The 55,208-nt window shown below is 71.1% G+C and carries 53 protein-coding genes, 1 other RNA gene, 2 pseudogenes and 1 riboswitch (2 of these 57 only partly in view); of the genes and pseudogenes, 26 read left to right on the forward strand and 30 right to left on the reverse strand.

From position 1 onward, the window contains the following. A protein-coding gene (locus KVT44_RS02050; protein WP_217565841.1) for a hypothetical protein crosses the window boundary here: on the forward strand, positions 1-2,055 show its 3' portion. The gene continues 39 nt to the left of window position 1, outside the view; the window shows 2,055 of its 2,094 coding nt (coding positions 40-2,094); its start codon lies beyond the left edge, outside the window; it ends in the stop codon at positions 2,053-2,055. Here the strand turns inward: KVT44_RS02050 and KVT44_RS02055 are convergent. Further along, positions 2,034-2,504 (reverse strand): nuclear transport factor 2 family protein, encoded by a 471-nt coding sequence (locus KVT44_RS02055; protein ID WP_217565842.1) that lies wholly within the window; start codon positions 2,502-2,504, stop codon positions 2,034-2,036. The two genes, KVT44_RS02050 and KVT44_RS02055, sit on opposite strands and share 22 nt — an antisense overlap. Before the next feature lie 83 nt (positions 2,505-2,587). Then, positions 2,588-3,625: an MBL fold metallo-hydrolase gene (locus KVT44_RS02060; RefSeq protein WP_217565843.1), complete on the reverse strand. Its 1,038-nt coding sequence runs from the start codon at positions 3,623-3,625 to the stop codon at positions 2,588-2,590. Positions 3,626-3,806: 181 nt separating this feature from the next. Between KVT44_RS02060 and KVT44_RS02065 the strand changes: the two genes are divergently transcribed. Both KVT44_RS02065 and KVT44_RS02070 read left to right on the forward strand, forming a co-directional pair. Further along, entirely contained in the window at positions 3,807-5,264 is a 1,458-nt protein-coding gene (locus KVT44_RS02065) for an aldehyde dehydrogenase (protein WP_054230942.1), read from the forward strand. A 2-nt stretch (positions 5,265-5,266) separates the two neighbouring features. Beyond that, positions 5,267-5,500 carry a ferredoxin gene (locus tag KVT44_RS02070; protein ID WP_054230941.1) on the forward strand — a complete coding sequence of 78 codons (234 nt, stop codon included), beginning with the start codon at positions 5,267-5,269 and terminating at the stop codon, positions 5,498-5,500. Between the two features lie 90 nt (positions 5,501-5,590). After that, positions 5,591-5,766, forward strand: a riboswitch (TPP riboswitch). A 29-nt stretch (positions 5,767-5,795) separates the two neighbouring features. Here the strand turns inward: KVT44_RS02070 and KVT44_RS02075 are convergent. Beyond that, positions 5,796-6,449, reverse strand: coding sequence for a TetR family transcriptional regulator (locus KVT44_RS02075; RefSeq protein ID WP_099941091.1), 654 nt, complete (start codon positions 6,447-6,449; stop codon positions 5,796-5,798). 250 nt (positions 6,450-6,699) lie between these two features. On the opposite strand from KVT44_RS02075, the gene KVT44_RS02080 reads away from it, so the two are divergent. The 3 genes from KVT44_RS02080 to KVT44_RS02090 are packed head-to-tail and all read left to right on the forward strand — an operon-like array spanning position 6,700 to position 10,063. Further along, the gene (locus KVT44_RS02080; RefSeq protein WP_308313891.1) at positions 6,700-8,250 is read left to right on the forward strand and encodes a glycosyltransferase family 4 protein; all 1,551 of its coding nucleotides are present in this window, start codon (positions 6,700-6,702) and stop codon (positions 8,248-8,250) included. After that, positions 8,244-8,990, forward strand: a complete 747-nt coding sequence (locus KVT44_RS02085; protein ID WP_075026596.1) for a class I SAM-dependent methyltransferase — start codon at positions 8,244-8,246, stop codon at positions 8,988-8,990. Before KVT44_RS02080 ends, KVT44_RS02085 begins: the two co-directional genes overlap by 7 nt. Further along, complete coding sequence (locus tag KVT44_RS02090; protein ID WP_099922943.1) at positions 8,987-10,063, forward strand: prenyltransferase; 1,077 nt, start codon at positions 8,987-8,989, stop codon at positions 10,061-10,063. The genes KVT44_RS02085 and KVT44_RS02090 overlap by 4 nt, the downstream gene beginning before the upstream one ends. A 28-nt stretch (positions 10,064-10,091) precedes the next feature. Here KVT44_RS02090 and KVT44_RS02095 read toward each other — a convergent pair whose 3' ends face one another. Then, positions 10,092-10,385 (reverse strand): hypothetical protein, encoded by a 294-nt coding sequence (locus tag KVT44_RS02095; protein WP_075026594.1) that lies wholly within the window; start codon positions 10,383-10,385, stop codon positions 10,092-10,094. A 157-nt stretch (positions 10,386-10,542) separates the two neighbouring features. Here KVT44_RS02095 and KVT44_RS02100 point away from each other — a divergent pair, with 157 nt between their 5' ends. Next, positions 10,543-11,106, forward strand: coding sequence for a hypothetical protein (locus KVT44_RS02100; RefSeq protein WP_217565844.1), 564 nt, complete (start codon positions 10,543-10,545; stop codon positions 11,104-11,106). A gap of 62 nt (positions 11,107-11,168) precedes the next feature. Here the strand turns inward: KVT44_RS02100 and KVT44_RS02105 are convergent, their stop codons facing one another. The 5 genes from KVT44_RS02105 to KVT44_RS02125 all read right to left on the reverse strand — a co-directional run bounded on the left by KVT44_RS02105 (position 11,169) and on the right by KVT44_RS02125 (position 16,890). Then, on the reverse strand, positions 11,169-12,179 hold the full coding sequence (locus KVT44_RS02105; protein WP_217565845.1) for an LLM class F420-dependent oxidoreductase: 1,011 nt from the start codon (positions 12,177-12,179) through the stop codon (positions 11,169-11,171). 127 nt (positions 12,180-12,306) lie between these two features. After that, positions 12,307-13,140, reverse strand: a complete 834-nt coding sequence (locus tag KVT44_RS02110) for a hypothetical protein (protein WP_217565846.1) — start codon at positions 13,138-13,140, stop codon at positions 12,307-12,309. 158 nt (positions 13,141-13,298) lie between these two features. Continuing rightward, positions 13,299-14,300: an N-acetylmuramoyl-L-alanine amidase gene (locus tag KVT44_RS02115; RefSeq protein ID WP_217565847.1), complete on the reverse strand. Its 1,002-nt coding sequence runs from the start codon at positions 14,298-14,300 to the stop codon at positions 13,299-13,301. 22 nt (positions 14,301-14,322) lie between these two features. Continuing rightward, positions 14,323-14,973, reverse strand: a complete 651-nt coding sequence (locus KVT44_RS02120) for a class I SAM-dependent methyltransferase (protein ID WP_217565961.1) — start codon at positions 14,971-14,973, stop codon at positions 14,323-14,325. A gap of 171 nt (positions 14,974-15,144) precedes the next feature. Then, positions 15,145-16,890, reverse strand: coding sequence for an MFS transporter (locus KVT44_RS02125; protein WP_217565848.1), 1,746 nt, complete (start codon positions 16,888-16,890; stop codon positions 15,145-15,147). Positions 16,891-17,099: 209 nt separating this feature from the next. On the opposite strand from KVT44_RS02125, the gene KVT44_RS02130 reads away from it, so the two are divergent. The 4 genes from KVT44_RS02130 to KVT44_RS02145 all read left to right on the forward strand — a co-directional run bounded on the left by KVT44_RS02130 (position 17,100) and on the right by KVT44_RS02145 (position 21,324). Beyond that, positions 17,100-18,293, forward strand: coding sequence for a lipid-transfer protein (locus KVT44_RS02130; protein WP_217565849.1), 1,194 nt, complete (start codon positions 17,100-17,102; stop codon positions 18,291-18,293). Positions 18,294-18,443: 150 nt separating this feature from the next. Continuing rightward, positions 18,444-19,871: an MFS transporter gene (locus tag KVT44_RS02135; protein WP_217565850.1), complete on the forward strand. Its 1,428-nt coding sequence runs from the start codon at positions 18,444-18,446 to the stop codon at positions 19,869-19,871. A 77-nt stretch (positions 19,872-19,948) separates the two neighbouring features. Next, a complete protein-coding gene (locus KVT44_RS02140; RefSeq protein ID WP_217565851.1) occupies positions 19,949-20,488 on the forward strand; it encodes a SigE family RNA polymerase sigma factor in 540 nt (179 codons plus the stop codon). After that, entirely contained in the window at positions 20,488-21,324 is an 837-nt protein-coding gene (locus tag KVT44_RS02145; protein WP_217565852.1) for a hypothetical protein, read from the forward strand. The genes KVT44_RS02140 and KVT44_RS02145 overlap by 1 nt, the downstream gene beginning before the upstream one ends. Positions 21,325-21,358: 34 nt before the next feature. Here KVT44_RS02145 and KVT44_RS02150 read toward each other — a convergent pair whose 3' ends face one another. Further along, on the reverse strand, positions 21,359-21,991 hold the full coding sequence (locus KVT44_RS02150; protein ID WP_217565962.1) for a response regulator transcription factor: 633 nt from the start codon (positions 21,989-21,991) through the stop codon (positions 21,359-21,361). A 326-nt stretch (positions 21,992-22,317) separates the two neighbouring features. Between KVT44_RS02150 and KVT44_RS02155 the strand changes: the two genes are divergently transcribed. Beyond that, positions 22,318-23,832, forward strand: coding sequence for an alpha-L-arabinofuranosidase B (locus tag KVT44_RS02155; protein ID WP_308313892.1), 1,515 nt, complete (start codon positions 22,318-22,320; stop codon positions 23,830-23,832). Here KVT44_RS02155 and KVT44_RS02160 read toward each other — a convergent pair. Genes KVT44_RS02160 through KVT44_RS02170 form a run of 3 tightly spaced genes read right to left on the reverse strand, consistent with a single transcriptional unit; the run spans position 23,810 to position 26,750 of the window. Continuing rightward, positions 23,810-25,090, reverse strand: coding sequence for a sensor histidine kinase (locus KVT44_RS02160; RefSeq protein WP_217565853.1), 1,281 nt, complete (start codon positions 25,088-25,090; stop codon positions 23,810-23,812). The genes KVT44_RS02155 and KVT44_RS02160 overlap by 23 nt on opposite strands. Before the next feature lie 29 nt (positions 25,091-25,119). Next, the gene (locus tag KVT44_RS02165) at positions 25,120-25,839 is read right to left on the reverse strand and encodes an ABC transporter permease (protein WP_217565854.1); all 720 of its coding nucleotides are present in this window, start codon (positions 25,837-25,839) and stop codon (positions 25,120-25,122) included. Further along, positions 25,839-26,750 carry an ABC transporter ATP-binding protein gene (locus KVT44_RS02170; protein ID WP_217565855.1) on the reverse strand — a complete coding sequence of 304 codons (912 nt, stop codon included), beginning with the start codon at positions 26,748-26,750 and terminating at the stop codon, positions 25,839-25,841. The genes KVT44_RS02165 and KVT44_RS02170 overlap by 1 nt, the downstream gene beginning before the upstream one ends. 254 nt (positions 26,751-27,004) lie before the next feature. Between KVT44_RS02170 and KVT44_RS02175 the strand changes: the two genes are divergently transcribed. From KVT44_RS02175 to KVT44_RS02185, 3 genes are all read left to right on the forward strand, one after another. Then, positions 27,005-27,862: a MaoC/PaaZ C-terminal domain-containing protein gene (locus KVT44_RS02175; RefSeq protein ID WP_217565856.1), complete on the forward strand. Its 858-nt coding sequence runs from the start codon at positions 27,005-27,007 to the stop codon at positions 27,860-27,862. A gap of 45 nt (positions 27,863-27,907) precedes the next feature. Further along, a complete protein-coding gene (locus tag KVT44_RS02180; protein ID WP_190168613.1) occupies positions 27,908-28,984 on the forward strand; it encodes a Zn-dependent alcohol dehydrogenase in 1,077 nt (358 codons plus the stop codon). Between the two features lie 71 nt (positions 28,985-29,055). Further along, positions 29,056-29,994, forward strand: a complete 939-nt coding sequence (locus KVT44_RS02185; protein WP_217565857.1) for a 3-oxoacyl-ACP reductase — start codon at positions 29,056-29,058, stop codon at positions 29,992-29,994. Between the two features lie 12 nt (positions 29,995-30,006). Here the strand turns inward: KVT44_RS02185 and KVT44_RS02190 are convergent, their stop codons facing one another. From KVT44_RS02190 to KVT44_RS02200, 3 genes are all read right to left on the reverse strand, one after another. Continuing rightward, positions 30,007-30,936 carry a helix-turn-helix transcriptional regulator gene (locus KVT44_RS02190; protein ID WP_217565858.1) on the reverse strand — a complete coding sequence of 310 codons (930 nt, stop codon included), beginning with the start codon at positions 30,934-30,936 and terminating at the stop codon, positions 30,007-30,009. A gap of 298 nt (positions 30,937-31,234) precedes the next feature. Then, positions 31,235-31,402, reverse strand: coding sequence for a hypothetical protein (locus KVT44_RS02195; RefSeq protein ID WP_177323982.1), 168 nt, complete (start codon positions 31,400-31,402; stop codon positions 31,235-31,237). Positions 31,403-31,464: 62 nt separating this feature from the next. Beyond that, positions 31,465-32,649 (reverse strand): hypothetical protein, encoded by a 1,185-nt coding sequence (locus tag KVT44_RS02200; protein WP_254648891.1) that lies wholly within the window; start codon positions 32,647-32,649, stop codon positions 31,465-31,467. A 357-nt stretch (positions 32,650-33,006) separates the two neighbouring features. Between KVT44_RS02200 and KVT44_RS02205 the strand changes: the two genes are divergently transcribed. Genes KVT44_RS02205 through KVT44_RS02215 form a run of 3 tightly spaced genes read left to right on the forward strand, consistent with a single transcriptional unit; the run spans position 33,007 to position 35,840 of the window. Further along, a complete protein-coding gene (locus KVT44_RS02205; protein ID WP_060899938.1) occupies positions 33,007-33,864 on the forward strand; it encodes a Nif3-like dinuclear metal center hexameric protein in 858 nt (285 codons plus the stop codon). Next, positions 33,861-34,604 (forward strand): zinc ribbon domain-containing protein, encoded by a 744-nt coding sequence (locus tag KVT44_RS60515; RefSeq protein WP_099922958.1) that lies wholly within the window; start codon positions 33,861-33,863, stop codon positions 34,602-34,604. The genes KVT44_RS02205 and KVT44_RS60515 overlap by 4 nt, the downstream gene beginning before the upstream one ends. Positions 34,605-34,616: 12 nt before the next feature. Beyond that, on the forward strand, positions 34,617-35,840 hold the full coding sequence (locus tag KVT44_RS02215; RefSeq protein ID WP_217565859.1) for a bifunctional RNase H/acid phosphatase: 1,224 nt from the start codon (positions 34,617-34,619) through the stop codon (positions 35,838-35,840). 18 nt (positions 35,841-35,858) lie between these two features. Here KVT44_RS02215 and KVT44_RS02220 read toward each other — a convergent pair whose 3' ends face one another. Beyond that, complete coding sequence (locus tag KVT44_RS02220; protein WP_217565860.1) at positions 35,859-36,668, reverse strand: helix-turn-helix domain-containing protein; 810 nt, start codon at positions 36,666-36,668, stop codon at positions 35,859-35,861. Between the two features lie 115 nt (positions 36,669-36,783). Between KVT44_RS02220 and KVT44_RS02225 the strand changes: the two genes are divergently transcribed. After that, a complete protein-coding gene (locus KVT44_RS02225) occupies positions 36,784-37,830 on the forward strand; it encodes an NAD(P)-dependent alcohol dehydrogenase (protein ID WP_217565861.1) in 1,047 nt (348 codons plus the stop codon). Here the strand turns inward: KVT44_RS02225 and eda are convergent. Together eda and yaaA are read right to left on the reverse strand one after the other, a co-directional pair. Further along, positions 37,814-38,464 carry a bifunctional 4-hydroxy-2-oxoglutarate aldolase/2-dehydro-3-deoxy-phosphogluconate aldolase gene (eda, locus tag KVT44_RS02230; protein WP_217565862.1) on the reverse strand — a complete coding sequence of 217 codons (651 nt, stop codon included), beginning with the start codon at positions 38,462-38,464 and terminating at the stop codon, positions 37,814-37,816. The two genes, KVT44_RS02225 and eda, sit on opposite strands and share 17 nt — an antisense overlap. Before the next feature lie 86 nt (positions 38,465-38,550). Then, positions 38,551-39,333 (reverse strand): peroxide stress protein YaaA, encoded by a 783-nt coding sequence (gene yaaA / locus KVT44_RS02235; protein WP_217565863.1) that lies wholly within the window; start codon positions 39,331-39,333, stop codon positions 38,551-38,553. 110 nt (positions 39,334-39,443) lie between these two features. On the opposite strand from yaaA, the gene KVT44_RS02240 reads away from it, so the two are divergent. Continuing rightward, positions 39,444-40,880: an RNB domain-containing ribonuclease gene (locus KVT44_RS02240; RefSeq protein ID WP_217565864.1), complete on the forward strand. Its 1,437-nt coding sequence runs from the start codon at positions 39,444-39,446 to the stop codon at positions 40,878-40,880. Here the strand turns inward: KVT44_RS02240 and KVT44_RS02245 are convergent. Both KVT44_RS02245 and KVT44_RS02250 read right to left on the reverse strand, forming a co-directional pair. Then, positions 40,831-41,433: a hypothetical protein gene (locus tag KVT44_RS02245; RefSeq protein ID WP_217565865.1), complete on the reverse strand. Its 603-nt coding sequence runs from the start codon at positions 41,431-41,433 to the stop codon at positions 40,831-40,833. The genes KVT44_RS02240 and KVT44_RS02245 overlap by 50 nt on opposite strands. Further along, the gene (locus tag KVT44_RS02250) at positions 41,430-42,197 is read right to left on the reverse strand and encodes a MerR family transcriptional regulator (protein ID WP_217565866.1); all 768 of its coding nucleotides are present in this window, start codon (positions 42,195-42,197) and stop codon (positions 41,430-41,432) included. Before KVT44_RS02250 ends, KVT44_RS02245 begins: the two co-directional genes overlap by 4 nt. A gap of 113 nt (positions 42,198-42,310) precedes the next feature. Here KVT44_RS02250 and KVT44_RS02255 point away from each other — a divergent pair, with 113 nt between their 5' ends. The 3 genes and pseudogenes from KVT44_RS02255 to rnpB all read left to right on the forward strand — a co-directional run bounded on the left by KVT44_RS02255 (position 42,311) and on the right by rnpB (position 44,499). After that, positions 42,311-43,138, forward strand: a complete 828-nt coding sequence (locus tag KVT44_RS02255; protein WP_217565867.1) for an AraC family transcriptional regulator — start codon at positions 42,311-42,313, stop codon at positions 43,136-43,138. A 49-nt stretch (positions 43,139-43,187) separates the two neighbouring features. Then, positions 43,188-44,015 (forward strand): annotated as a pseudogene (locus KVT44_RS60995) (DMT family transporter); the annotation flags it as partial. Positions 44,016-44,097: 82 nt separating this feature from the next. Beyond that, positions 44,098-44,499, forward strand: an RNA gene (gene rnpB / locus KVT44_RS02265) — RNase P RNA component class A. 185 nt (positions 44,500-44,684) lie between these two features. Here rnpB and KVT44_RS57760 read toward each other — a convergent pair. Then, positions 44,685-44,950: pseudogene (locus KVT44_RS57760) on the reverse strand (hypothetical protein); the annotation flags it as partial. 60 nt (positions 44,951-45,010) lie between these two features. Beyond that, a complete protein-coding gene (locus tag KVT44_RS02275) occupies positions 45,011-45,379 on the reverse strand; it encodes a VOC family protein (protein ID WP_097284449.1) in 369 nt (122 codons plus the stop codon). A 62-nt stretch (positions 45,380-45,441) separates the two neighbouring features. On the opposite strand from KVT44_RS02275, the gene KVT44_RS02280 reads away from it, so the two are divergent. The 3 genes from KVT44_RS02280 to KVT44_RS02290 all read left to right on the forward strand — a co-directional run bounded on the left by KVT44_RS02280 (position 45,442) and on the right by KVT44_RS02290 (position 47,834). Next, positions 45,442-45,894: a MarR family winged helix-turn-helix transcriptional regulator gene (locus KVT44_RS02280; protein WP_099922969.1), complete on the forward strand. Its 453-nt coding sequence runs from the start codon at positions 45,442-45,444 to the stop codon at positions 45,892-45,894. 390 nt (positions 45,895-46,284) lie between these two features. Next, positions 46,285-47,100, forward strand: a complete 816-nt coding sequence (locus tag KVT44_RS02285; protein ID WP_190168603.1) for an SAM-dependent methyltransferase — start codon at positions 46,285-46,287, stop codon at positions 47,098-47,100. A gap of 194 nt (positions 47,101-47,294) precedes the next feature. Further along, on the forward strand, positions 47,295-47,834 hold the full coding sequence (locus KVT44_RS02290) for a hypothetical protein (protein WP_229888762.1): 540 nt from the start codon (positions 47,295-47,297) through the stop codon (positions 47,832-47,834). A 155-nt stretch (positions 47,835-47,989) separates the two neighbouring features. Here KVT44_RS02290 and KVT44_RS02295 read toward each other — a convergent pair whose 3' ends face one another. The 7 genes from KVT44_RS02295 to KVT44_RS02325 form a co-directional block, all read right to left on the reverse strand. Then, positions 47,990-48,811: a hypothetical protein gene (locus KVT44_RS02295; protein WP_190168602.1), complete on the reverse strand. Its 822-nt coding sequence runs from the start codon at positions 48,809-48,811 to the stop codon at positions 47,990-47,992. 33 nt (positions 48,812-48,844) lie between these two features. Next, positions 48,845-49,378, reverse strand: coding sequence for a hypothetical protein (locus KVT44_RS02300; RefSeq protein WP_254648807.1), 534 nt, complete (start codon positions 49,376-49,378; stop codon positions 48,845-48,847). Positions 49,379-49,386: 8 nt separating this feature from the next. Continuing rightward, positions 49,387-50,676: an MCE family protein gene (locus tag KVT44_RS02305; protein ID WP_217565868.1), complete on the reverse strand. Its 1,290-nt coding sequence runs from the start codon at positions 50,674-50,676 to the stop codon at positions 49,387-49,389. Then, positions 50,673-51,962, reverse strand: a complete 1,290-nt coding sequence (locus KVT44_RS02310; RefSeq protein WP_217565869.1) for an MCE family protein — start codon at positions 51,960-51,962, stop codon at positions 50,673-50,675. The genes KVT44_RS02305 and KVT44_RS02310 overlap by 4 nt, the downstream gene beginning before the upstream one ends. Next, entirely contained in the window at positions 51,959-53,083 is a 1,125-nt protein-coding gene (locus KVT44_RS02315) for an MCE family protein (protein ID WP_308313893.1), read from the reverse strand. The genes KVT44_RS02310 and KVT44_RS02315 overlap by 4 nt, the downstream gene beginning before the upstream one ends. Beyond that, positions 53,080-54,060 (reverse strand): MCE family protein, encoded by a 981-nt coding sequence (locus KVT44_RS02320; RefSeq protein WP_217565965.1) that lies wholly within the window; start codon positions 54,058-54,060, stop codon positions 53,080-53,082. Before KVT44_RS02320 ends, KVT44_RS02315 begins: the two co-directional genes overlap by 4 nt. A 281-nt stretch (positions 54,061-54,341) precedes the next feature. After that, positions 54,342-55,208, reverse strand: the 3' portion of a protein-coding gene (locus KVT44_RS02325; RefSeq protein ID WP_217565870.1) for an MCE family protein. The gene runs 198 nt beyond the window's last position; only the last 867 of its 1,065 coding nucleotides appear in the window; its start codon lies off the right edge, out of view; the stop codon is at positions 54,342-54,344.

Below are 55,208 nucleotides of genomic sequence, written 5' to 3' on the forward strand. Positions count from 1 at the left end.
GGCGGCCCCGGCAATCTGCCGCCCGAGACGCACGGCTTCGTCGGACGGCGGGAGGAACTCCGGTGGCTGGAGACGGAGTTGGACCCCTCGGTGGGCATACACCGGCTCCTGAGCGTCGTCGGCGTCGGCGGAGTCGGCAAGACCCGGCTCGCCCTGCGCGCCCTGGGCCGGGCCCAGGAGGCCTACCCCGACGGCGTCTGGCTGGTGGAACTCTCCCCCCTGCACACCGCGGGCCTGGTCGGCCTCGCCGTCGTGGAGGCGCTGCGGCTCACCGACCAGTCCACCGGCCCCGTCACCGAGGTGGTCGCCGCATGGGCCGACGGCAAACGGCTGTTGCTGGTGCTCGACTCCTGCGAACACGTCCTCGCGGACTGCGCCGCACTCGTCGAGACCCTGCTGCCCGCCCTCCCCGGCCTGCGTGTCCTCGTCACCAGCCGCGAACCGCTCGGACTGCCCGGCGAACTCGTACTGCCCCTGGACCTGCTGCCGGTCGCCGACGACGCGGTCACCCTGTTCGCCGACCGCGCCGCCCTCACCGGGTTCACCCTCGACGACACCAACCGCCCCACCGTGGAGGCCGTCTGCCGCCGCCTCGACGGCATCCCGCTCGCCCTCGAACTCGCCGCCGCCCGCCTCTGCGAACTCTCCCTGGCCCAGCTCCACGGCCGGCTCGGCGAACGCCTGCCGTCCCGGCTCGACCTGCTCAGCGCCCCGCGCGACGGTGCCCGACCGTCACGCCACCAGACACTGCGGACGGCGATCGGCTGGAGCCACGAGCTGTGCGCACCGCTGGAGCGGCTGCTGTGGGCCCGGCTCTCGGTGTTCGCGGGCGGCTTCTGCGTGGGCGCCGCCGAGGAGATCTGCGCGGGCGGCCCGCTGCCCGCCGGACGGATCGCCGCACTGCTCGCCCGGCTCGTCGAGCAGTCCGTCGTGCAGCGCCACCGCACCGACCCGGCCCGCTTCCGACTCCTCGACACCGTCCGGGAGTTCGGCGCCGACTGGCTGCGCGCCCTCGGCGAGGAACACGCCGTACGGCTGCGTCACCGCGACCACTTCCGGCGGCTGGTCCGCCAGGGATGGACCGAGTGGAACACCGGACGGCAGGTCGCCTGGTGCGAACGCACCCTCACGGAACACGCCAACCTGCGCGCCGCGATGGACTGCGCGCTCACCGACCCCGACCGCCGGATCGCCCTGGGGATGGCGGCCGACCTCGGCTTCCTGTGGCGGCACTGCGGCTCCCTGCGCGACGCCCAGCACTGTCTGGACCTCGCGCTCGCCGCCGACCCGCCGCCCGGACCCGACCGCACCCGCGCCCTGTGGGCACGTGGCGCGGTGGCGCTGCTCCAGGGCGACCTGGAGGTCGCGGCGGACTGGGCGGAGCGCTGTACGGACGCGGCGGACACCCAGGCCGACCCGGTGGCCGTGGTGGCCGCCGCGTACCTCACCGGGGGCCGGCTGGCCCTGAGCGGCCGGCTGGGTGAGGCGATCGAAGTGCTGTCCGCCACGCCCCGACTGCCCATCAGGCAGGACGGGTTCGGGGCCGCCCAGCTCCAGGTCCGGGTGGCGCTGTCCTTCTCGCACCTCCTGCGCGGCGACCACGACCGGGCGCGGACGGTGGCCGAGGAGGTGCGCGAGGCCAGCGTGGAGTGCGGGGAGTCGTGGGCGGGCGCCTTCGCCGACGGGATCGTCGCCCAGACGGACCTGGCCCGCGGCGAGGTCCGCGCCGCCGTCGACAACGCCCGCACCGCGCTCGCCGGGCACGGCCTGCTGCACAACACCGTCGGCGCGGCCATCGCGCTGGACGTCCTGGCCGCCGCCGTCGTCGCGGCCGGCGACGGCCTGCGCGCCGCCCGCCTCCTCGGCATCGGCGAACGCGTCTGGGAACTCACCGGCCGGGCCCAGATGGACTCGCCCGACCTCCTCGCCACCCGCCGTTCCCACGAACTGCGCATCTGCGCCGAGATCGGCGACAGCGCCTACCGCGTGGCGTACGAGGAGGGTTTCGGGATGCCGTACGAGGAGGGGCTCGACTACGCGGCGGAGGGCCGGTGACGGGGGGTGGGGCCGCCGAAGGGCAGGAACAGGGTGCGGGTCGAGAGCAGCCATGTCCCGTCGACCCTGCGGAAGGTGTCCTCGTAGTGACCGATCTGCACGGGAGGTCCGGCCGGGACCATGCCGCCGGTGTGGCCGTCGACCCGGTAGGTGGTGAAGTACGAGGTGGCCCGCGCCTGGGTCGGTGAGTCCACGGTGACCAGGACGTTCGCCATCATGCGGCGCGAGAGCCGGTCCGCGGGGCGCGCGCCGAAGTACGTGCGCAGGGCGGCACGCCCCTCGACGAGCCGATCGCCCTCCGGCCACCGCCAGGCGCCGTCCTCGGTGAACAGGTCGGCGACGGAGCCGGGTTCACCGAGGTCGAGACGGTGGACGAAGTCGAGGACGAGACGCTCGCAGGCGCGCTCGGCGAGAAGTCGTTCGAGGGCGGGCTGTTCGAGAGGGTCCATGAGCTGTTGCTATCAGCTCCGGGCTTGCCGTCTCCAACGCATTACAGCGCCACGCGAACGCGGTACTGCGCCTCGCGAACGCGTTACAGAGCCACGTACGTCACCGGATCACTCCCCGTCACCGCCTCCGCCCGGCCTAGTTTCACCAGCCGGCGCACATGGGCCTCGGCCTCCGACACCGCGATGTTGCGGGAGGTGAAGGGGATCTGGTCCCACGGGCGGTTCCACTCCATGCGCTCGGCGAGCTGCCAGGCGGTGAGCGGGGTCGACAGGAGGGCGAGCAGACCGGTGAGCCGGTCCTCATGGTGGGCGAGCAACTCCCGCACGCGGCCGGGCGCGTCGGTGAAGGCGTGCTGGTGGGCCGGGAGCACCTCGGCAGGGTTCAGCCGGCCGACGCGCTCCAGGGCGTCCAGATAGTCGCCGAGGGGATCGGCGACCGTGGCGTCGTCGGGATCCTCGTACAGGCCGATGTGCGGGGTGATCTTCGGGAGCAGGTGGTCGCCGGAGAAGAGGCGGCCGTTGCCCGGGAGAGCGGCCGGGTGGGTCTCCTCCAGGTGGAGGCAGACGTGGCCGGGCGTGTGGCCGGGGGTCCAGATCGCGCGCAGGCGGCGGCCCGCCAGGTCGAGGAGCTCGCCGGGGACGATCTCGCGGTCGGGTAGCGCGGGGGCGAAGGCGGGCAGGCCGGTGGAGAGCCGGGCCGTGCGGGCCGCGCGCAGCAGGGCCACGTGCTCCTCGGGGGCGCCCGAGGACGCCAGCTTGTCCGCCAAGTAGGAGAACCAGCGGTCGGGCCGGTTCTCCCGGGTCCGCCGCACGATCGCGGTGTCCAGCGCGTGCATCGCGATCCACGCCCCGGAGGCCTCCCGCACCTTGCCCGACAGACCGTGGTGGTCGGGGTGGTGGTGGGTGATGACCACGCCGTGCACCTCGGCGACGGAGACGCCGCAGGCGGTGAGCCCGGCGGCGAGGGCGTCCCAGGAGGCCGGGTCGTCCCAGCCGGTGTCGATCAGCACGGGGCCTAGATCGGTGTCGACGAGATGGACCAGCGTCGTGCCGAGCGGGTTGTCCGGGATGGGGACCCTGATCGACCGTACGCCCCCGCCGTGATCGGTCACCTGCGTCATGGGTTCCCACCAATCGCCGTGTTCTCGCCACTATAACTAGAACCGATTCCATTGGGTGCTCAAACCAACCGTTCTGTGGGCGCTGCGCGAGTCATGGGTCCGGCCCGTGGACTCCTCCGACCGGAGCTGGTATCAGTTCTCATATCTGATGAAGCGTCAGAAACCAGGGAGGCGGTCGGTCATGACCGAGCTCGTGGAGCACGGACAGCTGTTCATAGGCGGGGAGTTGACGGACCCCCTGGGCAAGGACGTCATCGAGGTGATCTCGCCGCACACCGAGGAGGTCATCGGACGCGTCCCGCACGCGTCGACCGAGGACGTGGACCGGGCGGTCGCCGTCGCGCGCCGGGCGTTCGACGAAGGACCCTGGCCCCGGATGAGCCTCGACGAGCGGATCGAGGTCGTCACCCGGATCAAGGACGGGATCGCGGTACGGCACGAGGAGATCGCCCGGGTCATCTCCTCCGAGAACGGCTCCCCGTACTCCTGGAGCGTCCTCGCGCAGGCCCTCGGCGCGATGATGGTGTGGGACGCGGCGCTCACGGTCGCGCGGAACTTCACGTACGAGGAGACACGCGACGGCGTCCTCGGGCGGATCCTCGTGCGGCGCGAGCCGGTGGGCGTGGTCGCGGCCGTGGTGCCGTGGAACGTGCCGCAGTTCGTGGCGGCCGCCAAGCTCGCGCCCGCGCTGCTGACCGGCTGCACGGTCGTACTGAAGCCGTCGCCCGAATCGCCCCTGGACGCCTATCTGCTGGGCGAGATCGCGAAGGAGGCCGGGCTGCCGGAGGGCGTCCTGTCGATCCTGCCCGCCGACCGCGAGGTCAGCGAGTACCTGGTCGGACACCCCGGCATCGACAAGGTCTCCTTCACCGGATCGGTCGCGGCCGGCCGGCGCGTGATGGAGGTCGCCTCGCGCAACCTCACCCGTGTGACGCTGGAGCTGGGCGGGAAGTCGGCGGCGGTGGTCCTGCCGGACGCGGACCTCGCCACCGCCGTCCCCGGAATCGTCTCGGCGGCCTGGATGAACAACGGGCAGGCGTGCGTCGCGCAGACCCGGATCCTGCTGCCGCGCTCGCGCTACGACGAGTTCGCGGACGCCTTCGCCGCGGCGGCGGGCGCGCTGGTCGTCGGGGACCCGCTGGACCCGGCCACCCAGGTCGGCCCACTGGTCGCAAGGCGCCAGCAGCAGCGCAACCTCGACTACATCCGCATCGGCCAGGAGGAAGGCGCCAAGATCCTCACCGGCGGTGGCCGTCCGCACGGGCTCGACCGGGGCTGGTACGTCGAGCCGACCCTCTTCGGAGACGTCGACAACTCCATGCGGATCGCTCGGGAGGAGATCTTCGGGCCGGTGATCTGCCTCCTCCCGTACGGCGACGAGGACGAGGCCGTGAAGATCGCCAACGACTCCGACTACGGGCTGAGCGGCAGCGTCTGGACGGCGGACGTCGCGCACGGCATCGACGTCGCGCGGCAGGTCCGTACCGGCACGTACTCCGTGAACACCTTCAGCCTCGACATGCTCGGCCCCTTCGGCGGCTACAAGAACTCGGGGCTGGGGCGGGAGTTCGGGCCCGAGGGGTACGGCGAGTTCCTCGAGCACAAGATGATCCACCTGCCGGCCGGCTGGGAGGCCTGAGGATGGGCGACCGCTGGGGGGTCGAGGTCGACCGCTCCGTCTGCATCGGCTCCGCCCAGTGCGTCCACCGCGCCCCGGAGGCCTTCCGGCTCGACACGGCCATGCAGTCGCATCCGGCCGAGGCGGAGACCGACGCCAACGAGAAGATCCTGGAGGCGGCGGAGAGCTGTCCGGTGGAGGCCATCATGATCACACTGCTGGGCAGCGGGGAGCCGGTGTTTCCACCGGAGGACTGAGGGCGGGAGAGGTCGGGCGCGATCCTGAAAAAAAGTCCCTCTTTGGGTGGTTTCATTCGGGTGTAGGCGTTCTATGCTGGTAGTGGCCTACGAGGCGAGTGAGGGAGTTCAACCGGAGTAGCCGACTTTGGCGAGAGGCAGCAACTTCCGCCGGGGCCGACGTCGACGGTCGGGCTGAGAGGCCTGAAGGTAGTAGTCGGACCGGAAGGCGACCTCCATCACCTGATCCGGACCATGCCGGCGAAGGGAACCCGTCTCGTAGGTTTTCACATGCCTCCGTGCACCGACACCTTGCCTAGGGCTTCTCGGTCGGCTCCGTCGGCTCCGTCAGGTCGATCAGGCGGCACACCGTCTCGATGTCGATCTTGACCTGGGCGATGGAGGCGCGGCCGGAGAGCCAGGTGATCAGGGCCGAGTGCCAGGTGTGCTCGATGACCCGGACCGCGGAGAGCTGGGCGGGGCTCGGGTCGTCCAGCCCCATCGCGTCCAGGATGATCACCGTGGTCTGCCGGGACACCTGGTCGACCTCGGGGCTCACACTGCGGTCCGCGAAGGTCAGCGCGCGGACCATGGCATCGGCGAGGTGCGGCTCGCGCTGCAGGGCGCGGAAGGCCCGCATCAGCGTCTCCGCCACCCGCTCCGCCGCCGTGTCCCCGGCCGGCGGCTTCTTGCGGAGGGTGCCGTGCATGTGCTCCAACTGGTCCTGCATGGTGGCGACCAGCAGATGGACCTTCGAGGGGAAGTAGCGGTACAGCGTGCCGAGGGCGACCTGCGAGGACTCCGCGACCTCGCGCATCTGCACCGCGTCGAAGCCGCCCCGGCTGGCCAACTGCGCGCTCGCGTGCAGGATCCGGCGGCGGCGTGCCTCCTGCCGCTCGGTGAGCGGGGGAGAGGCCGGCTGCGCGGCGGGTCGCGCGGACTTGGCTTCCACCTTGACTTCCGCAGGCATGGGTCCCGTTCCGTGGTTCAGCTGGAGGAGCGACGAGACAGCATGGCAGACACTTCCGTGGGTCAGAACACATCCGTCATGTCATCCGTCCCGACGCTTCCGTCGTGGCGCGGATCACCTGATCCACTGCTCACAGAGACGCTACCTGCCGGTAGATTCAGTGCTCCTCGAACGATCAAGTCTGAAACTTGTTCTAGATTAGCGTCCCGGCGTAATCTCGCGGGAATGTGCAGGGAGAAGGGGGCCGTAAGTGACCGCTGAGGCCATGGAGGCGGGCCCCGGAGCGGGCGCGGCCACCAACGGTGACGGACCGTTGCGCATCGCGCTCCTCACGTACAAGGGGAACCCGTTCTGCGGCGGTCAGGGCGTGTACGTACGGCACCTGTCGCGCGAACTGGCCCGCCTGGGCCACCGGGTCGAGGTCATCGGATCCCAGCCGTACCCCGTGCTGGACGAGAACCTCCCCGAGCTCAGCCACAACCTCACGCTCACGGAACTGCCCAGCCTCGACCTGTACCGCCAGCCGGACCCCTTTCGCACCCCGAAGCGCGAGGAGTTCCGCGACTGGATCGACGCGGTCGAGGTCGGCACGATGTGGACCGGCGGCTTCCCCGAACCCCTGACCTTCTCCCTGCGCGCCCGCCGCCATCTGCGCGCCCGGCGCGGGGACTTCGACGTCGTGCACGACAACCAGACGCTCGGGTACGGGCTGCTGGGCGACGTCGGCGCGCCGCTGGTCACCACCATCCACCACCCCATCACCGTCGACCGCCAGTTGGAGCTCGACGCCGCCGAGGGGCGCCGACGCCGCGCGTCCGTACGCCGTTGGTACGCCTTCACGCGCATGCAGAAGCGGGTCGCGCGCCGTCTGCCGTCCGTGCTCACCGTCTCCGGCAGCTCGCAGCAGGAGATCGTCGACCACCTGGGCGTCGCCCGGGACCGTGTCCACGTCGTGCACATCGGCGCGGACACCGACCTCTTCTCGCCCGATCCGTCCGTGCCGCAGGTGCCGGGCCGGATCGTCACCACGTCCAGCGCGGACGTGCCCCTCAAGGGGCTCATCCACCTCGTCGAGGCGCTCGCCAAGGTGCGCACCGAGCACCCCGGCGCGCATCTCGTCGTCGTCGGCAAGCGTGCCGAGGACGGGCCGGTCGCCCAGGCCATAGAGCGGTACGGCCTCGAGCGCGCCGTCGAGTTCGTCAAGGGCATCTCGGACGCGGAGCTCGTCGACCTCGTACGGTCCGCCGAGGTCGCCTGCGTGCCCTCCCTGTACGAGGGGTTCTCCCTGCCCGCCGCCGAGGCGATGGCCACGGGGACGCCGCTGGTGGCCACCACCGGCGGGGCGATCCCGGAGGTCGCCGGACCCGACGGCGAGACCTGCCTCGCGGTTCCGCCCGGCGACTCGGGGGCGCTGGCCGCCGCGCTGAGCCGGGTGCTGGGCGACCCGGAGCTCGGGGTACGGCTCGGCTCCGCCGGACGCGCGCGGGTACTGGACCGCTTCACCTGGGCCCTCGCCGCCGAGGGCACGGTGGCCCACTACCGCGAGGCGATGGCCCTCTCCCACGCTCGGCTCCGCTCGCGCGGGGGGACCCCCATCGAGCCCCGCACACCCACACCCGTCCGCTCCGCGCCCGCCGGGACCACGGCCGACCAGTTCGCCACCCTGGCTGCCGCGACCCCGGCTGCCGTCGCCACGGCGGAGCCCACCCCCGGCCCCGTGGGTACCCCCGGCCCCGTAGATTTCGGCCCGGCGACGGGCGTCACTCCCACCTCCGATCGTGAAAGCAGGGCCACGTGCTGACCGTCGACTTCTCCCGGTTCCCGCTCGCCCCGGGCGACCGCGTACTGGACCTCGGATGCGGTGCCGGCCGGCACGCGTTCGAGTGCTACCGGCGCGGCGCCCAGGTCGTCGCGCTGGACCAGAACGGCGAGGAGATCCGCGAGGTCGCCAAGTGGTTCGCGGCGATGAAGGAGGCGGGCGAGGCCCCGGCCGGCGCCACCGCGACCGCGATGGAGGGCGACGCGCTCGCGCTGCCCTTCCCCGACGCGTCCTTCGACGTCGTGATCATCTCCGAGGTCATGGAGCACATCCCGGACGACAAGGGCGTCCTCGCCGAGATGGTGCGCGTGCTGAAGCCGGGCGGGCGTATAGCGATCACCGTGCCGCGCTACGGACCGGAGAAGGTCTGCTGGACCCTGTCCGACGCGTACCACGAGGTCGAGGGCGGCCACATCCGCATCTACAAGGCGGACGAACTGCTGGGCAAGATGAAGGAGGCCGGGCTCAAGCCGTACGGCACCCATCACGCCCACGCCCTGCACAGCCCCTACTGGTGGCTGAAGTGCGCGTTCGGCGTCGACAACGACAAGGCGCTGCCCGTGCGGGCGTACCACAAGCTGCTGGTCTGGGACATCATGAAGAAGCCCCTGGCCACCCGGGTCGCCGAGAACGCGCTGAACCCGCTGATCGGCAAGAGCTTCGTGGCGTACGCGACCAAGCCCCACCTGCCCCTCGACTCCGCCGCGGTGGACGCTTCGTGACGACTCCACGCACGCCCCGGACAGAACACCTCGTCCTGCCCGGGGTCCTCACCGCGGAGGAGGCCGCCGCCACGGTGCGGGCCGTCCTCGGGGTGCAGCGACCCGACGGCGCCATACCGTGGTTCCGCGGGCACCACCTCGACCCGTGGGACCACACCGAGGCGGCCATGGCACTGGACGCGGCGGGGGAGCACGAGGCGGCCGAGCGGGCGTACGAGTGGCTGGCCCGGCACCAGAACCAGGACGGTTCCTGGTACGCGGCGTACGCCGACGGGGACGCGGACGACGTCACCGACCGCGGCCGGGAGACCAACTTCTGCGCCTACATCGCGGTCGGCGTCTGGCACCACTACCTCGCCACCGGCGACGACGCCTTCCTCGACCGGATGTGGCCCGCGGTCTACGCGGCCGTGGAGTTCGTGCTGCGCCTCCAGCAGCCCGGCGGGCAGATCGGCTGGAAGCGCGAGGACGACGGCACGGCGGTCGAGGACGGCCTGCTGACCGGGAGTTCGTCCATCCACCACGCGCTGCGCTGCGCGCTCGCCATCGCCGAGCAGCGTGAAGAGCCGCAGCCCGACTGGGAGTTGGCGGTCGGCGCGCTGCGGCACGCGATCCGCAGGCACCCCGAGCGGTTCCTCGACAAGGACCGCTACTCGATGGACTGGTACTACCCGGTGCTCGGCGGCGCGTTGACCGGCGCCGAGGCCGAGGCCCGGATAGCGGAGGGCTGGGACCGGTTCGTGGTCCCGGGGCTCGGCGTGCGCTGTGTGGTGCCCAACCCGTGGGTGACCGGCGGCGAGTCGGCCGAACTCGCCCTGGCGCTGTGGGCCGTGGGCGAGTCCGACCGTGCCCTGGAGATCCTCCAGTCCATCCAGCACCTGCGCGACCCGAAGACGGGCCTCTACTGGACGGGCTACGTCTTCGACGCCCGGACGATCTGGCCCGAGGAACTCACCAGCTGGACGGCCGGCTCGCTGCTCCTCGCCGTCGCCGCGCTCGGCGGCGACGAGCCGACCTGCGCGGTCTTCAGCGGCGAGCGCCTGCCGCTGGGCCTCGACGCGGAGTGCTGCTAGGACCTGTCGGCAGCCCTGCGGGGTCGGCTCAGTGGCGGTGCATGCGATTGGCGATGGCGTGGCCGACGAAGAGGTACACGACGGCGGCGAGGCCGTAACCCGCGACCACGCGTGCCCACGCCCTGTCGAAGGTGAACAGGTCGCGGGACCAGCCGGCCAGCCAGCTCGCCACGTTGTGGACGAACTGGACCAGGTCGTTGGCCCGGTTCGCGTCCAGGAGGTACATCAGGATCCACAGGCCGAGGATGACGGCCATCACGTCGGCGACGATCGCGATGACCGTGCCCGCTTGGTTGGAACCGTTGCGATATCGAGGGGACATGACCTCCGGGTTGCCGCGTATCCGTGGATGAAACCCGCGGGGTACGGCACCCGTACGGGTCGCTCGAGTGGCGCAGCGACCGTGTTCGGGTGAGCCTGCTGGAAGAGCCGTGTCTCCCGGGAAACCGGGAGAACCGTTCCCTTCCCCGGAGGACCCCGTGCCCGTACCGATACGGCGCCTCGTCGTGGCGCTCACCGTCTGTTGCGCCCTGCTCGCCGGCGCCACGGCCTGCGGCAGTGGCAGCAGCGCCACCAAGGACGCCGCCGCCGTCGTGGCGGCCGCCACCCCGTCCAGCAGCAGCACCGTGGAGAAACAGAAGCTCTCCAAGACCCGCTTCGTGGCGAACGCGGGCCTGGCCGCCGGAGCCACCTACCAGTGGATCGTGAAGCCCTGGAAGGCCGGCAAGTTCAAGAAGGGCGCCAAGGGCCGCAGGACCGCCCTGATCAAGGCGGCCCTGGCCGGCACGTTCGCGTACAACCGGCTCAAGGCCGCGAAGAGGAACGCCGAGGGCGACCCCACTCTCTCCAAGGCTCTCGCCCCGCTCAGCGCCGGCATCGACTCCCTCAAGAACCTGCCGTCCAAGCTCCGCAAGGGCGACTCGACGGACGCGACCGCGGGTGCCTTCGACGACATCATCAACAAGGTGAAGGACGCGGGCAAGAGCGCGGGCGCCCCGGTCACCGACAAGGTGCCGTCGACCTCGCAGCTGTCCGGCGGCTGAGCCCCGCCCGCCGTGCCGTTCCCAGGAGTTGAGCTCGGCGAGGACCGTGGACCGTACCGGGGCTAGGAGTTGAGCTCGGCGAGGACCCGTAGCGTGTGAGGGTCCGGTGACAGGACCAGCAGGTCCGTCACCGGGCCCTTGCGCCACAACTCCAGCCGCTCGGCGATGCGTTCACGCGGTCCGACGAGGGAGATCTCGTCGGCGAACGCGTCCGGGACGGCGAGCACCGCTTCCTGGCGGTGTCCGGCGAGGAACAGCTCCTGGATGAGCCGGGCCTCCTCCTCGTACCCCATCCGTGCCATCAGATCGGCGTGGAAGTTGCGCGCCGCGTGCCCCATTCCGCCGATGTAGAAGCCGAGCATCGCCTTCACGGGCAGCAGCCCTTTGGCGACGTCGTCGCAGACGCGGACGTGGGCCATGGGCGCGACGAGGAAGTCGGCGGGAAGATCGCTCAGCGCGGCCTCGTAGGCCCCTGGGCGGGTCGGTGACCAGTACAGCGGCAGCCAGCCGTCCGCGATCCGGGTCGTCTGCGCGATGTTCTTCGGCCCCTCGGCGCCGAGCAGGATCGGCAGGTCGGCGCGGAGCGGATGCGTGATCGGCTTCAGCGGCTTGCCGAGCCCGGTGCCGTCCTCGCCCCGGTAGGGGTGCTTGTGGAAGCGCCCGTCGAGCTCGACGGGCCCTTCGCGTCTGAGGACTTGGCGTACGACATCGACGTACTCCCGGGTCGCGGTCAGCGGCGACTTCGGGAACGGACGCCCGTACCAGCCCTCCACGACCTGTGGCCCCGACAGCCCGAGGCCGAGCATCATGCGCCCACCCGAGAGGTGGTCGAGGGTGAGCGCGTGCATCGCGGTGGTCGTGGGGGAGCGGGCGGCCATCTGCGCGACGGCCGTGCCGAGCCGGATACGGGTCGTGTGCGCGGCGATCCAGGTCAGCGGGGTGAAGACGTCCGAGCCCCAGGACTCGGCGGTCCACACGGAGTGATAGCCGAGCCGCTCCGCCTCCTGGGCGAGCGGCAGATGGTCCGCGGAGGGGCCGCGCCCCCAGTAGCCGAGTGCGAGGCCGAGCCGCATGAACCCCTCCAGGTGTCTGGTTCTGACGGGACGTCAGTCACGTGCGGGCCAGCCGACTGTACGGCAACGGCCCCCCGCCCGGAAGGACGAGGGGCCGTAGGAGGCCGTACGGGAGGGACGAGGCGGGTCAGCCGCGCTGGATCCCGGAGGTGTCCTGCAGCACGCCGCGACGGCCGTCCTGCGTCTGCGCCACCAGGTTCGCGCCGCGCTGCTCCACGGCCAGGTACCAGGTACCCGGCGCGAGTTCGGCGATCGGCGCCTGCGAACCGTCCTCCGCGAACAGCGGACGCGGCACCGGTACGGCGAACCAGAACGGCGAGAAGTCACCGGCGGGCGGCTGCGGTTGCGGGGTCGGCGCCTGCTGCGGCTGGCTGGGCTGACCGCCGAACGCCTGCCCCTGCTGCGGCTGACCCCCGAAGGCCTGACCCGGCTGCTGGGCACCGGGGTAACCGTAACCCCCGGGCGGCTGGGCGCCATAGGGCTGGGGCGCGGCGGGCTTGGGGGCGGGGACGAGCGCGGCCTGCAGGGCCGGGACGAGCGGGGTGGCGATGGCGCCGGCGGCCATGATCAGCGTCGCGATGAACGCGAGGATGAGGCCGGTGCCGGCGCTGACACCGCTGTCCCCGCTGCCGGCGTTGTCGACGCCACCCATCGGGTCGAAGACGTTCCCGAGCGCGCTCCACGCGGCGAAGACCGTGAAGGCGACGCCGAACTGGCCGAGGTCGAGTCCGACGATCTTGGGCACCTGCGGCAGGCCGTGGGAGACGACGACCAGCGCGGCCCCGACGATGCCGGCCAGGACCACGCTCAGCAGCAGCGGTCCGCTCGACCATGCGCTGGGGATATTGGCACTGCTCGAGGCCCCGTCGATCGAAAAAATGTCGAGGAACGACGCGATGAACAGCAATACCGCTGCTCCGATCACCACGCCGTCGCCTCGAGTGAGGGAGCGGATATTCACTTCAGGTCCTTCGTCAGTCGTCTCGTCGTCGGTGGAGGCGTCGCTGACACCATGTCGCCGTAAGGCCCTGGTGTGAAGCGCGGGGGTGGCACCTCATCGTAGGGACGACACTATCGCCCGTCCGATCAGGGTGTCCGTCGGGTTCGATCCGCCGATCACTACCCGCGCAGGAAACTCACGATTCCCTCAGAGATCCCACGCGCCGCCTTCTGCCGCCATGCGCCACTGGTCAGCAACGCAGCGTCCTTGCTATCGCGCATGTTGCCGCACTCGATGAACACCTTCGGAACCGTTGACAGATTGAGACCGCCGAGATCACTGCGGACGTCGAGTCCGGTGCCGCCGCCGACGTAGTTGGAGGGCGCGCTGCCGGTGTCCCGGACGAAGTTGCCCGCGATGCGCTCGCCGAGATCGCGGGAGGGGGCGACGATCGCGCGGGTGTCGGCGCCGCCGGAGTGGACGGACGCGGGGAGGATGACGTGGAAGCCGCGGTTGCCGGCCGCGGAGCCGTCCGCGTGGATGGAGACGACCGCGTCGGCGTGCGCGTCGTTGCCGATGCGGGCCCGCTCGTCGACGCACGGGCCCCAGGAACGGTCGCCGTCCTGGGTGAACTTCACCGTGGCGCCCTCCCGTTGCAGGAGCGTACGCAGCCGGCGGGCGACGTCGAGCGTGAACCGGGCTTCCGTGTAACCCGCGTTGGTCGACGTGCCGGTCGTGTCGCACTCCTTCCAGTTGGTGCCGATGTTCACCTTGCGGTTGATGTCGGCCGAGTGCTGGAAGTTGCCGGGGTTGTGGCCCGGGTCGATGACGACGACCTTGCCCTTGAGCGGTCCCGCGGCGGCGGGCAGGTCCGAGGCCGCGGGAGTGGCGGGGCCGGAGAAGGTCGAGCTCGGCGGCTTCCCGTCGTCCGTCCCGGACGCGCTCGGTGTCCGCGCCGCGGCGGAGGCGGATCCGGGTGCCGCGGAGGAAGCCCCGGGTGCGCCGGAGGAGGTCGTCGACGTGGCGGACGTACTGCCCCCGCCGCCCGAGTCACCCACGGCCTGCCACACCAGCCACCCCACCAGCGCCCCCGGCACCAGCGCGGCGACCGCCACCGTCATCGGCCCACGCCGGGAGCGGCGGGGGCCGGGAGGATCGAAGTCAGGACCTACGTACGACACGTCTGCGACTCTAACCGCGCGCTCAGATCCCCGCTCCCGTTCGCCGCAGGACGCGCAGTGAGTCGGTCGCCGAGACCTCGGTGAACGCGCCGGACTCCAGGGCCCGGAGGTAGACGCGGTAGGGGGCCTGGCCGGTGAACTCGTCGGCCGGGTCGGGGAACACGTCGTGGATGAGGAGGAGGCCGCCCTCGGCGACGTGCGGCGCCCAGCCCTCGTAGTCGCCGGAGGCGTGCTCGTCCGTGTGGCCGCCGTCGATGAAGACGAGACCGAGGGGCGTGCGCCAGAAGGCGGCGATCTGCGGCGAACGGCCGACCATCGCGACCACCTGATCCTCAAGGCCCGCCTTGTGGAGGGTGCGGCGGAAGGTGGGAAGGGTGTCCATCCGGCCGATCTCGGGGTCGACCGTGGCCGGGTCGTGGTACTCCCACCCGGGCTGCTGCTCCTCGCTGCCCCGGTGGTGGTCGACGGTGATGGCCGTCACCCCGGCCGCGCGCGCCGCGTCCGCGAGCAGGATCGTGGAGCGCCCGCAGTACGTGCCGACCTCGAGCAGGGGCAGTCCGAGCCGGCCCGCCTCGGCCGCGGCCTCGTACAGCGCGAGCCCCTCATGGAGCGGCATGAACCCCTTCGCGGCCTCGAAGGCGGCCAGGATCTCCGGCTTGGGTGCCGCGGGCATGGGGTCCTGCATCGGGGGTCCTCCATCGGGTGCGAACGGCAGCGTCGCACGTCTGCCTGTGCGGGTCCGCGTGTACGTGCCTGTGAGCGCCCCATGGTGCACCACACCCCCGCCGCAGCGGCGACGGGGGTGTGGTGGGGATGGGCCGGGCCCCAGGGCCTGTCGTTCGGGTCAGGCCTGGGCCGGAACGGTCTCGCTCGGCAGCGCGAGGTCCAGCTCGACGGGGCGGTCGTCGCCGGAGTGGGTCGCCGAGGAGGCGAGCGGGCCGTGGCCCGGTGCCCTGGCGGCGAGGACGTACGCGCCCTCGGCGGGCACGGCGAGCACATAGCTGCCGTCCGCCTCGGAGAGCGTGGCGCCCGCCTGGCGGCCGCGCCGGTCGATCAGGGTGACCTTGGCACGGGCGACCGTGCCGCCGTCGGCGTCCAGCACCCGGCCGCGGAAGCCGCGGAGCACCTCTTGGGCGCGCTCCAGGGTCGCGTCCTCCTCGCTGCTCGCGCGCAGCTGCGGCTTGGTCGCCGGGCGCCGGCCCGGCAGCAGCAGGGCGAAGAGCAGACCGATGGCGACCGCGCCGGTGGCGATCAGGAAGGAGACCCGGAAGCCGTGCATGGTGGGGACCTCGAGGCCCCCGACGTTGTTCGCGGTGTTGGCGAGGACCATGCCGATGACGGCGCTGGAGACCGACGTGCCGATCGAGCGCATCAGGGTGTTGAGGCCGTTGGCCGCGCCCGTCTCCGAGGCCGGGACGGAGCCGACGATCAGCGCGGGCAGCGAGGAGTAGGCGAGGCCGATGCCCGCGCCCAGGACCACCGAGATCACGATGGTCTGCCAGGCGGCGCTCATCAGACCGAGGCCGGCGCCGTAGCCGATCGCGATGATCAGCATGCCGAGGATCAGGGTGACCTTGGGGCCGTACTTGGCGGAGATCCGGGCGTAGACCGGCGCGGTGAACATCATCGTCAGGCCGAGCGGCGCCACGCACAGACCCGCGACCACCATCGACTGGCCGAGGCCGTAGCCGGTGGCCTTCGGCAGCTGGAGCAGCTGCGGCAGGACGAGTGAGACGACGTAGAAGGAGACGCCGACCATGATCGAGGCGAGGTTGGTGAAGAGCACCGAGCGGCGGGCGGTGGTGCGCAGGTCGACCAGCGGCGCCTTCACGCGCAGTTCCATCACGCCCCACAGGAGCAGGACGACGGCCGACGCGGCGAACAGGCCGAGCGTGGTGGTCGAGGTCCAGCCCCAGTCGCTGCCCTTGGTGATCGGCAGCAGGAAGAGGACGAGGCCCGCGGACAGGCCCGCCGCGCCCAGTCCGTCGAAGGTGCCCTCGGCGCGCATCGGGGACTCCGGTACGGCGACGAGGGTCAGGACGATCGCGACGGCGCCGAGACCGGCGGCGAGGAAGAAGAGGGCGTGCCAGTCGGCGTGCTGCGCGACCAGGGCCGCGACCGGCAGCGCGAGTCCGCCGCCGACGCCGATGGAGGAGCTCATGAGGGCCATCGCCTCGCCGAGCTTCTCGCGGGGCAGCATGTCGCGCATCAGGCCGATGCCGAGCGGGATCGCGCCCATGGCGAAGCCCTGCAGGGCGCGGCCGACGATCATCACCAGCAGTGCGCTGGTGAAACCGGCTATGAGCGAGCCGACGACCATCACGGACAGGCTCGCGAGCAGCATCCGCCGCTTGCCGTAGAGGTCACCGAGCCGACCCATGATCGGCGTGGCCACGGCTCCCGCGAGCAGCGTCGAGGTCATCACCCAGGTGGCGTTGCTGGGTGCGGTGCCCAGCAGCTCCGGCAGGTCCTTGATGACCGGAACGAGCAGGGTCTGCATCACCGCGACAACGATGCCCGCGAAGGCCAGTACCGGCACGATCGCGCCGCCGGGCCTCCGGGTGGGCTGGTCGGTCGTCGTGTGCGTCATTGCGTGAGGCCTCCAGGCCAAAAGAGAGAGGGAGGAAGGTGGAGAAAGGGGGCGGGCGATCCGTGCGGGATACGTGCATCAGGAACCCGGTGCGCCTGGGCAACTATTCCGATGCTTCGGCGTACTAACAAAATCTTGACCTTCCCATGAAGAACTGACCCGGCATCAGACCTGGCGGGTAAGTGGAACGTGTTCTAGTCTGGCGCGCCATGAAGGCCTATGTCGCCGGGGTCGGGATGACCAGGTTCGAGAAGCCCGAGACCCGTGATTGGCAGTACTGGGACATGGCGCGAGAGGCGGGAAGTGTCGCGCTCGCGGACGCCGGGATCACGTACGCCGAGGTGGAACAGGTTCCTGTCGGCTACTGCTTCCAGCCCTCGACCGCCGGCCAGCGCGCCGCGTACGAACTCGGCCTGACCGGCGTCCCCGTCTACAACGTCAACAACAACTGCGCCACCGGATCGAGCGCGCTGATGCTGGCCCGGCAGTTCGTCGAGGGCGGGGTCGCGGACTGCGTGCTCGCGCTGGGCTTCGAGAAGATGAAGCGCGGGGCGCTGGGGGGCGGTGCGGACGGGGGAGACTTCTCGACGTCACCGGTGGCCCGCCACTACGGCGTCATGGCCGCCCGGCACGGCTTCGAGATGTCCCCGCCCACCGCGCAGATCTTCGGCGACGCGGCGCGCGAGCACATGGAGAAGTACGGCACCACCGAGGCACAGCTCGCCGCCGTCGGCGCCAAGAACCACCGTCACTCGGCGAACAATCCCTACGCCCAGTTCCAGGACGTGTACGGGGTCGACGAGATCCTCGCCGCCCGCGTCGTGCACCGGCCGCTGACGAAACTCCAGTGCTCGCCCACCTCGGACGGGGCCGCCGCCGCGGTCGTGGTGTCCGAACGGTTCCTGGAGCGGCACGAGCCGGCGCACCAGGCCGTCGAGATCGTGGCGCAGGCCATGACCACCGACACCGAGGAGTCCTTCGCGTCCGGCTCCTGCGTCGACGTCGTCGGACAGCCGATGTCGCGGGAGGCCGCGCGCCAGGTGTACGAGCGGTCGGGACTCGGCATCGACGACGTGGACGTCGTGGAACTGCACGACTGCTTCTCCATCAACGAGCTGCTGACGTACGAGGCGCTCGGGATGTGCGAGGAGGGGGAGTCCGGCAAGCTCGTCGAGTCCGGGGCCACGACGTACGGCGGGCGGTGGGTCGTGAACCCGTCCGGCGGGCTGATCTCCAAGGGGCATCCGCTGGGGGCGACCGGGATCGCCCAAGTGGCCGAGCTGGTGTGGCAGTTGAGGGGCGAGGCGGGACCCCGGCAGGTGCCGGGCGCACGGGTCGGGCTCGCCCACAACATCGGGCTGGGCGGGGCGGCGGTGGTCACGCTGCTACGGGCGGCGGGCTGATCACCAGGGGTCCGCTCGAGGCTGCGATGTTCGAGGCTGCCGCGATGTTCGAGGCCGCCTCGATGCCGGGTACATGGGTGGCCCTAGGACCTGTGGCCCAGGGCGAGTGCGGCGAAATCCCGATGCAAGGACCGTAGGGCGGTTGAGAGCATGACACCCATGCTTCGAGCCGCGGAAGACACCCGAATATCAGCTCGCGTCGCGCCGCCCACCTGGCTGGTGGTGGCGCTCGCCTGCGCCGGACAGTTCCTCGTGGTGCTAGACGTGTCCGTCGTCAACGTGGCGCTGCCGTCCATGCGGACCGACCTGGGGCTGAGCGCGCCGGGGCTGCAGTGGGTGGTCAACGCGTACGCGATCGCCTTCGCCGGGTTCATGCTGCTCGGCGGGCGGGCCGGTGACCTGTACGGGCGCAAGCGGATGTTCCTGGTGGGGCTCGCGCTGTTCACGGTGGCCTCGCTGGGCGGCGGGCTCGCCCAGGCGGGCTGGCAGCTGCTGGTCGCGCGGGCCGCGCAGGGTCTCGGAGCGGCGGTGCTCGCGCCCTCGACGCTGACGATCCTCACCTCGGCGGTCCCGGAGGGCGCCGCCCGCGCCCGGGCCATCGCGACCTGGACGGCGGTCGGCGCCGGGGGCGGGGCGGCCGGTGGTCTGGTCGGCGGGCTGCTGGTGGACGGGCTGTCGTGGCGGTGGGTGCTGCTGATCAACGTGCCGGTGGGCGCGATGGTGCTGGCGGGCGCCGCACGGTGGCTCGTGGAGAGCCGGGCCGGGGACGGGCGGCGGCTCGATCTGCCGGGCGCGCTGCTGGTGACGGCGGGGCTCGCGACCCTCGCGTACGGGATCGTGCAGACCGAGGCGGAGGGGTGGGCGGCGGCCGCGACCCTCGTGCCGTTGTGTGCCGGGCTCGTGCTGATCGGCCTGTTCCTCCTGGTCGAGGCACGGACGCGGGTGCCGCTGATGCCGCTGCGCCTGCTCGGTGTGCGGGCGGTGGCGTCGGCGAACGCGGCCATGTTCGTGTGTGGCTCCGCGATGTTCTGCATGTGGTTCTTCATGACGCTGTACGCGCAGAACGTGCTCGGGTACTCGCCGCTGGGTGCCGGGCTCGCGCTGGTGCCGAGCTCACTGGCGGTGGTCCTCGGCTCGAAGCTCGCACCGCGGCTCATGCCGGTGGTCGGGGCGCGCAACGTCGCCGTCATCGGGTCGCTGGTCGCCGCGGCGGGCTTCGGCTGGCAGTCGACGATGACGGCCGACGGCTCGTACCTGACGGCGATCATGTTCCCCGGGATCCTGATGATGGCGGGCGCGGGGCTGGCCGCGACCCCGCTCGCCTCGCTCGCGACCTCGGGCGCGGCGCCGGGAGACGCCGGTCTGGTGTCCGGGCTGGTCAACACCTCCCGCACGATGGGCGGTTCACTCGGACTCGCCGTCATGTCGACCATCGCGGCCTCGCGTACGGGGAGCGGCTCGTCGGCCGAGGCGCTGACGGCGGGATACGCGCTGGCCTTCCGTACGGGCGGGTACGTACTGCTCGGCGGGGCGGTGCTGATGCTGCTGTGGCTGCCCTCGAAGATCTCCGCTCGCTGAGGCCGCCGAAGATCTCCTGCAGTCGAGGCAACGAAATCCGGTCCTCGTGGACTCCTTTGTACATCTAGGAGGTGCCCATGGGGGATCGGAAGCAGGCTCGGGACGAGGAGTTCCAGCGCTTTGTCATCGGCCGCTGGCCGCGGTTGATGCGTACGGCATTTCTCCTTACGGGGGAGCAGCACGCCGCCGAGGACCTGGTCCAGACGACGCTGGAGCAGGTCTATGTGGCCTGGCGCAGGGTCGGCGCGGCCGACGACCCGGAGGCCTACGTACGGCGCGTGATGATCAACGCGCATGCCCGGAAACACCGCAGAAGGCTCAAGGAGTTCCTGGCGCCGAAGGACGACTCGGGGCTCACGCACGAGCTGCCCGACCAAGGTGACCGGATCGCCCAGGCCGACGACCGCGGCGCCCTGCTGACGGCGCTCGTCCAACTGCCGCCGCGCCAGCGCGAGGCGGTGGTCCTGAGGTACTGGGAGGACCTGAGCGAGAGCCAGGCGGCGGAGGCGATGGGCTGTTCGGTGGGCGCGGTGAAGAGCAACGCGGCGAAGGGGATCGCGAAGCTGCGCGCCATACCGGGCCTGGCGGACATGGTGACGCACGGAGGGCGGAAGTGATGAGCGCGGACCGGGAGACGAACCACGACATGACACACAGGGACATCGCCTTCCTGCTGGCCGAAGCCGCGGACGAGGCGGAGATCGGCATAGCCCCCTACCAGGCGGTGGTCCGCGGTGGCCGCCGCCGCAAGGCCCGCCGCTGGGCACTGGCGGCAGCGGCGGCGCTGGTGATCGCCGGTTCGACGGGGACGCTGGCGCTGGCCGGGGTGACGGGCGGCGACGCGCAGAAGGTCGCGCCGACGGCGACGCGGCCGCCGGTGGGCGACGAGCGGCATGTGTACGAGCCGCAGCGCAGCGATCTGGCCAGGGGAACCGAGCACGGCAAGAAGTGGAAGGTCGTCATCGACGTCTGGGGAGCGCCCCGGAACAAGGCGGAGGCGCAGGGTCAACTGGACGCGATGACCGGGTCCGGGCTCGGCAAGCCGTGGGTGAACGTGCGCGATGCCTCCGAGCTCATCGGCAAGAGCTCGTACTTCGTCCGCCTGACCTTGGACGGCAAGACGTCGATCAAGTTGCTGGGGGTGTTCGAGAAGGGCGACACCATGGCGGGCACGGATCTCAAGTCCGGCGCGATGCCCCTGGAGACCAGCAGGACGGCGACGAGCGGGACCGATCAGCGGCTCGTGGTCGGTCAGGTCGCCACGACCGCTCAGGAGGTCACCTGCACCTGGGACGACGGCTCGACGACCGAGGCGTCGAGGCCCGCCCCGGGCACGGGCATCGTCGGGGACTTCGAGGATGCGATCCGCCCGGCGGACGGTTCCCGGTCCGACTGGTTCGTCTGCCTGGGACCGGAGGGAAGGACCTTCAAGGCGGTGGCGGTGACGAAGTAGGAGATTCGCGCGCGGTGAGGCGGGCGGCCGGCGGTCAGAGCCAGCCCTGTTGGCGGGCCTCCCGCATCGCCTCCATGCGGTTGCGGGTGCTCGTCTTGCCGATCGCGGAGGAGAGGTAGTTGCGGACGGTCGACTCGGAGAGGTGGAGCTTGGAGGCGATGTCGGCGACGGTGGCGCCGTCCACCGAGGCCTTCAGGACGTCGCACTCACGGGCGGTGAGCGGATTGGGTCCGGCGCTCAACGCGGCGGCGGCGAGCGCCGGGTCGATGACCGTCTCGCCGGTCAGCACGCGCCGGATCGCCTCGGCCAGGTCCTCCACGGGGCCGTCCTTGACCAGGAAACCGGCGGCGCCCGCCTCCATCGCGCGCCGCAGATACCCGGGCCGGCCGAAGGTGGTGAGGATCAACACGCGGCAGTCCGGCACCTGTTCGCGCAGTACGGCGGCGGCGTCAAGGCCGCTCATCCCGGGCAGTTCGATGTCCAGCAGGGCCACGTCCGGGCGGTGCGTCAGCGCCGCGTCCACGATGGCGTCGCCCGCCGCGACCTGGGCGACGACCTCGATGTCCGGCTCCATCCCCAGCAACAGGGCGAGCGCGCCCCGCATCATTCCCTGATCCTCGGCAAGCAGGACACGCACGGACTTCGTGGGCCGGTGGTCCCGGGGCATCTCGTTCACGGGGCCAAGCGTAAGGCGGGGGAAGGCGCGTGACCCGTCGTGGTGCGTACTTCGCCGGTCATTAAAAACTCTCCATGGTTCGACTCCGCGCGTCTTGACGGCCCTTGACTCCGGGCAAACAATCGCCTCGACATTCCGTGATCGCCTTTGCCGTTCCTGTGCCGAGCGGATATTCGCAAACGTTCGACATTTCGACCGGGAATGGTTCGGCATTTCGATCGAACGATGTCCGGTATTTCGACCGGGTACCCGCACTGTCCTACCAGGAACGGAAGAGGTGCATTGTGTTACCAAGATCGTCGCGCCCGAGAAGCGCCGTGCTGGCCGTGCTGTCGGTGCTGGCGGCCGTCGTCGCGCTCGCTGTCGGCACCCCGGCGGCCACCGCCGCGGGATCGCTGCCCTGTGACGTCTACGCCGCCGCGGGCACACCCTGTGTCGCCGCGCACAGCCTCGTCAGAGCGCTCTACTCGTCGTACAACGGCTCGCTCTACCAGGTGCAGCGCGCCTCCGACAGCGCCACCGCGAACATCGGTCTCCTGGCGGCCGGCGGGTACGCGAACTCGGCGGCACAGGACTCCTTCTGCTCCGGCACCACCTGCATCATCACCAAGATCTACGACCAGTCCGCGCGCCACAACGACCTCACCGTCGAGGGTGCGGGCGGGGCGGGCGCGGCCGACGTCGGGGCGCCCGCGGACGCGCTGCCGGTGACCGTCGGCGGCCACCAGGTCTACGGCCTGGAGATCTCGGCCGGCATGGGCTACCGGGACAACTCCACCTCGGGCGTGGCCACCAACGGGGCGGCCGAGGGGATGTACATGGTGACCTCCGGTACCCATGTGAACGGCAGCTGCTGCTTCGACTACGGCAACGCCGAGACCAACAACAAGGACACCGGCAACGGCCACATGGACGCGATCAACTTCGGCACCGAGTGCTGGTTCTCGCCGTGTTACGGCCAGGGCCCCTGGGTGCAGGCCGACCTGGAGAACGGCCTGTTCCAGTCGGACTCCGGTTACAGCAAGAACACGTCGAACACCGGCACCGGGTCGATGCCGTTCGTGACCGCTTTGCTGAAGAACAACGGGCAGGACCATTTCGCGCTGAAATACGGCAACGCCCAATCGGGCGGTCTCACGACCACTTATTCCGGGGGTGAACCCACCACCAGTGGTTACTCGCCCATGCATCAGGAGGGCGCGATCGTCCTGGGCACCGGCGGCGACAACAGCAACGGCTCCATCGGGTCCTTCTTCGAGGGCGTCATGACCTCGGGCATCCCGACGGACGCCGCCGACAACTCCGTCCAGGCCAACATCGTCTCCGTCGGCTACGGCGGTGCGACCGGCAGCACCGGCTCACTGACGGCCGGGTCGGAGATCTCGCTGCGCGCGACCACCTCGTGCTGCACGACCGACTACATCCGCCACCAGAACAACGCGGCGGTCATCTCGGCCATCACGTCGAGCAGTTCGACGCTCGACAAGAGCGACGCCACCTGGATCGTCCGCAGGGGCCTCGCCGACAGGTCCTGCTACTCCTTCGAGTCGCGGAACTACCCGGGCGACTTCCTGCGGCACTACAACTACCAGCTCTACCGACAACCCATGGCCGGCACCACGCAGTTCAGACAGGACGCCACGTTCTGCGCCGGGACCGGCAAGAGCGGGACGGGGACCTCGTTCGCTTCGTACAACTACCCGACGAGATATCTCCGGCACTACAACTACAACGTCTACATAGCGAGTGACGGCGGCTCGAACACCTTCGACAGCGCCACCTCGTGGACGGACGACGTGAGCTGGGCGGTCACGGCTCCCTGGGCGCCGTAGCCACCGAAGAGGACGCCAAGTCCGCCGCCTCCACCGGGAGTTCGGCGGTCACCGTGAAGCCGCCGCGCGGCGACGGGCCGGCCCTGAGCGACCCGCCCGCCGCCGCGAGGCGTTCCGTCAGGCCCTTCAGACCGGTGCCGCCGACACCCTCGGCGGGACCGGTCTCTGGGGCGCCCGTGCCGGTGCCGTCGTCCGTGACGGTCAGGCGGACATGGCCGCCCGGTACGCCCTCGACGGTGATCTCGCAGCGGGTCGCGCCGCTGTGCCGTACGACGTTCGTCACCGCCTCCCGGACCACCCAGCCCAGCAGGGCCTCGTTCTGCGGGGTCAGCGGGGCGCCGGACTGGCGGACCACGGGGTCGACGCTCGCCGCGGACAGGGCGGAGCGGGCCCGGTCCAGTTCCGTGGTGAGGCTGCCCTCGCGGTAGCCGGTCACCGCCTCGCGGATCTCGGTCAGCGCCTGCCGGCCCACGGACTCGATGTCCGTGATCTGGGTGAGGGCCGCGTCCAGGTCGCGCGGGGCCAGCCGACGGGCCGCCTCCGACTTCACCACGATGACGGAGAGCGTGTGGCCGAGCAGGTCGTGCAGATCGCGGGAGAAGCGCAGGCGCTCCTTCTCCACGGCACGGCGGGCCAGCTCCTCGCGGGCGGTGCGCAGCTCCCGTACCGCCTCGGAGAGGGAGAGGATCGCCGCCGTCACCATGGTGGAAAGGAAGGTGCCGTACGCGACGTTCACCGCGTCCCAGCCCGCCCGGACGAAGGAGACCACCGCCGCCAGCGCGGTCAGGCCGAGGCCGATCTGACCGAGCCGCGGGCCCCGCAGCACCGCGCCGGTGGCCAGGCCGAGGAGCGGGAAGAAGTACAGCCAGCTGCCGCCGTACCCGAGGGCCAGCCCACAGGTGACCAGGCCCATCAGGACGAGCGCCACCTTGGTGGAGCGGGCCTCGCGGGCCTCCTTCACGAAGGCGCGGAACGTCACGTAGATGTAGAGGGAGTTGAAGGTGAGCAGACCCAGGCCGCCGATCCAGGGGTTCGCGGTCTTGCCCTGGAGGAGGTTGGAGAAGGCGCCCATCCCCATCAGCAGCCACGGCAGCAGCGCGAAGCCGGTGGGTGGCGGGCCCGGGTTCTCGGGCATCTTCCCGCCGCTCCTGCGGGCGGCCCGCTGCTCGACCTTGAAGCGTTCCATGTCGGCCCGCCAGCGTGCCCGCGCCGCCCGCCACTCCTTCACCTGGCAGGTGACCCCTCGTATCCAGGACATGTCCCCGCTCCCCCTTCGGACGGTCCGCTTCAGATGGTCCGCGCGGCCCTGCGGTACGAGACCACAGCGTACGAACCGAAGACCAGTAGCCAAGCAGTGAGAACCGCCACCGCGCCGAGCGCCGGTGCGTCGCCGTCGGCGACGGACACGCCGAGCTGGGCGATGCGGTTCGTAGGGGTGAAGCCGGACAGGGACCGGAGCCAGCCCGGGAAGAGCGTGAGCGGGAACCACAGACCGCCGACCACCGAGAGCCCCAGGTTGCACACCATGTTCGCGACACCGGTCGTCTGCGCGGTGAGCCGGTAGCCGTTGCCGAGGCCGAGCAGGGTGAAGGGTATCGAGCCGAGCCACAGCAGCACCGCGACCGCGGCCCACTGCCAGACCTCCAGCCGTACGCCGTTGACCAGGCCGCCCGCCGCCAGCACCGCGGCGATCGCGGGCAGCACGGTCACCGAGCCGGTCAGCGTCCGCCCGAGCACCACCTCGCGCGGGGTCATCGGGGTCACCCGCAGCTGCCGCAGCCAGCCGATCGCCCTGTCCTCGGCGACCCCGCCGCCGGTGTTCAGGGCCGAGCCCACCGCCCCGTACGCGGCCATGCCGATCATCGAGCCGGTCTTCCAGCCGCCGTCACCGCCGTCACCGAGGTTGGTGAACAGGAGGTACATCATCACGGGCATCGCGATGCCGCCGATGACGAAGCCGGTGTCGCGCAGCGTCCGGCGCACTTCGAGGCGCAGATAGTCCAGCATCACACCGTCTCCAGAACATGCGAGGTGAGCGCCATGAACGCGTCGTCCAGGGACGCGGGGACGACCTCCAGACCGCGGACCGCACCGAGCTCCGCCAGCGCGAGCACCGTCGCGTCCGAGTCGTCGGTGCGCAGCCGGGCCCGGTCCCCGCGCACCTCCACCGACACCACACCGGGCAGCAGGGTCAGCCCCTCGGTGCCCCGGCCCGCGAGGTCGAAGGAGACCAGGTTGCCGCCCACCGACCGCTTGAGCTGCTCGCCGGTCCCGTCGGCGACGAGCCGGCCGTGGTCGATGACGAGGATCCGGTCGGCGTGCGCGTCGGCCTCCTCCAGATAGTGCGTCGAGAACAGGACGGTGTGGCCACGCCGCGCATAGGACCGCATCGAGTCCCAGAACGCGCGCCGCGCCTCCACGTCCAGCGCGGCCGTCGGCTCGTCGAGCACGATCAGGTCGGGGTTCCCGGCGAGCGCCACCGCGAACCGCACCCGCTGGGCCTGTCCGCCGGAGAGCCGGTCGACGCGCCGCCCGGCCAGATCCTCGATCCCCGCGAGCTCCAGCGCGTCGGCGACCGGGAGCGGCGCGGGATAGCGGCCCGCGACGAAGGAGACCAGCTCACGGACGGTCACGCGGGGCACCGGCCGGGTCTCCTGAAGCATCGCGCCGACCCGCCCGGCGCGCACCGCCGCGTCCGGGGGGCCGCCGAAGAGAGCGACCGTCCCCTCGTCCGGCTCGTTCAGACCGAGCAGCAGGGAGATCGTGGTCGACTTCCCCGCGCCGTTGCGCCCCAGCAGCGCCACCGTCTCGCCGCGGCCGATCTCCAGATCCACCCCGTCCACGGCGCGCACCGCGCCGAACGCCTTGACCGCCCCCGTGAAGGACACGGCACGCTCTGTCCCACCTGTCTGTGTCATGTCTGAGACGGTACGAATCCGCGGCCCTTGCCCGGCAGATGCGCTTGTACGGACTCCGGCAGGACAAATGTCACGGCCGGGCGGACGGACCGTTGACCTGACAGGGCGTCAGGAGCCTTCACAACTGCCGAGTGCTGGGCTATACAAGGGTCGCCGGACTGGAACGCGTTCTAGATCGGCCAGTGTCGACCTCGGTGCGGCCGACGGTGCGGACGGCCGCACCGAGGTCTTTCGCGCTACTGATCAGGAGCCCCATGCCCATCGACGCCGCCAAGGCCCTCGCCGCCGAACCCCGCAGCGGTGAGATCACCTGGGACCGCAAGGACGTCCAGCTCTACCACCTCGGCCTCGGAGCGGGCGTCCCGGCGACGGATCCCGACGAGCTGCGCTACACCCTCGAATCGAAGCTGCACGTCCTGCCGAGCTTCGCCACCGTCGCGGGCGCCGGTTCCCCCGGAGTGATCAGCGGCCTGTCCATGCCCGGCGTCGACGTCGACCTCGCCCGCGTCCTGCACGGCGGCCAGACCATCGAACTGCACCGCCCGATCCCGGTCGAGGGCAAGGCCCTGGCCACCGGGCGGATCGCCGCCGTGTACGACAAGGGCAAGGCGGCCGTCCTGGTCATGCGCACCGAGGTCGCCGACGCCGAGGGACCGTTGTGGACGAACGACGCCCAGATCTTCGTACGGGGAGAGGGCGGCTGGGGCGGCGACCGCGGCCCCTCCACCCGCCTCGAGGAGCCCGCCGGTGCGCCGGACCGGACCGTCGAGCGCCCGGTCCGCGAGGAGCAGGCGCTGCTCTACCGGCTCTCCGGCGACTGGAACCCGCTGCACGCCGACCCCGAGTTCGCCAAGCTCGCCGGGTTCGACCGGCCGATCCTGCACGGGCTGTGCACGTACGGGATGACGCTCAAGGCGGTCGTCGACACGCTGCTCGGCGGGGACGTGGCGCGCGTCCGCTCGTACACCACGCGCTTCGCCGGGGTCGTGTACCCGGGGGAGACCCTGCGCATCCGTATGTGGCGGCGGGAAAGCGGCGTCCGGGTGGCCGTGAGCGCCGTCGAGCGGGACGACGCGCCGGTTCTCGCCGACACCGTCGTCACACACTCCTGAGCCCAGAACACAGTCGACCAGCCCGTTGTCGAGGGGAGCCGCACCATGCGCGCAGCCGTACAGCACGAGATAGGCCAGGACAAGCTGGAAGTCCTCGACGACATCGAGGCGGTGGGCTTCGGGCCGGGCAAGGTGCGGATCCGGGTACGGGCCACCGGGCTGTGCCACTCCGACCTGTCCGCGATGAGCGGCGTACTGCCGCAGCCCGCGCCGTTCGTACCCGGCCACGAAGGCGCCGGGGAGATCGTCGAGGTCGGCGAGGGCGTCACCCATCTCAAGCCCGGCGACCGGGTCGTCGTCTGCTGGCTGCCCGCCTGCGGCGTCTGTCCCGCCTGCAAGCGCGGCCAGAGCCAGCTGTGCCTGGCCGGCTTCATGAACGCCGGCACGCCCAACTTCAGGCGCCCCGGCGGAGACGTCTTCGGCTTCGCCGGGACCGGCACCTTCACCGAGGAGGTCGTGGTCGACGCGGGCTCCGCCGTGCCGATCCCGGACGACGTGCCCTTCGACATCGCGGCCCTCATCGGCTGCGGAGTGACGACCGGCCTCGGCGCCGCCCTCAACACCGCGGACGTGGCGGCCGGTTCCTCGGTCGCCGTGATCGGCTGCGGGGGCGTCGGCATCTCCGCGATCCAGGGCGCGCGCCTCAAGGGCGCCGCCGAGATCGTCGCCGTCGACCCGGTCGCCTCGCGCCGGGAGGCCGCGCTGCGGTTCGGCGCGACGAAGGCGGTCTCGCCCGACGAACTCCCGGGCGCGAAGCAGTCGGTGACCGGCGGCGAGGGCTTCGACTACGTCTTCGAGGTCGTCGGCCGCTCCGCCACCGCCCGCACCGCGTACGAGAACACCCGCCGCGGCGGCACCCTCGTCATCGTCGGCGCGGGCGCCATGGACGACTTCCTGCAGCTGAACATGTTCGAGCTGTTCTTCGACGAGAAGCGGATCCTGCCGTCCATGTACGGCGGCGGAGACGTTCTGCGGTCGTACGAGCGGACGGTCGCTCTGTGGCGCGCGGGCCGCATCGACCTGGAGAGCCTGATCACCCACAGGGTGCCGCTGTCCGGGATCAACGAGGCGCTGGACCAGATGCGGACGGGAACCGCGCTGCGTACGTGCATCGAGATCTGACCCCCACGGCTGCTGCCACCTGACCCCCACGACTGCCCCCACGACCGCCGCCACGATTGCTGAGGACTTCGATGTCACTGCCACTTGAAGGGCTCGTCGCGATCGTCACCGGCGCGGGGCGCGGGCTCGGCCGGACCGAGGCGCTGGAGCTGGCCCGCCTGGGTGCCGCCGTCGTCGTCAACGACTACGGGCAGCCCGGGCGGGACGGCTCCGGCGCGGCCTCGGCCACCCCCGCCGAGGAGGTCGCCGCCGAGATCCGCGCCGCGGGCGGTCGCGCCCTCGCCCACACCGGGGACGTCTCCGACCATGAACGGGCCCGCGAGCTGGTCGACCTGGCGATCGGCGAGTTCGGGAAGCTGGACGTCCTCGTCAACAACGCGGGCATCCTGCGCGACCGGATGGTCTTCTCGATGTCCGAGGACGAGTGGGACTCCGTCATCCGCGTGCATCTGAAGGGGCACTTCAACACGACCCACTTCGCGTCCGCGCACTGGCGGGCGCGGTCCAAGGCGGCGGACGGGCCGGTGTACGGGCGGATCGTGAACACCTCCTCGGAGGCGTTCCTCGCGGGCTCGGCGGGACAGCCCAACTACGCGGCGGCCAAGGGCGGGATCGTCGGGCTGACGACCTCGACCGCGCTGGCGCTCGCGAAGTACGGCGTGACGGCCAACGTCATCTGCCCGCGCGCCCGGACCCGGATGACCGAGGACGTGTTCCACGGGTTCGCGGTGCCCGAGCAGGGCCTCGATCCCCTCGCCCCCGAGCATGTCGCGCCCCTCGTCGGCTACTTGGCCTCGCCGGCCGCCGCGCACGTCAACGGACAACTGCTCGTCGTGCACGGCGGCATGGTCGCGGTCGTCGAACGGCCGCGGGTGGCCGCCAAGTTCGACACCAAGCAGGACGCCTTCACCTACGACGAACTCGACGCACTGCTCGGCCCGTACTACGCGGAGCGGCCACCGGGAGAGACGTTCGCGGCGGCGGAGGTACTGGGACTCAAGCACCCCTAGCTCGCCCGACAGCTACCCCTGGCCGTCGTGCTCCGGGCTGAGCAGTCGGCCGTCGGTCGACAGGGGCGGGTGTGCCAGCTGGGGCAAGTAGTGCCGGAAGAACAGTTCGGCGACCAGCTCGCGACGACTGCGCACCCCCACCTTGCCGAAGACCTGCTTCAAATGGTCCTGCACCGTGTACTCGGAGACCCCGAGGTGCCCGGCGATCTCGCTCGTCGAACGGCCCAGCAGGACGTGCTGGGCGATCTCCCGGGCCCGCGGCGACAACCCGTACACATCCAGGACCAGCGCGGTCAGCTCGGCGGGCTCGGTGGGGCCGACGGAGACCACCACGGTCGGCTCACCGCCCTGTTCGAGGGGCCAGGCCCGCAGGGAGATCCACCGGCCGGTGCCCGTGGGCGCCCGGACGTGCGCGCCGGCGCCGGCCTGTTCGCCCCGGGCCTGCACGGCCAGCACCCGCAGCAGGTAGGGGCCCCCTTCGCCGCGCCCGGGCGCGTGCCGCTCCTGGAGCTGGTCGAGCCAGTGCTGCGCGGTCGGTGACATCGAGCGGATGCCGAGGTCGCCGTCGAGCACCACCCAGCCGGGCGCGTCCGGCAGCGGTCCGCAGTCCACGCCGGGCAGCAGCAGCGAGCGGCGCAGCGCGGCGCACGCGGGCACGCTCACGGCCTCGGCGACGGCGTGCTCGGCCGCGGAGAAGGGGCGGGTGTGCGCGTCACGGCACAGCACCAGCAGGCCCCAGGTGCACGGTCCGTGGCGCAGCAGGATCCGTAACTCGTCGGTGAGGCCGAGAGGTCGGAGGATCTCCCGGTAGTACTTGCTCTCGTCCAGCCGTCCGTCGGTCGATCTGCTGAGCAGGCTCACCTTGCCCGAACGCCGGGTCAACGCCCGCAGGTTGTCGACGTCGTCCAGCTCCACGTGCTCGATCTCGAAGAGCCGCCGCATGCGACGACCCCGCACCACACATCGGCCGGTACGGCGTCCAGCAGCACCTGGGGAGGGGGGGTCCCCCCCATGCCCTTAAGGCTATGGGGGAGGGTCGAGCACGGCGAGGGCGCTCAGCTCGCCCCGCAGCCCGCGTTCGAGGCGGCTGGTGGTCTCGGACAGGATCATCGGCGTGTCCCGGAAAGCTGGACTCCGACAAGAGGACGTCACCCGCACGTGGGGATCGGGGGAGCCCCACACAGAACGGCCCCGCTCGCGCCGAGCGCGAGCGGGGCCGTATCGCTGGTTCTGCTTACCGTCAGGCCGATGTGTTCTGCTGGTCGGACGGCTTGCGGTGGCGGCCGTGGGGGGTCGCCTCGTCGTCCCGGCCGGAGACCGGGCCGCGGTGCTTGCCGTGGCCTTCGTCCTGGGCCGTCGCCTCGTGGGCGTCGGTGGCCGGCGGTTCCATGGTGCTGGTTTCGCTCATGTGGAAGTGTTCACCCCGTCAACAAGATCCTTCTTTGTAGCCGGGGGATTCTAACCGGTCGCTCACGCGGGAACGGGGGCGGGTGACCTGTTCTCGCCCCCGGGCCCCCCGTCGGCCCGGAAGGCCTCGTCCTCGGGTGCCGGGCGGGCGGAAAGGGGCCGCCTCTTCACGGGGGACTGCCCGCTCAGCGGTGCCTGTTGGAGGGGGACCGGGCGCGCCGGGGGCCGTTCCGGCGGAGGGGGTGCCTCCGCCGTCATCGCGGCGGCGGGTGCCGTCACCTTCGTCACCCCACACGGCACCACTCCCGTCGCGTACGGCAGTTGGAGGACCCCCTCCCTGGTCCACAGGCCCGTGCCCGCCAACCAGCCCTCCGGGGCCGCGAGATGGTGGACCTGGCGTTCGATCGGCCGCCACACCCCCACCCAGCTGCCGGCCGGCCCGTCGATGCGCAGGGCCACCGCGCAGCGCTCCGGCGTCAGTACCTGCCCCGGCTGGATCGCGAACGGCGTCACCGTGCAGTCGGTGGCGCGCAGACAGTCGGGGAAGCGGATCGGCAGGGTGCTGCCGAGGACCCCCCAGCCGAGGCGGTCGTGGCCCGGGGACGGCGCGTCGGAGCGGACCAGCAGCAGTCCGCTGTCGGCGTCCGCGAGCAGCAGCCGGTCGTCGCTGTCCTCGGCGATCTGCAGCAGTGGCGTTACTTCACCGCCGCGCCCCAGGTCGACGACCACCGTCTTGGTGCGGCCGTCCTGGTGGCGGTCCAGGGCCAGCAGGCGCCCCGTGCCGTCCAGCCAGACCCCGCCCGAACAGCGGCCCGGCACCTCGGCCAGGTGCTCGGGCCCGAACGCCCCGCCCGCCACCAGCCACACCGCCGTGGAGCCGCGGCCCGCGGCGAGGGCGTACGCGTGCTCCCCGTCCGGCGCGGGCGGCAGCAGCCACAGCGGGGTGTCCTCGTCGTGGCACTCCACCGCACCGAGGAGCAGTTCCCCGGTGCCGGGCCCGGTCGGGTACAGCAGCGAGAACGTGTGCCGCCCGTCCGCGACGCGGTGGATCAGCACCCGCCCGTCGGACATCGGCAGCACCTCGGTGCCGGGCTCCTCCGGCTGGTGGGACGGCAGCGGTACGGCGTAGGGCTCGGGGCCGTCCAGCGTCCAGCGCTCGGGGAACCAGCACTCGCCGTCGAGGGCGAGACGGGCCGCGTAGGTTCCGTCCGCGGCGATCACACAGGCGGGGCGGGCGATCACATCCATGGGGCGGGCGATCGCATCCGCGGGGCGGGCGGTCGCATCCGTGGGGCGAGTGGCCCGCTCGTCCCCGGGTTCCGCCGCAGGCTCGGTGGCACAGGCCGTCATCGTTCGGTCACCTCCGGCGACGAAGCTAGTTTTCGCACGCACAGACGTGGGACCGGCGGGCGGGCGCTTCACACATAAGGGTGGCCGTGCCGCGATTCGCCTGAGGGAACGGGGATGCGTGTGCTGAACGGTGCCGGGAGAAGGGGGTGGGGCCCGGATCATCAAGGGCCGCCCGCCGCCGGGACCCCTGGTGGCGCGCCCCGGGACCCGCCCGCGACCGGTGGGGCACCGGCCCGAGCCAGGTAGCCTTTCCCCGTGCCCCGTCTGTCTGAAGTCATCGCCGCGCTCGACACCCTCTGGCCCCCCGAGAGGGCCGAGGGATGGGACGCGGTCGGCACCGTGTGCGGCGAGCCGGACCAGGAGATCACCCGCGTCCTGTTCGCCGTCGACCCCGTTCGGGAAATCGTCGACGAAGCGGTGAAGCTGGGCGCGAACCTGCTGGTCACCCACCATCCGCTCTATCTGCGCGGGACGACGACGGTCGCGGCCGACACCTTCAAGGGCCGGGTCGTGCACACCCTCATCAAGAACGACATCGCGCTGCACGTCGCCCACACCAACGCCGACCGCGCCGACCCGGGAGTCAGCGACGCCCTCGCCGGGGCGCTCGACCTCCGGGTCGTACGGCCGCTCGTGCCGGACCCCACCGACCCCGAGGGCCGCCGCGGCCTCGGCCGCGTCTGTGAGCTGGACCACCCGCTGACCGTCCGTGAACTCGCCGCGCGCGCCGCCGGGCGACTGCCCGCCACCGCGCAGGGCATCCGCGTCGCCGGTGACCCGGAGGCGGTCGTACGGACCGTCGCGGTCAGCGGCGGCTCCGGCGACAGCCTCTTCGACGACGTGCGTGCCGCCGGCGTCGACGCCTTCCTCACCGCGGACCTGCGCCACCACCCGGCATCAGAGGCCCGCGCCCACAGTCCTCTCGCGCTGCTCGACGCGGCGCACTGGGCCACCGAGTGGCCCTGGTGCGAGCTGGCCGCCGCCCAGCTCGACGAGATCTCCGACCGCAAGGGATGGGGCCTGCGGGTCCACGTCTCCAAGACGGTCACCGACCCCTGGACCGCCCACGCGGCGTCCACCGAAACACCTAACGCAATGGGAGCCCCCAACTGAACGCCGCGCCCGCCGACCAGATCCGACTTCTCGACGTCCAGGCCCTCGACGTACGCCTGCAGCAGCTCGCGCACAAGCGGAGGTCCCTTCCCGAGCACGCCGAGATCGAGTCGCTGAACAAGGACCTCACTCAGCTGCGCGACCTGCTCGTCGCCGCGCAGACCGAGGAGAGCGACTGCGCCCGCGAGCAGACCAAGGCCGAGCAGGACGTGGACCAGGTGCGCCAGCGCGCCAACCGCGACCAGCAGCGCCTGGACTCCGGTGCCGTCACCTCCCCCAAGGACCTGGAGAACCTCCAGCGCGAGATCACCTCCCTCGCCAAGCGGCAGGGCGACCTGGAGGACGTCGTCCTCGAGGTCATGGAGCGCCGCGAGTCCGCGCAGGAGCGGGTCGCCGAGCTGACCGAGCGGACCTCTTCCGTGCAGTCGAAGATCGACGACGCGACCGGTCGCCGGGACGCCGCCTTCGAGTCCCTCGACGGCGAGACCGCCTCGGCGACGAAGGAGCGCGAGGTCGTCGCGGCCTCCGTCCCCGCCGACCTGCTGAAGCTCTACGACAAGCTGCGCCAGCAGCAGGGCGGCGTCGGCGCCGCCCGGCTCTACCAGCGCCGTTGCGAGGGCTGCCGCCTCGAGCTCAACATCACCGAGGTCAACGACGTGAAGGCGGCCTCCCCGGACACCGTGCTGCGCTGCGAGAACTGCCGCCGCATCCTGGTGCGTACGTCCGAGTCCGGTCTGTAAGGGGCGCGGGGCGTGCGGGAGTTCATCGTCGAGGCCGACGGCGGTTCCCGGGGCAACCCGGGACCCGCGGGGTACGGCGCCGTGGTCATCGACGCGGTCACGGGGGAGACGCTGGCGGAGCGTGCCGAGTACATCGGCATCGCCACCAACAACGTCGCCGAGTACCGGGGCCTGGTGGCGGGCCTGCGCGCCGCCCACGAACTGGACCCGACCGCGCGCGTCCGGGTCCGGATGGACTCCAAGCTCGTCGTCGAGCAGCTGTCCGGCCGCTGGAAGATCAAGCACCCGGACATGAAGCCCCTGGCCGCGGAGGCGGCCCGCGTCTTCCCGCCCGACCGGATCACCTACGAGTGGATTCCGCGCGAACAGAACAAGCACGCGGACCGACTGGCCAACGAGGCGATGGACGCGGGCAAGCGGGGCGATCAGTGGTCGCCCCGTGAGGGGCGCGGGGAACTGCGCGACCAGCCCCCACAGCCCCGCACTCCGACGACTCCCGCCTCCGCCCCGTCACCCCGCGGCGAAGCCGCGAAGACCGAGGACGACGCACGGGCCGCCCGCAACGTGGCCACACCGGCCCCGTCGACCGGCTGGGGCGCGACCCCCGACATGGGCGCCCCCACCACCTTCGTGCTCCTGCGCCACGGCGAGACCCCCCTCACCCCCCAGAAGCGTTTCTCCGGCAGCGGCGGCACCGACCCGTCGCTCTCGGACGTGGGCCGGGAACAGGCCGAGCGCGTCGCCGCCGCGCTGGCCGCACGCGGCACCGTCCAGGCGATCGTGGCGTCGCCGCTCACCCGTACCCGCCAGACCGCCGCCGCCGTCGCCGCCCGCCTGGGACTGGACGTCGCCATCGAGGACGGCCTGCGCGAGACGGACTTCGGCGCCTGGGAAGGCCTGACCTTCGCCGAGGTGCAGGAGCGGTACCCCGAGGACCTGAAGACCTGGCTCGCCTCCCCGAAGGCCGAACCGACCGGCGGCGGCGAGAGCTTCGCGGCGACCGCCCGCCGTATCGCCACCACCCGCGACAAGCTCATCGCCTCCTACGCGGGCCGCACCGTCCTGCTCGTCAGCCATGTCACCCCGATCAAGAGCCTCGTACGGCTCGCGATCGGTGCCCCGCCGGAATCCCTGTACCGGATGGAGCTGTCCGCGGCCTCCCTGTCGGCGGTGGCGTACTACGCGGACGGCAACGCCAGCCTGCGCCTCTTCAACGACACCTCTCACCTGCGCTGAGCGCCCCGGGCCCGGAGATCACCCGCGCCGAGCCGCCCGGGCCCGCAGGATCTCCGCGGTCTCCCGGTCCGCCGGCAGGAACGCCTCCAGGTGGAGCTCGGCGAGCGTCACGTCGACCGCGGTCGCGAACGACGTCAGCGTGGTGAGCAGCCTCAACTCGCCCTCCGCGCACCGCAGTCGCAGCGGCACGGCGAATCCCAGATAGTCGGCGCCGGGCTCACTCGCCGGTACGTAGTCCGCCAACTCCTCGGTCAGGTAGGCGAGTCGGGGATCGGGACTGCGCACGGCACGGGCCCGCAGGTTCTCCACGATGTGCTGCCCCCACGCGTCCAGGTTCACCACCCGCGAACCCATCCCGCGCGGATGCAGCGCGAGCCGCAGCACATTGACGGGCGGCGCGAGCAGCGCCGGGTCCGCGCCCTCGGTGAGCACGTCGAACGCCTCGTTCGCCGCGACGAGTTCACCCCGCGGCCCCGCCACCACCGCCGGATAGGGCAGATGCCCTTCGAGGATGCTGTCCAACGCCTCCCGTACGGGCTTCAGCGCGACCGCGTCGAGCGGTGACTCCGCGAACGCGGGCGCGTAACCGGCCGCCAGCAGCAGCGAGTTGCGCTCCCGCAGCGTCAGGCCGAGCGACTCGGCGAGCCGGATCACGATCTCCCTGCCGGGCACCGACCGTCCGCGCTCGATGAAACTGACGTACCGCTGGGTCGTCCCCGCCCGCGAGGCGAGCTCCAGCTGACTGACCCGGCGCGCGGTGCGCCAGCGCAGCAGCTCCCGGGCGAAGGGCGGGGGTTCGGTCACCGAGGCGGCGGTGCTGATGGTCATGGCTCAGTTGTACGTCACGGGTACGACAGTCCCGCCATACCTCACGGGGAATTGAGCGGCGTACCCCGTCCGAACAGCATGGACGCATCCACGGAGCACACCCCAGGGAGCCGACATGCGCGCCTACCACCTCGAAACGCCCGGCACCGTCGACGGCATCGCCCCGCGCGAGACGGACCGCCCCGAGCCCGGCCCCCGCGACATCCTCGTCCGCGTCCGCGCCGTCTCCCTCAACAAGCGCGATCTGCTGATCCTGAACGGTACCTATCCGCTGAAGGCCGTGCCGGACGTGATCCCGCTGAGTGACGGAGCGGGCGAAGTCGTCGCGGTGGGCGCGGAGGTGACCCGGTTCGCGGTCGGGGACCGGGTGGCGAGCACGTACTTCCCCAAGTGGATCGACGGCAGGATCACGCCCGCGCTGATCGACCAGCCCGGCGCCACCCTGCCGGGCATGCTCACCGAGTACGCACGCCTCGACGAGAACGCGGCGGTGCGGGTGCCCGACCACCTCGGCTGGGAGGAGGCCGCCTGCCTGCCCTGCGCGGGCGTCACGGCCTGGCACGCGCTGACCGGCGGTGACGCGGTGGTCCCCGGCGAGACGGTGCTGACACTCGGCACGGGCGCGCTCTCGCTGTTCGCCGTGCAGTTCGCGAAGCTGTTGGGCGCCGAGGTCGTCGCCACGACATCGAGTCCGGAGAAGGCCGAGCGGCTCAAGGCCCTGGGCGCCGACCACGTCGTGCGGTACGCCGACCACCCCGCATGGGGACAGACGGTCCGCGACCTCACGGGCGGGCGCGGCGTGGACCTCGTCGTCGAGACCGTGGGCCCGGAGACGATCGAGCAGTCGGTCCGCGCCTCGGCCCTCTACGGCAGGATCGTCCTGGTCAGCGCCAACAGCCCGCGCAAGGCCTCCCTGGAGATCACGACGGACGCGCTCGCGTCGAGCCTGGTGACGATGCGGCGGCTCTTCGTCGGCAGCCGTACTCACTTCGAGTCCATGCTGCGTTTTCTGGGGGACACCCCCAGACCCCCGGGGGCCCTCACCCTGCACGGCACCCGCCCGGTCGTCGACCGGGTCTTCGGCTTCGACGAGGTCCACGAGGCGTTCCGGTACTACGAGTCCGGCGTGGCCTTCGGCAAGGTCGTCATCCGCGTGGCCTGAGCGCGGCCGCCTCGCGCGCCAGGCTCTCCACACGCCCCCAGTCCTTCGCGGCGATCGCGTCCTCGGGAAGCATCCATGTCCCGCCCACGCAGCCGACGTTGGGGAGGGCGAGGTAGTCCGGCGCGTAGGTGGGGCCGATACCGCCGGTCGGGCAGAACCTGGCCTGCGGCAGCGGTCCGGCGAGCGACCTGAGGTACGCCGTGCCGCCCGCCGCCTGCGCCGGGAAGAACTTCATCTCCCGCACCCCGCGCTCCAGCAGCGCCACCACCTCCGAGGTCGTGGACACCCCCGGCAGGAACGGCACCCCGGACGCCTTCATGGCGTCGAGCAGTACGTCGGTCCAGCCGGGACTGACCAGGAACCGGGCGCCCGCGGCCACGCACTCCGTCACCTGCGTCGGCGTGATGACGGTGCCCGCGCCGACCACCGCGCCCGGCACCCCGTCCGCGATCGCCCGGATGGCGTCGAGCGCGCAGGGCGTCCGCAGGGTCACCTCTATCGCGGGCAGCCCACCCGCGACGAGTGCCGCAGCCAGGGGTACGGCGTCCTCGACCTCGTTCACCACGACGACGGGAACCACGGGGGCGAGATCCAGCACGGAGGCGTCGGGAACCGAGGGCAACGGTGAGCTCATGGCCTCATCGTGCCCTCGTCGTGCAACATGCGCAAAGAGCGTTGCGCATGTTGCAACAGCATCTCTAGTGCACCTCTAGCGCACTTCTAGTGCACCTCGTTCACCAGCACATCCAGCGCCCAGGCCGTCCCCGCCCGCGCGGGCGCCTGCACCTCCACCTCGTACCCCAGGTCCCGCAAGGTCTCCACCAGCTCCGCCGGATCGGCCGGCGCGGCGCCCGCCGCCAGCAGACTCCGTACGATCCGCCCCTTCGTCGCCTTGTTGAAGTGGCTGACCACCTTCCGGGTGGGTGCGTGCAGCACCCGGACCGTCGCCGTCCGCCCGGCCACCCCGCCCTTCGGCTTCCACGCGCCCGTGTACGCCGAGGACCGCAGGTCGAGCACCAGCCCGTCGCCGGCCGCCTCGGGGAGCGCGGCGGCCATCGGCGTACGCCAGTGCGCGCCCAGCGCCCCGAGCCCCGGCAGCCTCACCCCCATCGAGCAGCGGTACGACGGGATCCTGTCCGTCACCCGGACCGCGCCCCACAGCCCGGAGAAGACCAGCAGCGAGCGGCTCGCGCGCCGCTTGGCCGCCGTGTCCAGCGAGGCCAGGTCCAGGGCGTCGTACAGCACCCCCGTGTAGATCTCCCCGGCCGGGCGCGCGCCCGCGCTGCGCAACTCCGTGTTCTTGGCGATCTCGCCGCGCAGGCCCTCGCTCAGTCCGAGCACCTCGCGGGCCTTCTCCTCGTCGCCGGCGCACAGCTCGGCCAGCTCGTCGAGGACCGCCCGACGTGCCTCGGTGAGCCCGGGCAGGGATAGCGACTCCAGCTTCAGCGCGGTTCCCCGGCCGGAGGGTGCCTTGCCCTCGGAAGGCGGCAGCAGCACGAGCACGGTGGTGTTCTCCTAACGGTGGGTGTGGCCCGGCGCCAGCCTAAGGGGTCCTCCCGGACGCCGAACGCGCTCGGGGTGCCGCCCGCAGGCACGCGACCTACGCTCGACCCATGCCGTGCCGCCACATCCGCGCCATCTGCGTAACGGGGGCTCCTCTGCAGGCCGCCCTGTGCGCCCTGCGGACCGAGCTCGGCGTGCCCGAGAGCTTCCCGCCCGGCGTACTGGAGGAGGCCGCCCGGCCACCCCGCCTGCCTCTCCACGACGCGACGGACATCCCCTTCCTCACCATCGACCCGCCGACGTCCACCGACCTCGACCAGGCGATGCACCTGTCCCGCCGCGAGAACGGCCACGGCTATCGCGTCCGGTACGCGATCGCCGACGTCGCCGCCTTCGTCGTCCCCGGCGGCGCCCTGGACGCCGAGGCGCACCGCCGCGTGACGACCCTCTACTTCCCGGACGAGAAGGTCCCCCTCCATCCGACCCGGCTCTCCGAAGGCACCGCGAGCCTCCTGCCCGACCAGACCTGCCCGGCCGTGCTCTGGACGATCGACCTGGACGCGGACGGCCGCACGGAGCGCGTCGACGTACGCCGGGCCCTCGTCCGCAGCCGCGCCAAGCTCGACTACGCGCACGTACAGAAGTGGATCGACGACGGCACGGCGGAGGAACCGCTCGCCCTCCTCAAGGAGATCGGGACGCTGCGCGAGCGTCTGGAGGTGGAGCGCGGCGGGATCTCCCTCAACGTCCCCGAGCAGGAGATCGTCGAGAAGGACGGGACGTACGAACTCGTCTACCGCGCCCCGCTTCCCGCCGACGCCTGGAACGCGCAGATCTCCCTGCTCACCGGGATGGCGGCGGCCGACCTGATGCTCGCGCACGGCACCGGCGTCCTGCGCACGCTGCCCGCTGCCCCCGACGGCGCGGTCGGCCGCCTTCGCCGCATGGCCAGGGCCCTGCACATCGACTGGCCGCACCACGTCTCGTACGCGCATCTCGTCCGCTCCCTCGACCCGCACCTGCCGCGCCACGCGGCCTTCCTCCAGGAGTGCACGACGCTGCTGCGCGGCGCGGGCTACACGGTGTTCCGGGGCGGCGCCCTCCCGGACGTCACCTCGCACGCCGCCGTGGCCGCGCCCTACGCCCACTGCACGGCCCCCCTGCGCCGTCTCGTCGACCGCTACGCCTCGGAACTCTGCCTGGCCGCCGCCGCGGACGAACCGCCCCCCGACTGGGTCCTCACCGCCCTCGACACCCTCCCCAAGGAGATGGCCGAGGGCTCCCGACGCGCGGGCACCGTGGAACGCGAGTGCGTCGACATCGTCGAGGCCGCGCTCCTCAAGGACCGGATCGGGGACATCTTCGACGGATGTGTGGTGGACGTGATGGAGCGTCAACCCACGGTCGGCACGGTCCAGTTGGAGTCACCCGCAGTCGTCGCCCGCATCGAGGGCGGCACGGTGACGCTGCCGCTGGGGGAGCGGTTGCGGGTCCGCCTCACCCAGGCCGACCCGGGGACGGCGAAGGTTCAGTTCGCGCCCGCGTGAGGGCCCGTGCGAGTTCGTCGGGGTCGTCCGCGTGCAGCCGTACGAGACGGACGCGACGTTCCCGGCCCAGGAAGGTGAAGTGTGCTACGGGGGCGGCCAGTTCGAGGGTCACGTCGGTCTGGGCGCCCACGGTGAGGTTCAGTTCGCCCTCGGCGGGCTCGTGCGTGGTGCGCAGCTCGCGGCGCACCGCCGCGATGTCCGCCAGGGGTATCCGCAGATCCACGTGCGCGCCGTCGCGGACGCGCAGGTGCGTGGCGTCGAGGACGTGCGGGCGCGTCACACAGGCCGCGTGTATGCCGACGATCATCAGCACGGTGTAGACGTCGAGGACCAGGACGACCGCGTGGACGACCGGCCACCCGCGCAGCAGCACCGCCATCCCGGCCGTCTCGACGACGCACACGAAGGCGAGTCCCCCCATCATGGCGCCCTGGCCCCGCGCGTGACCGAAGGGGCGGCCGTCGCGCGTGCCGTGCTTCCGCCGGGTCACCCACAGCAACAGGCTCGCGAACAGGCGCAGTTCATGCCGCACGAAGGCGCGCGCGATCCTCATCGCCCACGCTCCGTGAACATCCGCATCGCCCGCCGGATCGCCTCCGCCTGGGCCGGGGCGACGTCGGCGTACAGGGCGCGCAGAAAGCTGTCGTCGAGGCCGGGAGCGAGGTCGGTCTCCGACAGCAGGGAATCGGGCAGGCAGTCGGCGAGTGCCCTGGCCGCCTCGTCCACGCGCGGGTCGTCTGCGTCGTAGGGGTCGGCGTCGGCGAGCGCGTCGAGGAGCGTGTACACCTCGTGCGCCCGTGCCACGGCGGCGGGCGTCTCGAAGGCGCTGCCCAGCGCCGCCATCAGCCGCTTCCGGCTCTCGGGCGAGGCCACGGTGTCGATCAGAGCGAGCACCTCGCGGTCCCTGGCGGCCATGGGGGACTCGGGGCCGTGCGCCATCCCCGTGAGCAGCGCGGCCAGTTCGGGAGAGACGGGGCCCTCGGCGGGCAGGTTCCCGTCCCGGTCCAGCAGGGCGCGCAGCCGGTCCCGCCGCTCCCGGATCGCCGCCTCCTGCCGGGCGAGATCGGCGTCGAGCTCCTCGAGCACCTCGGCGAGATCGCGCCCCGCGTCGTCCGCGAGCACGTCCCGCACCTCGGCGAGCCCCAGTCCCAGCTCGGTCAGCCGCCGGATCCGGGCGAGCACGACGGCGTGCCGCAGCGTGTAGTCCCGGTATCCGTTGGGGCGCCGCTCGGGCTCCGGCAACAGCCCGAGATGGTGGTAGTGCCGTACCGTCCGCGTCGTGACACCGACGGTGACGGCGAGTTCTCCGATCCGCATGCCCTCAGTAGAAACGTTGACGTTGCGGCAAGGTCAAGCGAGGAGATCCTCGGCGGCATGAAAACGCGGGCCGCCGGCGTTGCACCCCTGACGAGACGACCGGGGAGGCGGCCATGGGTGCACGACGTGAAGAGGCCCGCTGGACCCGGGCCACTCTCGGCCGTGACGGTCCGCCCCTCGACCTGCTGACCGCACACTTCGACCAGCACCGCTACGCGCCGCACGCCCACGACGAGTTCACCATCGGAGTCTGCGTCGGCGGCTCCGAGATCATCGACTACCGGGGCGGCCGCATCCACACCGGCCCCGGCTCGATCGTCGTCCTGGCTCCGGGCGAGATGCACACCGGCGGCCCGGCCGCTTCCGACGGCTACGCCTACCGGGCCCTGTACGCCGAGCCTTCCCTGCTCACCGAGGGAATTCTGGGCAGCCCCCCGCACTTCCGGGACCCCGTCCTCGACGACCCCGAACTGGCCGCCGCCCTGCGCACCGCCCACACGGACCTGAGCGCCTGCCCCGACCCCCTGGAGGCCGAGTCCCGCCTCCCCTGGCTGCTGGCCGCCCTCGCCCGTCGCCACTCCACGGCCCGCCCGGCGTGCGACACGGTCCCGGGAGCTGCGCACATCGCCTTCGCCGTACGCGACCGCCTCGCCGACGAACTCCAGGCACCCCCGTCACTCGCCTCCCTCGCCGTCGACCTGGGCCTCTCCCGCTACCAACTCCTGCGCGCCTTCCGTACGACGATGGGGATACCGCCGTACGCCTGGCTGGCCCAGTACCGGGTGAACCGGGCCCGCGCCCTGCTGGAGAGCGGCCTGCGCCCCGCCGAGGTCGCCCCGCTCGTGGGCTTCGCGGACCAGGCGCACCTGACGCGCTGGTTCCGCAGGGTGCTCGGGGTGACACCGGCGGCGTACCGGACAAGCGTGTCGCCGACGGCGTAGCGCAACAGCGTTCAAGACACCTGACCGCACGGCAGCCGAAACTCCCCCCATGACTGCACGCGGCTGGTTCCTGTTCTCCCTGATGGGAGTGGTCTGGGGCATCCCCTACCTGATGATCAAAGTGGCGGTGGACGGTGTGTCCCCGTCGACGGTGGTGTTCACGCGCTGCGCCGTGGGCGCGGCGCTGCTGCTTCCCTTCGCGATCCGCCAAGGGGGCCTTACTCGGACCGTACGAACGTACTGGCGCCCGATGCTGGCCTTCGCGTGCATCGAGATAATGATCCCTTGGTGGACCCTCACGGACGCCGAGCGCCACCTCTCCAGCTCCACGGCGGGCCTGCTGATCGCCGGGGTGCCGATCGTGGGCGTGGCCGTGGCCCGCCTCTTCGGCGACACCGAACGCCTCGGCGCCCGCAGGATGACCGGCCTGGCCCTGGGCCTGTCCGGCGTCGCGGTCCTCACGGTCCCGCACCTGACCGGCGGCGATGCCCGCTCGCTCGCCGAGGTACTGCTGACGGTGATCGGGTACGCGACCGCCCCCGTCATAGCCGCCCGCCACCTCAAGAACGTCCCCTCGCTCCACCTCACGGCCGCCTGCCTGACCCTGGCGGCCCTGGTCTACGCCCCCGCGGCGGTCGTCACCCGCCCCGCAGGGCTCCCCTCCCCGCAGATCCTGGCCGCCCTCGCCGGCCTCGGCGTCATCTGCACCGCGGTCGCCTTCGTGGCCTTCCTGGAACTGATCAAGGAGGCGGGCCCGACGCGGGCGACGGTGATCACGTACGTCAACCCGGCCGTCGCGGTCGCCGCGGGCGCCGCCTTCCTGGACGAGAGCCTGACCCCCGGCATCCTCGCGGCCTTCGCCCTCATCCTCGCCGGCTCGGTCCTTGCGACGGCGACGTCGACGTCAGCCGCCGGCCCGAGGCGCACCCCACGCCCGGTACCATGGTCCACACGGCAGACGAGCCGGGCGGACGGCCGCGTGGAGGTCCTTGTGGACCTTCCCGAGGAACGTCCGGGCTCCACAGGGCAAGGTGGTGGCTAACGGCCACCCGGGGTGACCCGCGGGACAGTGCCACAGAAAACAGACCGCCGGGGACTTCGGTCCTCGGTAAGGGTGAAACGGTGGTGTAAGAGACCACCAGCGCCTGAGGTGACTCAGGCGGCTAGGTAAACCCCACCTGGAGCAAGGTCAAAAGGAAACACCTCGGTGTTTCTGCGCGGACGATCGAGGGCTGCCCGCCCGAGTCCGCGGGTAGACCGCACGAGACCGGCGGCAACGCCGGTCCTAGATGGATGGCCGTCTCCCCGGCCGCCGCGAGGCGACCGGGCGACAGAACCCGGCGTACAGCCCGACTCGTCTGCCGCTCTTTATTTCCGCAGGTCAGAGGCCATGTTTTTTCGCTGAACAAACTGGCTCATCGCAGAAGAGGGTGCAAGAGTCGGCCGTTGATGGCCTCGGTCGGGCCGTTGGACGTGCCGGGTCGGTCGAAGTGGGCCGGCGCGTCAGCGGCGCGCTGGTTCAGTGTTCTGCCGAGTCGACTCGGCAGAAGCGGGTCGGGTCGGCGATCAGCAACTGGTGGCCGGTCGCCAGGACGGCGTCGTTGACGGTGTTCCAGGACACCCCGAGCCCGGCGGTGATCCGGGCGATCGACATCCGCAGCCGCAGGCATGGCACCAGTCATCAGGGTCGACCACTCGACAGAGCAACATCGCGTGGTCGGGATGCAGCTGTTGGTCGACCACTTCCAAGCCGAGGTCATCCAGCCGGCAGAACGTCGTCGGGTCAGCAGGGCAGAAGGTGGCGTCACGCACGAGCCCAGGGCGCAACCGCGGTCTTCGGGGATCGGTGATCGTCCGGTGACGTTTGGCCGATCAGGCGCGGTCGTGGAGAGTGACCTGGTAGCCGTCGGGGTCGGCGAAGGTGAATGTCCGACCGAAGGGGCCGTCGATCGGTGCGGAGACGATGGTGTGACCGTCGGCGACGAGAGCATCGTGAATGGCCTGGACGTCTGTGGCGTGGAGCCAGATCGCGGCACCGATGCCGGGCTGAGCAACGGATGTGAGATCGGTGCCGGGAACGACGTCGCGGAGTGCGAACGCGATCGGCTTCGTCTCGAAGACGACGGCGTGCGGAGGTCCGGCCTGCGAGCGGACGAGGCCGAGGTACTGCTCGTAGAACGCCCGCGAAGCGTCGAGGTCGCGCGCTTGGAGCGAGATGAAGTCGGGGCCGGTGGCGGGCATGGTGATGCTCCTTCTTTTCGTGTCAGCTTTCTGACACAGGCAACCTATGTCAGAATGCTGACATGAATCAAGACGGTGTCGACCTGGAGACGTCACTGGGCTATCTGCTGAAAGAGGCGTCGAGCGTCCTCCGCGCAGCCATGGAGGAGGTGCTGCGGCCGCTCGGGATGAGCGTGACGCACTACTCCTGCCTCGAACTGCTGGCTCAACGACCGGGCTTGTCGAACTCCGAGCTTGCGCGGGGCGCGTTCGTGACACGGCAGTCGATGAACGTGCTGCTCCAGGCCCTGGAACGAGAGGGCCACGTGACCAGGCCTGCGGAGGCACCCGTCGGGAAGGTTCTTCCCGCGCGGCTCACGCCTCGCGGCCGACAGAGCCTCGAGAAGGCGACCGTAGCGGTCCGGTCCGTCGAGGTCAGAATGCTGGCCGGCATGACCGAGACCGAGCAGTCAGGCGCGTTCCGGATCCTGCGGAGCATGATCCATTCCCTGCGCGAGGGCAACGACGGCGCATAGCTCGTTCCCCGGCGCACGTCTCGTCGCGCCCGGACAGGAGTGCAGCCGAGCGTGAAAATCCGTGCCGGCGACCTCGAAAACCGACAGACCCCGACCGCACCCTCTTCTGCGGTGAGCCCCATAACTTCTCTGCCCGACTGTCTCGACCGCCGATCGGCCCTGGCCGGACCCGTCATCCGGGTGTCGCGCGAGGCATGGGCGCGCAGGCGCGCATCCAGGAGTTGTGTCCGAGTATCGAGAGCGATGCATGGATGTCAGCCCGTCCCACGGCCAGCACACCAGTCGGAAGACATGAACCAGAAGACATGAACTAGTGGACCAGGAAAGGGAGTTCGATCGTAGGATGTGCCGCGAATGATCCGCGCCCCGGTTGAAGGACGTACACGAATCATGAGCGACCCTGTGACGACGCCCGAGCCGGCGGAGCAGCAGAAGATCGACACGTCGGTGCCGCACTCCGCCCGTATCTGGAACTACTGGCTCGGTGGCAAGGACAACTACCCCGTCGACGAGGCGGCCGGTGATGCGTACACCGAGGTCTTTCCCGGGATCGTCACCATCGCCCGTTCCAGCCGTGGCTTCCTGCGTCGCAACATCGCGTATCTCGTCTCCGAGGCGGGCATCCGGCAGTTCCTGGACGTCGGCACCGGCCTTCCGACCGCGCAGAACACCCACGAGGTCGCCCAGGGACTCGCTCCCGAGGCGCGGATCGTGTACGTCGACAACGATCCGATGGTGCTCGCCCACGCCCGTGCGCTGCTCTACTCCACCGACGAGGGCGCGACCGCCTACATCGATGCCGACGTGACGGATCCGGACCGGATTCTTGAGGCCGCCGCCAAGACGCTGGACTTCGGTCGTCCCACCGCGCTCATCCTCAGCAACATTCTGGGTCATGTCGCCGACTACGATCAGGCGCGTTCCATCGTCACCCGGCTTATGAGCGCCCTGCCCTCGGGTAGTTACCTCTCCATCAACGACGGGTCGCGCGGCATCGACCCGGTCTTTGAGCAGGCCCAGGACGCCTACAACAACAGCGGCGCCGTTCCGTACAACCTGCGCTCCATTGATGAGATCACCGCGTTCTTCGACGGTCTGGAGCTTGTCGAGCCCGGTGTCGTCTCGGTGACGGAGTGGCGTCCGGAGCCCGGTTCGGGCGTCCCGGAGGTCATCGCCGAGCACGGTGGACTTGCGCGTAAGCCGTAATGACAGGAGTGGTGCGGCGGTCAGGCCGATAACAGCGTCAGGCGGCTGCGCACGCGGAAAACGCTGTGGTCTCACGGGGCGGTTGGTGCTGGACGGGCCTCTGCGCCGCAATGGGCTACTCCACTGTGCACAACCTTCCGGAAGGCCGCCGGTCTGAACAGACACACACCTACGCGAGCTACCGGGGGGTAGTCATGCGACGGATAGGTACTGCACTGGCCGCGATGATGCTGGCGGGCGGCGGTCTGTTGGCCGGCACGGTTCCGGCGGTGGCCGCGCCGACGGCCGTGGACTGCGCCGTGACGTGGGGGAGCCTGGACAAGACCGGTGACTCCGTTGCCTCCAGGCGACTGGTCGACGTGAGGGCCGGACAGCACGAGTGCTTCGACCGTCTGGTCTTCGACGCCCAGGGCACGGCGGCCGACCCGATCGGCTACACGGTCCGCTACGTCGACGTACTGCACCAGGACCCGAGCGACGTCGTGGTTCCGATCAAGGGCGGAGCCATTCTGGAGATCTCGCTGTTCTCCTCGCGCTACGACCCGGCGACCGGACAGCCCTACCCGCCGCTTCCTTCCGTCAACGTCACCGGGTACCGGACCTTCCGGGAGTTCAAGTTCACGGGTGGCTCCGAGGGCTACACCCAGGCCGGGCTGGGCGTCCGCGCCCGGCTGCCGTTCCGGGTCTTCCAGACGGCCAACCACCTCGTAGTGGACGTGGCTCACACCTGGTGATCCCGTACGGCCGGGGGTGCGCCCGCCTCTCATCGAGCGGTACGTCGAATACGGCGATGCCCGCGCCTACGCCGACCAGGCCGGGCAGGCGGTGTCCGCCATCGGGGCTCACAAACCCGCCTCGTCCGCCCTTCAGCCCCCGGAAGAAGCAGAGGTCAGAGCGCGTCGACCCCGCTCACCCTCCAGCCGTCGGACGTAAGGGCCACCGTCATCCGCACCCGGTTCAGGTCCACGCGGGAGCCCGAGACCTGGGTGCTCGTGGTCACCTGGTTGACGAAGAGGAGGACCACGGCCCGGTCGGCCGAGGCCGAGATCACGGAGGCCGCCGGGGAGCCGCCGGTGGGCTGCGCCACCGTGGCCTTCACCACCCCGTGGTACTTCCTGGCCGTCGGCCCGACCACCGTCGTGGTGGTCTTCCGGTACTCGTCACGGAAGTGCCCGGTGAGCCGGGCGCGGGCCGCGGCGAAGTCGCGGTCCAGGTGCCTGTAGTCGTACGACAGCACGACTGGCGCCGCCTGGCGTGCGGCCGCGAGTGCCTGACCGCGTGCCTGTTCGGCCCGCACGCCCTCCCGGTAGCGCCACCCGAGAACGGTGGCCGCGACCAGACCCGCCAGGAGCAGGACACACAGGGCGGCGGTGAGCAGCAGCCGCCGCCGACCGTGCCGCGTAGCCGTATCGGAGCCGGGCTCGCCCTCCTCCTGCGGTGGGTCCTCCTCGAAGCACTCCGGCGAGGGCTCGGGCGGGTCGTCCCAGCCGTGCTCATCGGGGGCCTCGATGAGCACGGTGCGGCCGGCGGTCGGTGCCTCGGGCCGTCCCGGGGCCTCCTCGTCGGTGGACGCCGGGTCCGGTTCGAGGTGGCCGCGCTCCGCGCGCTTGGCCGCCGCGCGGGCGGCCGCGGTCATGGTGTGCCGGGTGCCGGATCCGGAACCGGAGCCGCGGCTTCGGGTGGTCGTCTTCGCCACGGTCTTACTCCTCATGTCCTCATGGGTCGTATGGCGGGGAGGGAGCGGTCAGCCGACGAACTCGACGTCGGAGGTCAGCCAGCGGCCGTTTCGGTGCACCAGGTCGAGCTGTAGGCGGTAGGTGCGTGCCTCGCCCTTGGGGGCGGCGGTGTTGGTCACCTTGCTGTCGGCGACCACCAGGACGCGGGCCGAATGCTCGTCGGAGCGGACGATGCCCGCGTCGAGGATCTGGCCCTCGGACACGGACTCGTTCGCCGCGACGAGCTTGGTCAGCTGCTCGGTCTGCGCGGCGAACTGCTTCTTGAAGTCGCCGGTGGCGCTCTGGAGGACGTTCGCGCTGTCCCGGTCGTAGTGCCGGTAGTCGAGCGAGGTGAAGTTCAGCGCCGACTGGCGGGCCGCGGCCAGGACGTCCTGGCGCCGCTGCGCCCTGTCGTGCTGGTCGTAGAGCCCGAGGACCAGCCAGACCGTCAGCGCCGTCGTGAGGACGGTCGCCACGGCGAGCGCCACCGACCACGCCCTGCCCGACCACGCTCTGCTCGACAGGGTCTTGCCCGACACGGTCACGCTCATGGTCCTGTTCATGGTCCCGCTCATGCCATCGGCCCTACTAGCAGCCATTGCCACGACTCCTTTCCGAACACCGCCTGTTGGCCGCCCGTCGAGCCGATCTCGACCGGTCTGCCGTCCGGGCCGGTCGCGGTGCCGGTCTCCGGGTCGTAAGGCGTGATGTACGGCGCCACGTACGCCGCCTGGTTCGCATCGCCGGAAGCGGCCGACGCGCCGGGGGCGTTCTGCGCGCCCCGTACCGACGTCTTGCTTCCGCGCGGGGCCGTGCAGCGCGCGTCGGTGTTCGCCTCGCGCGGGCTGGTGTCCGAGGGGTCGCGCCGTGCCGTGCCGTACCCCTGGGTGCACGGCGGCGGGTCGTCGGCGTTCACCACCAGGCCGAAGTGGGTGGTGCCGTCGCCCGGGACGACCGTGTAGCTGCCCGCGACCAGTGCCGGGAAGGTGACCAGGGACTGCTCCACGCCGGGCAGGTTGGCCAGCGTGACCTGGCCGCCGCTGATCAGATTGGCCAGCAGGACCGACAGTCGCGGTGAGATGTTCTTCAGCAGCGAGTTCACCTGCTGCGCGGCCGGTGTCGCGTTGCCGATCAGCTTGCGCAGGTCTCCGTCGCTCGACTTCAGCTGTGCCGTGAGAGCCGCCAGGTCGTGCGCGAACGACTTGATGGACGAGCCCTGGTCGGACTGCGTCTTGAGGACCTTTCGCGAGTCCTCGATCAGCGAGATCGTCTGGGGGAGTGACTCGGAGGCCGACTCCACGAGCGCGTTGCCCGAGTCCACCAGTCGGCTCAGATTCGGGCCGGTGCCCGAGAAGGCCTTGCCCAACTCGTCCACGGTGACTCGTAGATCGTCCTCGCCGACCGAGTTCACCAGCCGGTCCAGGCTCAGGACCAGGTCCGTCGTGGGCAGTGGCACGCGCGTGCTGCCGCGCGGGATGGCGCTGCCGTCGAGGAGGTATGGGCCATGCGAAGTACGTGGCTGTAGATCTACGTACTGCTCGCCCACCGCCGAACGGTTCGCCACCACGGCGAGGGTGTCCGCCGGGATGCGTGGCGTGCCGTCCTTGATGTCGAGAGCGACCGAGACGCCGTCGGAGCCGGTCAGCCGCAGCGCGCCGACGCGACCCACCGGCACCCCGCGGTAGGTGACCTCGGCGCCGGGGAAGATGCCCCCGGAGTCGGCGAAGTCCGCTTGCACGGTGTAGCCGCGGCCCAGGACGTCGTCCACCAGACCGGTGTACTCGGCGCCGACGTACGACACCCCGACGGCGGTGACGGTGGCGAAGGCCAGGAGCTGGGCCTTGACCGTACGGGTGATCACGGCTGGACTCCCTTCAGCATCAGCTCCGCGAGGGCGAGGTTGATCCCCTCGGGCAGCCCGCCTTGGGTGGTGTAGCCGCTGGTGCACACCGGCGGGCACAGCGGGCCGCCCCCGCCCGAGGGGGCCGACGGCACCGAGGGGGACGACGGCAGGCTCGGTGTGCTCGGCAGCGCCGTGGGCGTCGGCACGCTCGGCAGATCGGGGAGACCGGGGAGATCGGGGAGATCCGGTACGTCGGGAGTGCCGGGCTTCTGGGAATCGCCCTTGCCCCCGCCGGAGTTGCCGTCCGTCAGGTTTCCGTAGAGGTCGGACAGATCGAGGTCGGCCGTGATGTCCAGGTTGACGTAGTCCCCCTTGACGGCGTCCACCGCGTTGCGCGGGAACGGGTAAGTGGTCAGCAGCTCAAGGGAGTTGGGCAGATCGTCGCCCGCCTTGTTCAGCTGTTGCAGGATGGGCCGCAGCTGTTTGAGGTTCGCGACCGTGTCGTCGTGCGAGGCGTTGACCACCTTGGTGCCCGTCTTGCCCAGCTTCGACAGGGCGGTGAGCATCCTCGTGAGATCGCGGCGCTGGTCGGCCAGGACCTTCAGCGCAGGTGGCATCGTGTCGACGGCCTGGGCGATCGTCTTCTTCTCCTTGCCGAGCCGCCCCGCGAGCCGGTCGACGGCCTCGAGGGCGTGGACGATGTCCTTCCGCTGGTCGTCCAGGCCGCCGATGAAGGTGTTCAGCTCCTTGAGCAGCGATCTGACCCGGTTCTCCCGGCCGTCCAGGGCCTTGTTCAGCTCCACGGTGATCGTCTTGAGCTGGGCCACTCCGCCGCCGTTGAGCAGCGCGGAGAGCGCGGACAGGACCTCCTCGATCTCCGGGTTGCGGCCGCTGCGGGACAGCGGGATGCGGTCGCCGTCGCCGAGCCGGCCCATGGGGGCCGTGCCGGTCGGGGCGGAGAGCGCGACGTACTTCTCGCCGAGCATGCTGGTCTGCCGCAGCTCGGCGACCGCGTTGGCGGGCAGCTTCACCGAGTCGGCGACCCGCAGCCGTACGCGCGCGTGCCAGCCGTCCAGTTCGACCTTCTCGACCGCGCCCACGGTGACGTCGTTGACCTTCACCGCCGACTGCGGCACCAGGTCGAGGACGTCGCGGAACTCGACGGTGACGTGGTACGCGTGGCCGTCGGCGGCGGCTCCGCCGGGCAGCTGGACGTCGTACCAGCCGTTGAACTCGCAGCCGGACAGCAGCAGCGAGCCGACCGCGGCCCACGCGACCGCCCCGACCTTGCGCAGTGCGCTCATGCGCTCGCCCCCAGAATTCCGCCGAGCGTCCGGTCGACCGTGCCCGTCACCGCGGAGCCCTGAGGCACCTTCGGCAGGGAGTCGAAGAGGTCTTTGAGCTCCTTGCAGTCGGGGTTCTTGCCGCCTTCGTCGCCGGTCGTCTTCAGCACGGAGCACAGCAGCGAGGCCGGATCCTGTGCCTGCTGCGCGTTGTTGCGGGTGTCGAGGGTGCCCGAGGACGGGTTGTAGGCGTTGTTCAGGTTCGACAGACCTGTGGGAGCGACCTCCAACAGCTCGGCCAGCGCGGTCCGTTGGGTGACGAGCACCTTGGTCACCTTGCTGAGGCCCTGCACGTTCGCGGTCAGCGACTTCTTGTTGTTCTTCACGAAGGCGGACACGTCGCCGAGCGCCGTCCCCAGGTTCTTGAGTGCGTCCGCGAGGTCCTTGCGCTCGCCCGCGAGCTGTCCGGCGACCTCGGCGAGGCTGGTGTTGAAGGACCGTACGCTCTTGTCGTCGGCGGCCAGCGCAGCCGTGAACACCTGCAGGTTCCGCACCGTGCCGAACAGGTCCGTGCGGCCGTCGGACAGCGTGGTGACGGCCTGCGAGAGGTCCTCGACCGTCTGGTTGAGGTTCTCGCCCTGGCCGTCGAGGTTGTCCGCGCTCACCCCGAGCAGCCGCGACAGCGAGCCGTCCTTGTTGGCGCCCTGGGGGCCGAGCGCGTCGGCCGTCGTGTGCAGGCTGTCGAAGACGCGGTCCAGTTCGACCGGTACGGCCGTCCGCGTCTCGGGGATGACGGCGCCGTTCCGCAGTACCGGGCCCTTTCGGTACACCGGCAGCAGTTGTACGTAACGGTCGCTGACCACCGAGGAGTTGATGATGGCGGCCTTGGCGTCCGCCGGCACCTTGCGGCCTTCGTCGTACGTCAGCTCCACCCGCACCCGGTCACCCTCCGGCGTGATCTTCTCGACCTCGCCGATCCGGACGCCGAGGACGCGGACGTCCGAGCCGGGGTAGATGCCGACGGTGCGCGGGAAGTACGCGGTGACGTGCACGGACTCGGAGCGCGGCCACAGCACGTAGGTGAGCGCGGCGACGAGGGCGAGTGCGGTGACCACAGCCACGCGCCTCTTCAGGTTCTTCACCGGGTGCCTCCCGTGCGCGGCGCCACTGGAGCGGCGACCAGGTTCTGGACGTAGCTGTCGAACCAGCGGCCGTTGCCGAGGGCGTTGCTGAAGACCCGGACGTAGGGCGCGAGCAGTTTGACGCTCCGGTCGAGGCTGGATTGGTTCCGTTCGAGCATCCGCACCACGGTGTTCAGGCCCTTGAGCGCGGGCCCGATCTCCTTGTCGTTGTCCTCGACCAGGCCGGAGAGCTCGATGCCGAGCACGGCGGAGCTCTTCAGCAGCTTGTGGATCGCCTCGCGCCGCTTGCTGATCTCCTTGAACAGCTGGTCGCCGTCCTTGACCAGCGCGGTGAAGTCCTCGGAGTGCTCGGCCAGTACGCCCGTGACACCGTTCGCGTGGTCGAGGAGTTCGCCCAGCGCCTTGTCGCGCGAGGCGACCGTACGGGAGATCTTCGACAGGCCCTTGATGGATGCCCGTACCTCGGCGGGCGAGTCCTGGAACGTGGTGGAGATGGTGTCCAGGGCCTTCGCCAACTGGTCGGTGTCGACCTTCTCCGTCGTGGTGGTGAGATCGCTGAACGCCTGCACGACGTCGTACGCCGGAACCGTCCTCTTCAGCGGTATCTCGCTGCCGGGCTTCAGCTGTCCCGGTCCCTTGGGATGCAGCGCGAGGTACTTCGCGCCGAGGATCGTCTTGACCCGGATCGAGGCGCCGGTCTCGGTGCCGAACCCCGGATCGCCCTTGATCTTGAAGGTGACCTTGACGTGGTCACCGTCCAGATCGACGTCCTTGACCTTGCCGACCTTGACGCCCGCGATCCGCACCTCGTCGCCGGGCTTGAGGCCGCCCGCCTCCGAGAAGGCCGCGCTGTACGTCTCGCCGCCGCCGATCAGCGGCAGGCTGTCGGCGTTGAACGCGGCCACGGTCAGCAGCGCGAGGAAGGTGAGACCGACGGCTCCGATCACCACGGGGTTGCGCTCGCGGAATGGTGTCAGCCGCGGGCGGCGTATCCGTATGCGGGGCAGTTTGGGCGGGTCGATGCGGACTTTGACCAGGGGTTCCGGGCGGCGGGGGCGGGGTGCCCGGCGCGGAAGCAGCCGAATCTTCGGGAGCTTCGGTGGGTCGATGCGGACTTTGACCAGCGGCTCCGGGCGGCGGGGAAGGGGTGCCCGACGCGGAAGCAGCCGAATCTTCGGGAGCTTCGGTGGGTCGATGCGGACCTTGACCAGCGGCTCCGGGCGGCGCTTACGGGTCCCGCGCGGAAGAAAGTGCTTCGTCATGCGCCGCACCTCGCCCTCGCCACGTGCAGCTCGGGAGTGAGCACCTGCTTCGTCTTCGGCAGCACGATCCGGCCGTCGAAGTCGCAGAGGTAGAAGTTGAACCACGAGCCGTAGGACGCCGTCCCCGTCAGTGCGTTGAGCTTGTTCGGCAGCCGCTTCAGGACGCCCTCCACGGTGTTCTCGTTCTTGTTCAGCGTTCCGGTGAGATCGGTCAGCTCGGCGATGTCGTCCTTCAGGGGCGGACGCGCGTCCTTGAGCAGCCCCGAGGTGGCGTCCGTCAGATCGCCGATCCCCACCAGGGACTGCCCGATGGGCTTGCGGTCGGCGGACAGCCCCGAGATGACCCGACGCAGCTGCTTGAGCAGTCCGGAGAAACGGGCGCCGCGCTTGTCCAGCGTCTCCAGCACGGTGTTCAGGTTGTCGATCACCGAGCCGATCAGCCTGTCGCGGCCGGCCAGCGTCGTGGTGAGCGAAGCCGTGTGCGCGAGCAGGCTGTTGACGGTGCCGCCCTCGCCCTGGAGGGTCCGGATGATCTCGGTGGCGAGCTGGTTGACGTCCTGCGGGCTGAGCGCCGCGAACAGTGGCTTGAAGCCGTTCAGCAGCGCGTTGAGGTCCAGCGCGGGCTGGGTGCGCGACAGCGGGATCGTGGCGCCGGGCTTCAGCCGGGTGCCGTCTCCCGCGCCCTCGGTCAGGGCGACGTAACGCTGTCCGACCAGGTTCCGGTAGCGGATGACCGCGCCGGTGCTGTTCAGCAGCGGCCGGTCCTCACCGACAGTGAAGGTGACCTCCGCCAGCGTCCGGTCCTTGATCCGGATGCCCTCGACCTCGCCGACCCGCACCCCGGCCACCCGGATGTCGTCGCC

It is taken from the genome of Streptomyces sp. GbtcB7, assembly GCF_019091445.1.
In the GTDB taxonomy this organism is placed as follows: domain Bacteria; phylum Actinomycetota; class Actinomycetes; order Streptomycetales; family Streptomycetaceae; genus Streptomyces; species Streptomyces mirabilis.

Coding starts and splice junctions, on each gene's coding strand:
- KVT44_RS02055 (WP_217565842.1), bottom strand. CDS start 2,504: ATGGACCCTCTCGAACAGCCCGCCCTCGAACGACTTCTCGCCGAGCGC.
- KVT44_RS02145 (WP_217565852.1), top strand. CDS start 20,488: ATGAGCGCGGACCGGGAGACGAACCACGACATGACACACAGGGACATC.
- KVT44_RS02200 (WP_254648891.1), bottom strand. CDS start 32,649: ATGGATGTGATCGCCCGCCCCGCCTGTGTGATCGCCGCGGACGGAACC.
- KVT44_RS02140 (WP_217565851.1), top strand. CDS start 19,949: ATGGGGGATCGGAAGCAGGCTCGGGACGAGGAGTTCCAGCGCTTTGTC.
- KVT44_RS02105 (WP_217565845.1), bottom strand. CDS start 12,179: ATGCGGCTCGGCCTCGCACTCGGCTACTGGGGGCGCGGCCCCTCCGCG.
- KVT44_RS02195 (WP_177323982.1), bottom strand. CDS start 31,402: ATGAGCGAAACCAGCACCATGGAACCGCCGGCCACCGACGCCCACGAG.
- KVT44_RS02120 (WP_217565961.1), bottom strand. CDS start 14,973: ATGCCCGCGGCACCCAAGCCGGAGATCCTGGCCGCCTTCGAGGCCGCG.
- KVT44_RS02255 (WP_217565867.1), top strand. CDS start 42,311: ATGGGTGCACGACGTGAAGAGGCCCGCTGGACCCGGGCCACTCTCGGC.
- KVT44_RS02280 (WP_099922969.1), top strand. CDS start 45,442: ATGAATCAAGACGGTGTCGACCTGGAGACGTCACTGGGCTATCTGCTG.
- KVT44_RS02285 (WP_190168603.1), top strand. CDS start 46,285: ATGAGCGACCCTGTGACGACGCCCGAGCCGGCGGAGCAGCAGAAGATC.
- KVT44_RS02175 (WP_217565856.1), top strand. CDS start 27,005: ATGCCCATCGACGCCGCCAAGGCCCTCGCCGCCGAACCCCGCAGCGGT.
- eda (WP_217565862.1), bottom strand. CDS start 38,464: ATGAGCTCACCGTTGCCCTCGGTTCCCGACGCCTCCGTGCTGGATCTC.
- KVT44_RS02170 (WP_217565855.1), bottom strand. CDS start 26,750: ATGACACAGACAGGTGGGACAGAGCGTGCCGTGTCCTTCACGGGGGCG.
- KVT44_RS02075 (WP_099941091.1), bottom strand. CDS start 6,449: ATGCCTGCGGAAGTCAAGGTGGAAGCCAAGTCCGCGCGACCCGCCGCG.
- KVT44_RS02310 (WP_217565869.1), bottom strand. CDS start 51,962: ATGAGCGCACTGCGCAAGGTCGGGGCGGTCGCGTGGGCCGCGGTCGGC.
- KVT44_RS02220 (WP_217565860.1), bottom strand. CDS start 36,668: ATGACCATCAGCACCGCCGCCTCGGTGACCGAACCCCCGCCCTTCGCC.
- KVT44_RS02160 (WP_217565853.1), bottom strand. CDS start 25,090: ATGTCCTGGATACGAGGGGTCACCTGCCAGGTGAAGGAGTGGCGGGCG.
- KVT44_RS02095 (WP_075026594.1), bottom strand. CDS start 10,385: ATGTCCCCTCGATATCGCAACGGTTCCAACCAAGCGGGCACGGTCATC.
- KVT44_RS02275 (WP_097284449.1), bottom strand. CDS start 45,379: ATGCCCGCCACCGGCCCCGACTTCATCTCGCTCCAAGCGCGCGACCTC.
- KVT44_RS02150 (WP_217565962.1), bottom strand. CDS start 21,991: ATGCCCCGGGACCACCGGCCCACGAAGTCCGTGCGTGTCCTGCTTGCC.
- KVT44_RS02300 (WP_254648807.1), bottom strand. CDS start 49,378: ATGAACAGGACCATGAGCGTGACCGTGTCGGGCAAGACCCTGTCGAGC.
- KVT44_RS02165 (WP_217565854.1), bottom strand. CDS start 25,839: ATGCTGGACTATCTGCGCCTCGAAGTGCGCCGGACGCTGCGCGACACC.
- KVT44_RS02125 (WP_217565848.1), bottom strand. CDS start 16,890: ATGACGCACACGACGACCGACCAGCCCACCCGGAGGCCCGGCGGCGCG.
- KVT44_RS02135 (WP_217565850.1), top strand. CDS start 18,444: ATGACACCCATGCTTCGAGCCGCGGAAGACACCCGAATATCAGCTCGC.
- KVT44_RS02225 (WP_217565861.1), top strand. CDS start 36,784: ATGCGCGCCTACCACCTCGAAACGCCCGGCACCGTCGACGGCATCGCC.
- KVT44_RS02130 (WP_217565849.1), top strand. CDS start 17,100: ATGAAGGCCTATGTCGCCGGGGTCGGGATGACCAGGTTCGAGAAGCCC.
- KVT44_RS02245 (WP_217565865.1), bottom strand. CDS start 41,433: ATGAGGATCGCGCGCGCCTTCGTGCGGCATGAACTGCGCCTGTTCGCG.
- KVT44_RS02290 (WP_229888762.1), top strand. CDS start 47,295: ATGCGACGGATAGGTACTGCACTGGCCGCGATGATGCTGGCGGGCGGC.
- KVT44_RS02065 (WP_054230942.1), top strand. CDS start 3,807: ATGACCGAGCTCGTGGAGCACGGACAGCTGTTCATAGGCGGGGAGTTG.
- KVT44_RS02295 (WP_190168602.1), bottom strand. CDS start 48,811: ATGAGGAGTAAGACCGTGGCGAAGACGACCACCCGAAGCCGCGGCTCC.
- KVT44_RS02250 (WP_217565866.1), bottom strand. CDS start 42,197: ATGCGGATCGGAGAACTCGCCGTCACCGTCGGTGTCACGACGCGGACG.
- KVT44_RS02180 (WP_190168613.1), top strand. CDS start 27,908: ATGCGCGCAGCCGTACAGCACGAGATAGGCCAGGACAAGCTGGAAGTC.
- KVT44_RS02060 (WP_217565843.1), bottom strand. CDS start 3,625: ATGACGCAGGTGACCGATCACGGCGGGGGCGTACGGTCGATCAGGGTC.
- KVT44_RS02070 (WP_054230941.1), top strand. CDS start 5,267: ATGGGCGACCGCTGGGGGGTCGAGGTCGACCGCTCCGTCTGCATCGGC.
- KVT44_RS02185 (WP_217565857.1), top strand. CDS start 29,056: ATGTCACTGCCACTTGAAGGGCTCGTCGCGATCGTCACCGGCGCGGGG.
- KVT44_RS02240 (WP_217565864.1), top strand. CDS start 39,444: ATGCCGTGCCGCCACATCCGCGCCATCTGCGTAACGGGGGCTCCTCTG.
- KVT44_RS02190 (WP_217565858.1), bottom strand. CDS start 30,936: ATGCGGCGGCTCTTCGAGATCGAGCACGTGGAGCTGGACGACGTCGAC.